The sequence below is a fragment of the Eubacterium ramulus ATCC 29099 genome, from assembly GCF_000469345.1.
GTDB lineage: Bacteria > Bacillota > Clostridia > Lachnospirales > Lachnospiraceae > Eubacterium_I > Eubacterium_I ramulus.
The window spans coordinates 1-57671 of record NZ_KI271128.1; the positions used below are offsets into that span (position 1 = coordinate 1).

General features: G+C 43.1%; 52 protein-coding genes (1 of these 52 running past the window's edge). 6 read left to right on the forward strand and 46 right to left on the reverse strand.

All coding sequences use genetic code 11. The annotated features are described in order from the left end of the window. Positions 1-238: 238 nt before the first annotated feature. Genes rplT through infC form a run of 3 tightly spaced genes read right to left on the reverse strand, consistent with a single transcriptional unit; the run spans position 239 to position 1344 of the window. Positions 239-595 (reverse strand): 50S ribosomal protein L20, encoded by a 357-nt coding sequence (rplT, locus tag HMPREF0373_RS07750; protein ID WP_021739126.1) that lies wholly within the window; start codon positions 593-595, stop codon positions 239-241. A 26-nt stretch (positions 596-621) separates the two neighbouring features. After that, positions 622-819, reverse strand: a complete 198-nt coding sequence (rpmI, locus tag HMPREF0373_RS07755) for a 50S ribosomal protein L35 (protein WP_021739127.1) — start codon at positions 817-819, stop codon at positions 622-624. A gap of 30 nt (positions 820-849) precedes the next feature. Continuing rightward, positions 850-1344: a translation initiation factor IF-3 gene (infC, locus tag HMPREF0373_RS07760; protein ID WP_021739128.1), complete on the reverse strand. Its 495-nt coding sequence runs from the start codon at positions 1342-1344 to the stop codon at positions 850-852. Between the two features lie 426 nt (positions 1345-1770). Between infC and HMPREF0373_RS07765 the strand changes: the two genes are divergently transcribed. Next, entirely contained in the window at positions 1771-2619 is an 849-nt protein-coding gene (locus HMPREF0373_RS07765) for a PHP domain-containing protein (RefSeq protein ID WP_044963449.1), read from the forward strand. 64 nt (positions 2620-2683) lie between these two features. Here the strand turns inward: HMPREF0373_RS07765 and HMPREF0373_RS07770 are convergent, their stop codons facing one another. The 11 genes from HMPREF0373_RS07770 to cuyB form a co-directional block, all read right to left on the reverse strand. After that, positions 2684-3517, reverse strand: a complete 834-nt coding sequence (locus HMPREF0373_RS07770; protein ID WP_021739130.1) for a Cof-type HAD-IIB family hydrolase — start codon at positions 3515-3517, stop codon at positions 2684-2686. A gap of 113 nt (positions 3518-3630) precedes the next feature. Further along, positions 3631-4491 carry a bifunctional chorismate mutase/prephenate dehydratase gene (locus HMPREF0373_RS07775; protein ID WP_021739131.1) on the reverse strand — a complete coding sequence of 287 codons (861 nt, stop codon included), beginning with the start codon at positions 4489-4491 and terminating at the stop codon, positions 3631-3633. Between the two features lie 103 nt (positions 4492-4594). Continuing rightward, positions 4595-9160, reverse strand: a complete 4566-nt coding sequence (locus HMPREF0373_RS07780; RefSeq protein WP_021739132.1) for a PolC-type DNA polymerase III — start codon at positions 9158-9160, stop codon at positions 4595-4597. 4 nt (positions 9161-9164) lie between these two features. Next, positions 9165-10223 carry a flavodoxin-dependent (E)-4-hydroxy-3-methylbut-2-enyl-diphosphate synthase gene (gene ispG, locus HMPREF0373_RS07785; protein ID WP_021739133.1) on the reverse strand — a complete coding sequence of 353 codons (1059 nt, stop codon included), beginning with the start codon at positions 10221-10223 and terminating at the stop codon, positions 9165-9167. Between the two features lie 80 nt (positions 10224-10303). After that, positions 10304-11344, reverse strand: coding sequence for an RIP metalloprotease RseP (rseP, locus tag HMPREF0373_RS07790; protein ID WP_021739134.1), 1041 nt, complete (start codon positions 11342-11344; stop codon positions 10304-10306). A gap of 1 nt (position 11345) precedes the next feature. Further along, a complete protein-coding gene (locus HMPREF0373_RS07795) occupies positions 11346-12494 on the reverse strand; it encodes a 1-deoxy-D-xylulose-5-phosphate reductoisomerase (protein WP_044963452.1) in 1149 nt (382 codons plus the stop codon). A gap of 30 nt (positions 12495-12524) precedes the next feature. Further along, positions 12525-13337: a phosphatidate cytidylyltransferase gene (locus HMPREF0373_RS07800; RefSeq protein ID WP_021739136.1), complete on the reverse strand. Its 813-nt coding sequence runs from the start codon at positions 13335-13337 to the stop codon at positions 12525-12527. 45 nt (positions 13338-13382) lie between these two features. Next, a complete protein-coding gene (locus HMPREF0373_RS07805) occupies positions 13383-14141 on the reverse strand; it encodes an isoprenyl transferase (RefSeq protein WP_021739137.1) in 759 nt (252 codons plus the stop codon). Between the two features lie 36 nt (positions 14142-14177). After that, positions 14178-14735 (reverse strand): ribosome recycling factor, encoded by a 558-nt coding sequence (frr, locus tag HMPREF0373_RS07810; protein WP_021739138.1) that lies wholly within the window; start codon positions 14733-14735, stop codon positions 14178-14180. A gap of 88 nt (positions 14736-14823) precedes the next feature. Continuing rightward, the gene (gene pyrH, locus HMPREF0373_RS07815; protein WP_021739139.1) at positions 14824-15519 is read right to left on the reverse strand and encodes a UMP kinase; all 696 of its coding nucleotides are present in this window, start codon (positions 15517-15519) and stop codon (positions 14824-14826) included. A gap of 276 nt (positions 15520-15795) precedes the next feature. Next, positions 15796-16500, reverse strand: coding sequence for a cysteate racemase (gene cuyB / locus HMPREF0373_RS07820; protein ID WP_021739140.1), 705 nt, complete (start codon positions 16498-16500; stop codon positions 15796-15798). Between the two features lie 295 nt (positions 16501-16795). Here cuyB and HMPREF0373_RS07825 point away from each other — a divergent pair, with 295 nt between their 5' ends. After that, the gene (locus tag HMPREF0373_RS07825; protein ID WP_044963454.1) at positions 16796-18007 is read left to right on the forward strand and encodes a carboxylate--amine ligase; all 1212 of its coding nucleotides are present in this window, start codon (positions 16796-16798) and stop codon (positions 18005-18007) included. Positions 18008-18025: 18 nt separating this feature from the next. Continuing rightward, positions 18026-19543, forward strand: a complete 1518-nt coding sequence (locus HMPREF0373_RS07830) for a Mur ligase family protein (RefSeq protein ID WP_021739143.1) — start codon at positions 18026-18028, stop codon at positions 19541-19543. A gap of 131 nt (positions 19544-19674) precedes the next feature. Here the strand turns inward: HMPREF0373_RS07830 and HMPREF0373_RS07835 are convergent, their stop codons facing one another. The 17 genes from HMPREF0373_RS07835 to HMPREF0373_RS07915 form a co-directional block, all read right to left on the reverse strand. After that, entirely contained in the window at positions 19675-20859 is a 1185-nt protein-coding gene (locus tag HMPREF0373_RS07835; protein WP_021739144.1) for a chitobiase/beta-hexosaminidase C-terminal domain-containing protein, read from the reverse strand. An 11-nt stretch (positions 20860-20870) separates the two neighbouring features. Continuing rightward, positions 20871-21707 carry a bifunctional methylenetetrahydrofolate dehydrogenase/methenyltetrahydrofolate cyclohydrolase FolD gene (folD, locus tag HMPREF0373_RS07840; protein WP_044963456.1) on the reverse strand — a complete coding sequence of 279 codons (837 nt, stop codon included), beginning with the start codon at positions 21705-21707 and terminating at the stop codon, positions 20871-20873. A 58-nt stretch (positions 21708-21765) separates the two neighbouring features. Then, positions 21766-23436, reverse strand: a complete 1671-nt coding sequence (locus HMPREF0373_RS07845) for a formate--tetrahydrofolate ligase (RefSeq protein WP_021739146.1) — start codon at positions 23434-23436, stop codon at positions 21766-21768. Positions 23437-23585: 149 nt separating this feature from the next. Then, positions 23586-26306 carry a DNA translocase FtsK gene (locus tag HMPREF0373_RS07850; protein WP_021739147.1) on the reverse strand — a complete coding sequence of 907 codons (2721 nt, stop codon included), beginning with the start codon at positions 26304-26306 and terminating at the stop codon, positions 23586-23588. Between the two features lie 46 nt (positions 26307-26352). Then, positions 26353-27222, reverse strand: coding sequence for an undecaprenyl-diphosphate phosphatase (locus tag HMPREF0373_RS07855; protein WP_022036021.1), 870 nt, complete (start codon positions 27220-27222; stop codon positions 26353-26355). 90 nt (positions 27223-27312) lie between these two features. Beyond that, positions 27313-27987 (reverse strand): ClpP family protease, encoded by a 675-nt coding sequence (locus HMPREF0373_RS07860; RefSeq protein WP_021739149.1) that lies wholly within the window; start codon positions 27985-27987, stop codon positions 27313-27315. 94 nt (positions 27988-28081) lie between these two features. After that, positions 28082-29530: a glycogen synthase GlgA gene (gene glgA, locus HMPREF0373_RS07865; protein ID WP_022036022.1), complete on the reverse strand. Its 1449-nt coding sequence runs from the start codon at positions 29528-29530 to the stop codon at positions 28082-28084. Positions 29531-29720: 190 nt separating this feature from the next. After that, the gene (locus tag HMPREF0373_RS07870; protein WP_021739151.1) at positions 29721-30449 is read right to left on the reverse strand and encodes a YebC/PmpR family DNA-binding transcriptional regulator; all 729 of its coding nucleotides are present in this window, start codon (positions 30447-30449) and stop codon (positions 29721-29723) included. 54 nt (positions 30450-30503) lie between these two features. Beyond that, on the reverse strand, positions 30504-31397 hold the full coding sequence (locus tag HMPREF0373_RS07875) for a hemolysin family protein (protein WP_021739152.1): 894 nt from the start codon (positions 31395-31397) through the stop codon (positions 30504-30506). Between the two features lie 24 nt (positions 31398-31421). Then, positions 31422-31763 (reverse strand): type II toxin-antitoxin system PemK/MazF family toxin, encoded by a 342-nt coding sequence (locus HMPREF0373_RS07880; protein ID WP_021739153.1) that lies wholly within the window; start codon positions 31761-31763, stop codon positions 31422-31424. Between the two features lie 94 nt (positions 31764-31857). Next, on the reverse strand, positions 31858-32994 hold the full coding sequence (alr, locus tag HMPREF0373_RS07885) for an alanine racemase (RefSeq protein ID WP_021739154.1): 1137 nt from the start codon (positions 32992-32994) through the stop codon (positions 31858-31860). After that, positions 32991-34502 (reverse strand): bifunctional ADP-dependent NAD(P)H-hydrate dehydratase/NAD(P)H-hydrate epimerase, encoded by a 1512-nt coding sequence (locus HMPREF0373_RS07890; RefSeq protein WP_021739155.1) that lies wholly within the window; start codon positions 34500-34502, stop codon positions 32991-32993. The genes alr and HMPREF0373_RS07890 overlap by 4 nt, the downstream gene beginning before the upstream one ends. A 95-nt stretch (positions 34503-34597) precedes the next feature. Then, positions 34598-35233 carry a redox-sensing transcriptional repressor Rex gene (locus tag HMPREF0373_RS07895; protein ID WP_021739156.1) on the reverse strand — a complete coding sequence of 212 codons (636 nt, stop codon included), beginning with the start codon at positions 35231-35233 and terminating at the stop codon, positions 34598-34600. 87 nt (positions 35234-35320) lie between these two features. Further along, entirely contained in the window at positions 35321-37237 is a 1917-nt protein-coding gene (locus HMPREF0373_RS07900; protein WP_021739157.1) for an ABC-F family ATP-binding cassette domain-containing protein, read from the reverse strand. Positions 37238-37432: 195 nt separating this feature from the next. Continuing rightward, positions 37433-38644 (reverse strand): NADP-dependent isocitrate dehydrogenase, encoded by a 1212-nt coding sequence (locus HMPREF0373_RS07905; RefSeq protein WP_021739158.1) that lies wholly within the window; start codon positions 38642-38644, stop codon positions 37433-37435. Between the two features lie 19 nt (positions 38645-38663). After that, positions 38664-39353, reverse strand: coding sequence for a GntR family transcriptional regulator (locus HMPREF0373_RS07910; RefSeq protein ID WP_021739159.1), 690 nt, complete (start codon positions 39351-39353; stop codon positions 38664-38666). 17 nt (positions 39354-39370) lie between these two features. Further along, positions 39371-40753, reverse strand: coding sequence for an HMGL-like protein (locus HMPREF0373_RS07915; RefSeq protein WP_021739160.1), 1383 nt, complete (start codon positions 40751-40753; stop codon positions 39371-39373). 234 nt (positions 40754-40987) lie between these two features. On the opposite strand from HMPREF0373_RS07915, the gene HMPREF0373_RS07920 reads away from it, so the two are divergent. Then, positions 40988-41221 carry a hypothetical protein gene (locus tag HMPREF0373_RS07920; protein ID WP_044963458.1) on the forward strand — a complete coding sequence of 78 codons (234 nt, stop codon included), beginning with the start codon at positions 40988-40990 and terminating at the stop codon, positions 41219-41221. 19 nt (positions 41222-41240) lie between these two features. On the opposite strand, the gene HMPREF0373_RS16970 is transcribed toward HMPREF0373_RS07920, so the two are convergent. Beyond that, positions 41241-41381, reverse strand: a complete 141-nt coding sequence (locus tag HMPREF0373_RS16970; RefSeq protein WP_167618660.1) for a hypothetical protein — start codon at positions 41379-41381, stop codon at positions 41241-41243. 186 nt (positions 41382-41567) lie between these two features. On the opposite strand from HMPREF0373_RS16970, the gene HMPREF0373_RS07925 reads away from it, so the two are divergent. Both HMPREF0373_RS07925 and HMPREF0373_RS07930 read left to right on the forward strand, forming a co-directional pair. After that, positions 41568-41918: a hypothetical protein gene (locus HMPREF0373_RS07925; RefSeq protein ID WP_049946825.1), complete on the forward strand. Its 351-nt coding sequence runs from the start codon at positions 41568-41570 to the stop codon at positions 41916-41918. 130 nt (positions 41919-42048) lie between these two features. Beyond that, positions 42049-42324, forward strand: a complete 276-nt coding sequence (locus HMPREF0373_RS07930) for a hypothetical protein (protein ID WP_021739163.1) — start codon at positions 42049-42051, stop codon at positions 42322-42324. A 74-nt stretch (positions 42325-42398) separates the two neighbouring features. Here the strand turns inward: HMPREF0373_RS07930 and HMPREF0373_RS07935 are convergent, their stop codons facing one another. From HMPREF0373_RS07935 to HMPREF0373_RS08000, 14 genes are all read right to left on the reverse strand, one after another. After that, positions 42399-44639, reverse strand: coding sequence for an NHL repeat-containing protein (locus HMPREF0373_RS07935; RefSeq protein WP_021739164.1), 2241 nt, complete (start codon positions 44637-44639; stop codon positions 42399-42401). Next, a complete protein-coding gene (locus HMPREF0373_RS07940) occupies positions 44629-45471 on the reverse strand; it encodes an amidohydrolase family protein (protein ID WP_021739165.1) in 843 nt (280 codons plus the stop codon). Before HMPREF0373_RS07940 ends, HMPREF0373_RS07935 begins: the two co-directional genes overlap by 11 nt. 45 nt (positions 45472-45516) lie before the next feature. Continuing rightward, positions 45517-46212, reverse strand: coding sequence for a metallophosphoesterase (locus HMPREF0373_RS07945; RefSeq protein ID WP_021739166.1), 696 nt, complete (start codon positions 46210-46212; stop codon positions 45517-45519). Between the two features lie 177 nt (positions 46213-46389). After that, positions 46390-46860, reverse strand: a complete 471-nt coding sequence (locus tag HMPREF0373_RS07950) for a hypothetical protein (RefSeq protein WP_021739167.1) — start codon at positions 46858-46860, stop codon at positions 46390-46392. Next, positions 46857-47318, reverse strand: coding sequence for a DUF3990 domain-containing protein (locus HMPREF0373_RS07955; protein WP_021739168.1), 462 nt, complete (start codon positions 47316-47318; stop codon positions 46857-46859). The genes HMPREF0373_RS07950 and HMPREF0373_RS07955 overlap by 4 nt, the downstream gene beginning before the upstream one ends. A 21-nt stretch (positions 47319-47339) precedes the next feature. Then, positions 47340-48197, reverse strand: coding sequence for a nitroreductase family protein (locus tag HMPREF0373_RS07960; protein ID WP_022036031.1), 858 nt, complete (start codon positions 48195-48197; stop codon positions 47340-47342). A 182-nt stretch (positions 48198-48379) separates the two neighbouring features. Further along, a complete protein-coding gene (epsC, locus tag HMPREF0373_RS07965) occupies positions 48380-49345 on the reverse strand; it encodes a serine O-acetyltransferase EpsC (RefSeq protein WP_081695244.1) in 966 nt (321 codons plus the stop codon). Positions 49346-49465: 120 nt separating this feature from the next. Beyond that, entirely contained in the window at positions 49466-50503 is a 1038-nt protein-coding gene (hydE, locus tag HMPREF0373_RS07970) for a [FeFe] hydrogenase H-cluster radical SAM maturase HydE (RefSeq protein WP_021739171.1), read from the reverse strand. 107 nt (positions 50504-50610) lie between these two features. Continuing rightward, entirely contained in the window at positions 50611-51711 is a 1101-nt protein-coding gene (gene mnmA / locus HMPREF0373_RS07975) for a tRNA 2-thiouridine(34) synthase MnmA (RefSeq protein ID WP_044963461.1), read from the reverse strand. Between the two features lie 141 nt (positions 51712-51852). Then, positions 51853-52299 carry an RrF2 family transcriptional regulator gene (locus tag HMPREF0373_RS07980; RefSeq protein ID WP_044963462.1) on the reverse strand — a complete coding sequence of 149 codons (447 nt, stop codon included), beginning with the start codon at positions 52297-52299 and terminating at the stop codon, positions 51853-51855. 103 nt (positions 52300-52402) lie between these two features. After that, the gene (locus HMPREF0373_RS07985; RefSeq protein ID WP_022036036.1) at positions 52403-53713 is read right to left on the reverse strand and encodes an O-acetylhomoserine aminocarboxypropyltransferase/cysteine synthase family protein; all 1311 of its coding nucleotides are present in this window, start codon (positions 53711-53713) and stop codon (positions 52403-52405) included. Positions 53714-53865: 152 nt separating this feature from the next. Then, positions 53866-54801: a cysteine synthase A gene (gene cysK, locus HMPREF0373_RS07990; protein ID WP_021739175.1), complete on the reverse strand. Its 936-nt coding sequence runs from the start codon at positions 54799-54801 to the stop codon at positions 53866-53868. Between the two features lie 336 nt (positions 54802-55137). Continuing rightward, entirely contained in the window at positions 55138-56214 is a 1077-nt protein-coding gene (locus tag HMPREF0373_RS07995) for a helix-turn-helix domain-containing protein (RefSeq protein ID WP_021739176.1), read from the reverse strand. Positions 56215-56558: 344 nt separating this feature from the next. Beyond that, positions 56559-57671, reverse strand: partial view of an ATP-binding protein gene (locus tag HMPREF0373_RS08000; protein WP_021739177.1) — the 3' portion only. The gene runs 60 nt beyond the window's last position; the window shows 1113 of its 1173 coding nt (coding positions 61-1173); the start codon falls outside the window, past its right edge — the gene reads right to left on this strand; its stop codon occupies positions 56559-56561.

The window sequence follows — 57671 nt, forward strand, 5'->3', positions numbered from 1 at the left end:
CGACGTCTTAACCGCTTGACCAACGAACCACAACAATCGGTATTATACAGAAACTAGCGTTTGCTGTCAACACTTTTTTTGCAATTTTCTCGTTTTTTTGTATAATTCCATCAAATATATACAATTATACAAATACATATCAATTCATTCTATTTCCGGCTGTAAAATCATGCAACATGATTCCACAACCAGAAAGCAAATGATATTTTTTATCAGACAATTAATTTCTGAATAAAAATTAAGCTAATTTAGCTTTTGCAGCTTCTACTAATGCAGCAAATCCTTCTGCATCGTTTACAGCCATCTCAGCCAGCATTTTTCTGTTGATCTCGATATCAGCCAGTTTTAAGCCGTACATGAATTTGCTGTAAGATAAACCGTTCAGTCTGGCTGCAGCATTGATACGAGCGATCCAGAGCTGTCTGAACTGTCTCTTTTTCTGTTTTCTTCCTGCATAAGCACTTGTAAGAGCACGCATTACAGACTGTTTTGCGATTCTGTACTGTTTGGATCTTGCTCCTCTGTAACCTTTAGCCAGTTTTAATGTTCTATTATGTCTTTTTTTTGCGTTTAATCCGCCTTTTACTCTTGCCATTTACGTCATCCTCCTAATCTTCTATCTTACAGATACGGTAAGATTTTTTTCATGTTCTTAACATTAGTAGCATCTGTGATAGTTGCTTTTCTAAGATTTCTTTTTCTCTTAGCGCTTTTCTTTGTTAAGATGTGACTCTTATAAGCTTTATTTCTTTTTAACTGTCCTGTTCCTGTTTTTTTGAAACGTTTTGCTGCTGCTCTGCTGGTTTTCATTTTTGGCATAATGAAATTCCTCCTTGATAAATAGTCTAATTAGCGTTTTTCGGCCAGCACCATTGTCATGCTGCGGCCTTCCATCTTCGGTGCCTTCTCCACTGTCGCTATTTCAGAAAGCGCCTCAGCAAAATCATCCAAGATGTGTTTGCTGTTCTGGACATGAGCCATCTCACGTCCACGGAAACGCAGGGATACTTTCACCTTATCACCTTTTGTGATAAACTTTCTGGCTGCGTTTATTTTGGTGTTTAAATCATTGGATTCAATATTCGGTGACAAACGCACTTCCTTGATCTCCACAGTTTTCTGCTTTTTGCGAGCTTCCTTCTCTTTGCGCGCCATTTCATAACGGTACTTTCCGTAATCAATAATCTTGCAAACAGGCGGTTTCGCTGTCGGAGCGATTTTCACTAAATCAAGCTCTGCTTCCTGCGCCAGTTTGAACGCTTCTCTTGCAGACATGATACCAAGCTGAGTACCATCTGCACCAATTACACGAACTTCTCTGTCTCTGATCTGTTCATTAATCATTAAATCGCTAATGGTTTTGCACCTCCATAAAAAAAGTGGATAGGCAGACTATCCACAATCAAATCAAATGTATTTGAATCATAACCGCCGGTCGCCCACTTGCGCCGAGGTGAGAGTGGATACTCTACTTTGTCTTCAACAACTCTGATACTATACCATACTTTTTTTTCAGCGTCAACCGGTTTTTGTAATATTTTTTATCTGTTTTTACAAATAAATGTTACAGTCCACACACGCCATTCCATAAAGTAAAATATAGTACAAATCCGGTTCCCATATTCCTTCTTGCATAGATTTTACTTTTTTATTATACTACTTTTGAAATAATTTTCCACATATATCTTTGGATATTTCGAAAAAATTATCTATCAACATTTAGGTGTTTTGACACCTTAATCTTATAAATAAAGAAAGGACATGTTTCCTATGAATAAAACCATTGATTTACATGTACACTCCACTGCTTCTGACGGTACTTTCACCCCGACAGAACTCGTTACAGAAGCAAAACGATGCGGTCTCTCCGCTTTTGCGTTAACCGACCATGATACCGTTGACGGTATTTCCGAAGCACTTGCTGCCGGCGAAGCCTCCGGGTTCGAAGTTATCCCAGGTGTGGAACTTTCCACAGAATACAACGAAACGGAAATCCATGTCGTCGGACTCTTTATTGATCCTGCCAATACCGAACTTCAGGCAGAACTTGCAAAATTCCGTGATAACCGGGACAACCGCAATCTGAAAATGATAGAAAAACTTCAGGAAGAGGGATTCCGGATCACCGCAGAAGATCTGTATCGTCTGAATCCGGATACCGTGGTGGCACGTCCACACATTGCAAGATATCTGGTGGATTCCGGACAGGTAAAAGATCTGAAAACCGTGTTTGACAAATACATCGGCGACGGTTGCAAATGCTATGTGGACCGCTATAAAATCACACCGATGCAGGCAGTGGCTCTGATCCATCAGGCCGGCGGACTGGCAATTCTCGCACATCCATGTCTTTATAAGATGAAACGTGCAGAGCTGACCGCCATGATCGAAGAACTTGTGGCTGCAGGTCTGAACGGCATTGAGGCAGTATATTCCTGCAACCAGGGTTCCGATGAAAAAGATTTCCGGGCAATGGCAGAAAAATATCATCTGCTGCTCTCCGGCGGTTCTGATTTCCATGGTGCAAATAAGCCATATATTCATCTTGGCACCGGAAAGGGAACGATGTCCGTGCCGCATGAATTTCTGGAAGCTATGAGAACTTCTTTTACAAAGTAACATGCGAAGTGTAGAGTGCAGTGATTCTGGTCAGCTTACGCTGACCAGAATCACGCACCAAGTCTCACGTGCGTTCGACTTGAATATCAGGGGAAAACTTTTCAATCACCTCTGCCACGCCGTCTTCGTTATTATCGTGCTCTGTGATATAATCTGCAGCATCTTTCACGCTCTGCACCGCATTTTTCATAGCCACTCCCACACCGGCATTTCGGATCATACTGATATCATTCTCCTCATCTCCGATGGCCACCGCATGTTCAATCGGTACTCCAAGGAAATCACACAAAAACGCTACACCGTATCCTTTATTCGCCCCAAGCGGACAATACTCCAGATATTCTTTGCAGGAGAAAAAGCTGCTGCACTTTTCTTTCTCCCACTCTGCATGTGCCTGCTGAAATGCTTCCAGCCGTTCTTTATGCTCCAGATCGATCAGAAGCATTTTGGGCGGTTCCTCATACAGCATACTGTTCAGATTTCCGGTAATCCTGCATGGCATTCCGGTCTTTTTCGTATAGAAATCAAGTTCTTTACTTCGTTCTGCCGCAAGCACCTGTGTATCAGAATAGGTCTGAATATGTATACCTGCTTCTGTCGCTTCCCGCAACAGATACTCAGCATACTCGATTGGCAGACGCTTGTTGCTCAGGATACAATCTGCAGAAAAATCGTAAATGGTTCCGCCATTGTATGCTACCAGGTAGCAGCCCGGTCGTGTTAATCCAAGTTCTTTTGCAATTCTCCGTCCGCTGCTGACAGCCCGGCCGGTCGCAAGGGCGATATAATGCCTCTGATCCACTGCATTCCGCAGTGCTTCCCGATTTTTATCTGAAATCGTTTTATCATCCCTCATTAAAGTTCCGTCAAAATCAATAAAGAATATCTTTTTTTCCATATGACTGCCTCCTATGATCCATATTCCGTTTCCCAAAAGGTGTTACTTCATAAGTAATTTTCAGAACATTTCCCCTTTATTAACATAATTGTATCATAGTTTCCGATTTGTTACTATCTGTAATTTCCCAAAATTTTAAAATTCCGGGCTTCATCCCGCAGACCAAGCACTGCATTTTTGATGGCACTGTCATTCAGATTACCACTGAGATCCATAAAGAAACGATAATCCAACGGATCTCTGGAAATAACAATGGACTCAATCCGGTTCATATTCAGATTGTTGTAAGTCAAATGAGACATCAGATGATACAGGGAACCGCAGGCATCCGGTGCCTCAAAACAGATGCTGATCTTATCCGCACCACTCAAAGTAACACGGTCTTTGGAAATCAGCAGATAGCGGTCTTTTGGCTGCGGGCTTGTCTCGTATTCTTCCAGAATATAAAACCCATACTCTGCTACCAGATTGTAATTGGCAGACACATAGCCTGAGGCCGGATCCTGCATTGGAAGAAACGCAAAATTAACTTCTTCCCGCTGTAATACATCACAGGCTTCCCGCCAGTCCGTGCATTTCTGCAGACCACATTCTTCCGGAAAATAACTTTTTGCCGCGTCTTCGGAAGCCGGAATAAATGCTGCTGCATGGGTGAAGTCAAGTTCCTTCACCTCTACAAAACCAGTTGGCGCAAATTTTCCATGCTCTGTCAGAAGCTGATACTGTCGTTTTCTGCTGACAGACATGATATGCTCGAACAACTCTCTGACGCCATGACTGTTAAACTCAGAATGTGCCAGTTCTGCCACAGAATCCAGTTTTGATACCTCGCGTTCCTTATCAAACACTGCTTTCCCGGTGGAAATCTTGTATTCCGCCACCTGAGTCGTCAGTATCATACGATTTTCAAACAATTCTACGATCTGACGATCAATGCCATCAATCTCATTTCGAATATCCAGTAAATCTTTCATCTGTCTTACTCCTTACGTTCATCCGTATTTTCACTAAATTCAAGAATGCCCTCGGCATTCTCTCTGCTTTATCGCCATCTTTGAATAATTTACAAAAACATTTTTACAGGTCAAATAGCGACAGCTGATTGGATTCCGGAAGATCTGACAGGATTCCCAGCTCTACCATCTTATCAATCACTGTCTTACTTACTTTTGTACGTTGACGAAAATCATCTCTTGAAAGGAATTTTCCATCCTTTGCCGCTTCCACCACTGCGTCGGCTGCCTTATCTCCCAGACCGTCAATGGTACTGATCGATGGCATCAGTTTATCATCAATGATCTGAAAATGATGTGCTTTTGCCCGATACAGGTCAATTGGTAAAAATTCAAATCCACGGGCGTACATTTCCTGTACGATACGCATGTCTTTGTAAGTATCCTGTTCCTTTTTGGACAGATCATCCTTCCGCCGTTCATATTCATGCATATGATGTTCCAAACGTTCTTTCCCCTGACACATCAGTTCATAGTTAAAAGATGTGGCACGGATACTGAAAAATGCCGCATAATAAGCAAGTGGATAAAATACTTTGCACCAGGCAATACGCCACGCCATCATAACATAAGCCGCCGCATGGGCTTTCGGGAACATATATTTGATTTTTTCACAGGACCACACATACCAGTCCGGCACACCGTGATCCAGCATATCCTGTTTATATTCCGGCCATTCTTTACATTTTCCATTGGCAACGGCACCTTTTCGTACACGCTCCATAATCGTAAATGCTTCTTCACTGTCCAGCCCTTTACCGATCAAATACGTCATAATATCATCTCTCGTACAGATTGCCGTAGAAATGGTTGCTTTTCCTTCCTGAATCAGCGTCTGGGCATTTCCAAGCCATACGTCTGTTCCATGCGACAGTCCTGCGATTCGGACCAGATCCGAAAATGCCTGCGGTTTGGTATCGATCAGCATCTGCATCGCGAAATCAGTACCAAACTCCGGGATTCCAAGAGCTCCAAGCTTACAGCCACCAATATCTTCCGGCTCAATGCCAAGGGCTGAAGTATTCTGGAATAAAGACATGACTTCCGGGCTGTCCAGCGGGATCGTCTGCGGATCCACACCAGTCAGATCCTGAAGCATACGGATCATGGTCGGATCATCGTGTCCGAGAATATCAAGTTTCAACAAGTTGTGGTCAATGGAATGGTAATCAAAATGCGTCGTGATAATATCTGTCGTCATATCGTTGGCTGGATGCTGCACCGGTGTAAAGGAATAAATATTTTCCCCTAGCGGAAGCACAATGATTCCACCCGGATGCTGACCGGTAGTACGACGCACACCGACACAGCCCTGCACGATCCGGTCGATCTCACAATTCCGTTTGGGAACACCACGTTCCTCATAATAATGCTTCACATATCCGAATGCCGTTTTATCCGCAAGCGTTCCAATCGTTCCTGCACGAAATGTCTGACCGTCACCGAAAATAACCTCTGTATACTTGTGTGCTTTACTCTGATAATCGCCCGAGAAATTCAGGTCGATATCCGGCTCTTTGTTTCCCTTGAATCCAAGGAAAGTCTCGAATGGGATATCAAAGCCTTCCTTCATCAGCTTCTGACCACAGTGCGGACAGTTACGGTCCGGCATATCACATCCGGCTTTTCCGGCATAGCCTTTTACAAGTTCTGAATCAAAATCCACATAATGACAGTTGCTGCAGATATAATGCGGGCTCAGCGGATTTACTTCCGTGATTCCTGCCATGGTTGCTACAAAGGACGATCCTACGGATCCTCGTGAACCTACCAGATACCCATCCTCATTTGATTTCCACACCAGTTTCTGTGCAATGATGTACATAACGGCAAATCCATTGGATATAATGGAATTCAATTCACGTTCCAACCGCTCAACTACCACCGGCGGAAGTTCTTCGCCATAAATCTCATGAGCTCTTGTGTAACAGATTTCACGCAGCATGCCATCCGAATTTTCAATAACGGGCGGACACTTATCCGGTCTGACCGGTGAGATTTTCTCACACATATTTGCAATCTTATTTGTATTTTCAATGACTACTTCTTCCGCTTTTTCACTGCCCAGATATTCAAATTCTTTCAACATTTCCTCTGTTGTACGAAGAAAAAGCGGGGCCTGCTGATCTGCATCATCAAAGCCCTTGCCTGCCATAATGATACTGCGATATATGGAATCTTCCGGATCCAGAAAGTGTACATCACAGGTTGCTACCACAAGTTTATTAAACTGCTCCCCCAGTTCTACAATCTGCCGGTTTATATCCTTCAGATCTTCTTCCGATTCTATCGGTTCCTTATCACTGCGCAGCATAAACGCATTGTTTCCCAGTGGCTGAATTTCCAGATAATCATAGAACTGTACGATTCGTGCCACTTCTTCCTGCGTACTTCCACGCAACAACGTACGATACAACTCTCCCGCCTCACAGGCAGAACCAAGCAGAATTCCTTCCCGATATTTCATAAATTCGCTTTTTGGAATTTTCGGCCGGCGGTTATAATATTTGATATGGGAATCCGATACCAGACGATACAGATTTACTCGACCAATATCATTCTGCGCCAGCATAATGGCATGGTAACTTGGCAGCTTTCGGATACTCTCCTCCGTATAGCTTTCCATCTGTTCCAGATTTTCCATAGTTTCTATGCCTCGTTCCCGCAGCATTTCCACAAATTTTATAAATATCTCTGCTGTACAGGCAGCATCATCTACCGCACGATGATGATTTTCCAGGGAAATGTTCAGTGCTTTTGCGATTGTATTTAACTTAAATCGATTCAGCGAAGGCAGCAGAACACGGGCTAAAGCTACCGTATCCAGTACAGTTTTTTCACATTCCAGACCTAACAGATCACAGTTATGCCTAATAAAACTCATATCAAAATCAGCATTATGTGCCACCATAACAGCATTCTGGCAGAATTCCATAAATTGCGGCAAAATCTCATGAATCATCGGCGCATCCAGTACCATATCGTCCGTGATATGAGTCAGCTGCTCAATCTCATATGGAATTGGTACTTTTGGATTGACAAAAGTAGAAAAACGTTCTGTAATGGAACCATTTACCACTTTTACAGCACCAATCTCAATAATTTTATTTTTGGCTGCACTGAATCCTGTTGTTTCCAGATCAAATACAACAAAACTATCTGCAAAGCTCTGCCCCATCGGGTTTTCTACCAGCCCTTTCAGATCGTCCACCAGATAGGCTTCCATACCATAAATGATTTTAAAATCATCATCCTTTCCAATTGCGTGGTTTGCATCCGGAAAAGCCTGTACATCTCCGTGATCGGTGATAGCAAGTGCTTTGTGTCCCCATTTCATGGCACGTTTGATGATATCTTTGACATCAGATACACCATCCATATCGCTCATCTTCGTATGGCAATGCAGTTCCACACGTTTCACCGGACTGGTATCCATACGGGTAGACACAAAGGACGGAATCTTCTTGATACCGATGACAGAACCGATGGTCAGTTCGCTGTCAAACCGGTCAATTGTTGTCACACCTTTGATTTTCAGAAATGCACCTTTCGCAATCCCTCCGTCTTTGATTTCCTTGAGATATTCATCCTTGCAGAACATTTTTACCATGATCGTGTCGGTAAAATCTGTAATAGAAAACATTAAAATAGTTTTCTCTCCACGGATCGGACGCTCGTCCATAGACAGAATCTGTCCACGGATAACAACTTCTCCCATCTCGCCCATAATCTGTTCAATGCGAATCGTCTCTTCTTCGAAATCACGGCCAAATATCACATCCGGATTGTCAGAACGTTTAAAAGAACCCCGCTCCCGGAAATCCCGGCTGCCGCCAAAATTCTTTCGGAAACCACCGTGTTCTTCCTGTTTTGCAGACTTCTTTCCTGCTGACACGGCTTCCTTTTTGGCCGCCGGAGCTTCCGTCTTCTTTGCCGGAGCTGCTTTCTTCGCAGGCTTTGCAGCAGTCTCCCCGGTCTCCCATGGTACTTCCGATGCACCTGCTTCCTCACTCTCCAGATATTCTCCTTCAGAATGACGTTTTGCACCAAAACTGGACAGACGAATGACATTTTCCACTTCATTCTGCATCTTGAGATCTGCATTTTTCCGGTATTTGGATTCTTTTTTCTCATGAAACTCCATCTGAATCTGCACGGACAGATTACATCGTTCATTGAATATTTTTTCCAGAATGTGATAGATTTCTTCTTCTTTCTGATGCGCCAGTACAGAATCTTCCAGACTGATACGCAATGTGTTTTCCTCCACCACATCTACTTTTGCTTGACGCAGCAGGTTATACTCCAGCAGACTGTATCGATGAAATTCTGTCAGAATACTGCTCCAGTACACATCCAGCAGATTTTTCAGTGTATACTGTTCAGACAGCTGAAAATGTTCAATGATCTTGATATTCATCGTATGATGTGGAAACAGCTGTCGTTTCAGTTCACTTTCCAGAAAATATATTTTTTCTTTTGGCAAAAGTCTGCCGCATCCAAGGTAGATACGCAAAGAGTTTCTCTGTCTCGTTGTGGAAACTTTTGAAACTGTGGCATCATCCAGCATGCCATGCAGATCCGTATCCAGTTTTAACTGTGGAAATACTTCAAAAAAGCTTTTTGCCATTTATCTATTCACTCCAATTGATCAGTTCCTGTCGCAGTGCCTCCAGCAACTCTGCTTCCGGTACTTTTTTTATCACTTCTCCGCGACGGATGATCAGACCTTCCTGTTTTCCACCGCAGATACCAAGATCCGCTTCTTTCGCTTCCCCGGGTCCGTTTACCACGCAGCCCATTACAGCCACTTTTATATTCAGTGGAAATTCTGCCACCATGGTTTCTACTTTATTTGCCAGACTGATCAGATCCAGACTGGTACGTCCACAGGTCGGACAAGAAACAATCTCTATACCACCGTTTCTCAGCCCCAGTGTTTTCAGAATCAACTTGGCTGATTTGATTTCTTCCACCGGATCTCCGGTCAGAGATACACGGATTGTATCGCCAATCCCCTGATTTAGGATCAGTGCCAGACCGATGGAGGATTTGATATTTCCGCTGATGATTGTTCCAGACTCCGTGATTCCCACATGCAGCGGATAATCCGTCTGTTTTGAAATCAGTTCATGTGCTTTCACACACATCATAACATCTGAGGATTTGATGCTGATAACCAGATTATCATAGCCAAAATCCTCAATCATTTTCACTTTATCCAGTGCACTCTCTACGATTCCTTCTGCTGTCACACCATGATATTTCTCTACCAGTTCTTTTTCCAGCGAACCACTGTTTACACCGACACGGATTGGGATATTACGCTCTCTGGCACAATCTACCACTGCTTTGACACGCTCAGCAGAACCAATGTTGCCCGGATTGATACGAATCTTGTCCGCACCGTTTTCCATGGCTGCAATGGCAAGTCTGTAATCAAAATGTATGTCCGCAACAAGTGGAATATGAATCTGTTTTTTGATCTCCTGAAGTGCTTTTGCAGCTTCCATGTCAGGAACGGTACTGCGGATGATCTGACATCCTGCACGCTCCAACTGCAAAATCTGTGCCACAGTCGCTTCCACGTCCTGTGTCTTCGTATTTGTCATAGACTGAATCGCAATAGGATGATTGCCTCCAATGACCACATCACCAATTCGTACTTCTCTTGTAGATTTTCTCTCTGCCATTTTTTTCTCCTCTTAAATGATAAGAAAGCCCTGCTGTACCTGTTTTTCAAAACAGATCCACAGAACATTCCTATCCACTATCATGGTATCAGTTTTCGAATATCATTAAACATAATCAGGATCATCAGACCAAACAGACACAACAAGCCAATAAAATGTACCATGCCTTCTTTGTCCTCGCTGACCCTCTTTCCTCGGATTGCCTCGATCACCAGAAATACCAGACGACCGCCATCCAGCGCCGGAATCGGAAGAAGGTTCATAACCCCAAGATTTGCAGACAGTAACAGTGCCAGATTCAATAAGTTCATCCAGACATAAAAAACACCGTCTGATTTACTCATGTCATAAGTATCCCCGATGGTTTTTACAATTCCCACCGGACCGGACAGATCATTAACGCTGACCTGATGGGTCAGAAGCATTTTCAGACTTCCCACCGTATACTGGATCCAGTATTTTACTTCATACACACTGTATTGCAGCGTCTTTAACGGACCGAATTTGGTATACTCTCCGGAGCCATAGATACCGTAACGGTAACGACCCTGTTCTTCATCGTAGGTCGCCTGAACTTCCACGGTATTGCGCTCCCCGTTTCTCTCATAAGTCACTTCCACAGTCTCCCCGGCGTGAAACAGGGTATACATGCTGATTTCCTTAAAAAAATGAATGTGCTTATGATTCATTTTTATAATCTCATCACCGGCCTGCAGTCCTGCTGCCTGTGCACCGTATCCGTCTTCCACCTGTGCCACTATCGGTGCGGAAATTCCGATATTTCCGAGAATGATCACTGCCAGTACAAATGCCATGATAAAATTAAACACCGGTCCGGCAGCAACCACGCTGATGCGCGCCCAGACCGATTTTTTCTGAAAAGAACGGTCATCATTACTCTGACTGTCCTCCCCCTCCATCATACAGGCGCCGCCAAAGGGCAACAGCTTAATGGAATATTTTGTCTCTCCCTTTGTAAAACCGACAATGGTCGGACCAAGTCCCAGTGAAAACTCATTCACCCGGATACCGTTGGCTTTTGCCAGCAGAAAATGTCCCAGCTCATGGAACAGAATAATTGCACTGAACAGCAAGATCGCTATGATATATTTTATGATCACCCTACCACCTGCTTTCTATCCATTCATATACCGCTGCCTCCGTTGCCAGAATCTCGTCTACCGACGGATGTTTGATATATGCAATTTCCTCCATTGCAGATGCGATAATATCCGGAATATCCAAAAATGCGATTCTGCGTTCCAAAAACATTGCCACTGCTTTCTCGTTGGCTGCATTAAATACCGTCGGGATATTGCCACCGCGCCGCATTGCCTCCAAAGCAAATTTCAGTCCTTCGAAGGTCTCCATATCCGGTGCTTCAAATGTCATCTGCCCCAGTTTGTAAAAATCAAGACGCATCCCCCGCAGGAACCGTCGTTCCGGATAATACAGTGCATACTGGATCGGAAGCTTCATATCCGGTGTGCCAAGCTGTGCAATGATGGCACCATCTTCATACTGCACCATGGAATGGATCACGCTCTGCGGATGCACGACTACCTGAATCTGGTCAAGTTCCACATCAAACAGCCACTTTGCCTCCATAACTTCCAGACCTTTGTTTACCAAAGTAGCGGAATCAATCGTAATCTTTCTTCCCATCACCCAGTTCGGATGCTTCAGGGCGTCTTCCAGACGCACCTGTGAAAGCTCTTCTCTGCTCATTCCGCGAAACGGTCCACCGGACGCAGTCAGCAGAATCTTATCAATCTTATTTCCATGTTCTTTCTCTCCATTCAGAGATTGGAAAATTGCACTATGTTCACTGTCCACCGGAAGAATACGGACACCACATTTTTTTGCCAATGGCATAATGATATGTCCGGCTGTCACAAGCGTCTCTTTATTTGCCAAAGCAATATCCTTGCCGGCTTCAATTGCGGCAATGGTCGGACGGATCCCAAGCATGCCTACAATGGCTGTCACAAGCACTTCTGCTTTTTTTTCACAGGCTACTGCCATCAGTCCGTCCATACCGGACAGAACAGGGATATTCAGATCGCTGATCCGCAATGCCAGCTCCTTCGCTTTTTCTTCTGTCTTTACCGCTGCGAGAGCCGGTCTGAATTCACGAATCTGCTGTTCCAGCAGATTGATATTATCACCGGCTGATAAAGCAGTTACTTTGATATCCTGCTGTGCACGCACAACCTCCAGTGTCTGAGTACCGATTGAACCGGTAGAACCCAGAATCGCTATATATTTCATATTTATATTTCCTTCCATGAAAGTTAGTAGTTAAATGGCAAGCTGCAACAGATTACCGGTCAGATAAAAAATAATCGGTGCGGTAAAGATCACACTGTCAAAACGGTCCAGGATACCTCCATGACCCGGAATCAGCTTTCCGTAATCTTTGATTTCAAAATTACGTTTGATAGCAGATGCTGCCAGATCGCCAACCATTGAGATCAGCGCGCCTGCCGCACAGATACCCGCCATCATAAAAATATATGGCACATCCACATCCATAGAACCCCGGAAAAGAAATCCGTAAATAATCGTCAGCAGTGCAGCTCCTATTACACCACCTACAGCACCTTCCACTGATTTTTTAGGACTTAACACAGGTGCCATCTTATGTTTTCCGAACAACATACCCACGCAGTATGCACAGGTATCGCAGCCCCAGGAACAAAGGAAAATCAACCATACGAGGTACTTTCCGCCTTCCAGAGAGCGTGTCTCATAAATGCAGGACAGCATTACTGCCACATAGAATACTCCGAAAAAAGCTGCAATGATCTGGTTTGCATGAAACTTCGGATAGCCAAATACAAATACACACATGCACACGATCAGCAGTGCCATCACAAACATCATACTATCCGGTATAAAATCAAATACCAGATTCAGATAATATACAATGGCAGCCACATATCCGACGATACCCGGTACACTTTTCTCAATACCGAATACACGGTACAGTTCAAACAGTCCGATCAGTGAGATTATGCCCAGTACTGTCAGCAGCAGATAGCCGCCGTGAATAATAAATAACAACGCCAGCAGTACCAGCACGATACCACTCAACAGTCTTGTCTTAAACATATTTTTTTCCTCTCTTATGTTCAGGTATTTTCTTAGAAATCCCTTTTATGCTTTTACTTTTCCATAACGGCGATCACGGCTGGTATAAGCCTCCAGTGCCTTCACCAGTTCTGCTTTATCAAACTTCGGCCACGGCACATCCGTAAAGTAAAATTCACTGTACGCATGCTGCCACATCAGATAATTAGACAATCTCTGTTCTCCGCTGGTACGGATCATCAGATCCGGATCAGGAATTCCGTCAGTATCCAGATAGCTGGAAAAGTGTGATTCATCCACATCCTCCAGTGCAAACTTTCCTTCTTTATAGTCCTGCATCATCCGACGCATACCGCGCAGCATCTCATCCCTGCTGCCATAGTTAATGGCGATTTGGAACTGCAGACCGGTATTTTTCGCAGTATCTTCCTCCAATACACGGATGCTCTCCCGGAGATCCTCTGCCAGTCCGGTCTTATCTCCGATGACACGCACACGGGTATTATTACTCATTGCCTTCCCATAGCAGATTTTGATATATTTGCGAAACAAAAACATCAGCGTTTTTACTTCTGTTTCCGGACGGCTCCAGTTCTCCGTGGAAAATGCATACACGGTCAGATATTTAATTCCAAGTGCATCCGCATCCTCACAGATATCCATAAGTACATCTGCTCCTTTGGAATGTCCATAAGTCCGGGGCATACCCTTGGATTTCGCCCAGCGTCCATTTCCATCCATAATGATTGAAACATGTGTTGGTATCTTTAACTGTGAAAGTTCCATTTTTTCCCCTTTCTCAGAAAAGGACATAGCCTGCGCCATGTCCCCATCCTCTCATCTCAGTCTGTTATATTCTGCTTATACAGTCATGATTTCTTTTGTTTTCTCAGCGATCGCACCATCAATCTCAGCGATAAATTTATCTGTCAGTTTCTGAACCTGCTCTTCCAGATCTTTAATCTCATCCTCAGAAACATCGCCGCCTTTACCCATTTTCTTTAATGCATCATTTGCATCACGACGAATGTTCCGAACAGCAACTTTGGCAGCCTCGCCTTTTTTCTTGACATCTTTCGCAAGGTCTTTACGTCTCTCCTCTGTCAGTTCCGGAAATACCAGACGGATGCATTTGCCATCGTTAGTCGGGTTGATGCCAATGTCGGATGTCATAATTGCTTTCTCGATTGCTTTCACCATAGATGCTTCCCATGGCTGGATCATGATCATGCGTGCTTCCGGTACAGATACGTTTGCAACCTGCTGGATAGCTGTCGGTGCACCGTAATAATCTACACGAAGCTGATCCAGAACATGCGGGTTTGCACGGCCTGCACGGATAGAAGTGTATTCATCCAGTAAATTGTTGTAAGATTTCTTCATCTTTGTCTCATAAGGTTTGATTGTCTCGTTTGCCATATTTTAATCCTCCAGATATATTCTTTTTTACCTTCTGTTATATTTTCTGTATTATATTTCCCGGAATACTACTCTATTCTTCTAATACTTATACAGTTACTTTTGTTCCGTTAAAGTCACCGCTGATTGCTTTTACAATGCTGTTTTCTTCGTTTAATCCAAACACATACATCGGCATTTTGTTCTCCATGCTCAGGATGGATGCTGTCAGATCCACAACCGCCAGCTGTTTGTCAATGACTTCCTGAATGCTTACTTCATCGTAACGTTTTGCATCCGGATTTGTCTTCGGATCACTGTCGTATACCCCGTCAATGGCTTTTGCCAGCAGAATTACATCTGCCTCGATTTCAATAGCCCGCAAAACGGTTGCTGTATCTGTAGAGAAGTACGGATGACCAGTTCCTCCTGCAAAAAATACAACCATTCCTTTTTCAAAATATTTATTGGCACGGTCTTTGGAAAATAATTTTGTAAAAGAGCCGCACTCAAATGGTGTCAACACATTTGTCTTCATTCCTACGGAACGGAAAATCTCGGATACATAAATACAATTCATAACCGTTGCAAGCATACCGATCTGATCTGCTTTTGTACGATCAATCGTCTCGCTGGTACGTCCTCTCCAGAAGTTTCCTCCACCGATCACAATACCTACTTCGATGCCCTGATCCACTAACTGTTTTACCTGATTTGCGACAACGGTAACCGTTGCCTCATCAAATCCAAATTTTTTATCTCCTGCCAGAGCTTCTCCGCTCAATTTCAGTAAAACTCTTTTCATAAGAATTCTGTCCTTTCTTCTTTATTAATTATTCATACTGATCATTATTTCATCAATGATACAGGCACATTGGCTCTCTTTCGCTCATTATATCATGAACAAAAACAGTTCATGATTGGCATTCACCACTCGTCAATCATACAAGTATGTTGACTCGTTTGCATTCATTATATCGTGATTTCATCACTCAATAATTTCGCCGTTCGTCAATCATGCAAGCATGTTGACTCTCTTTCGCTCATTATATCATACCTTTTTAGTTTGTGGTAGCGAAATTTACTCACAGTATACACCGCCGCATTTTTCAATGCATGCCTTTGCCACCACATTCATGGCATCAATATAGAAATCCGGATTCAGACTGTAATTCACATTCAATACCGACAATTCTGTACATGCAAGGATCACCGCATCACAGCCCTGCGCCCGCAGTTCATGTACCACGTTCATAAACTGATGCCTGTCTCCTTTTTCTCCACGCTTGATCTGCTCATAGATCAGGGACATAACATCTTCCTGCCGTTCCTTGGAGGGATAAACAACTTCAATTCCCCGCGCCTCCATGGCCTTCTTGTACATACCACCTTGCACAGTACCATCTGTCGCCATAATACCGACTTTCTTACGCCCGCGCTCCGCTGCATAACGGGCAGTTTCCTCAATCATGTTGATGAACTTTCCATTCGTCAGTTTCTGCAGCCGATCTGCAAAATAATGGCAGGTATTGCACGGAATGGCAAAATATTCACAACCCAGCTGCTCCATTCCACGGATATCATTTGCAATGATATCCCAGAGATAGTCCTGCTTGCCGCACAAAATACATTCGGTCCGGTCCGGGATCGACGCATGGTTGTAAATGAGGATATCCAAATGTTCCCGGTCATTGTTGACAGATGTATTGTCAATGATTTTTTTATAAAAAAGAACCGTTGCTTCGGAACCCATTCCTCCTAATATTCCTAACTTTTTTTTCTCCATATTTTTATGGTTTCCTTTCCTATAAAGGGCATACCTTTGCACTTTATTCCTTTCGAATATATCAAATCTGTTTCACAGTGTCAACCGCGTCTTGTTTCAGCATATCTGTTTTATTCTGCGATTTATTCTGCGAATCGCCCAGGATTCTACTGTCCGCCCCGTTTTACAATTTTTCAGCGAATTAAACTTGTATAAATGATATATCTGGTATAAAATAATGCAGGAATATGGGCGCATATTGCTTCCTGTTCCAAACAAACTAGCAGTGATCATATTAAACTGGAGGATTATAAATATGGACTTTAAAGATCAGCCATTCATACCAATGCTCTTTGGCGGTGACATCAACACCTACAGTGTTGCCCGTGCATTTTATGAAGAATATCAGGTAAAAACTTATGTATTCGGAAAGTTTCCAAGCGGTCCGAGTTATAACAGCAATATTATTGAGTACCATGCAGATTTAAAAATTGATACGGATGATGTATTTATGAAAACCGTCTGCGATTTTGCTGCCGCACATGCAGACAAAACGGTTTTGACCATCGGATGCGGCGATTCCTATGTAGCGCTGTGCAGCCGCCACAAAGACGAAATGCCGGAAAATGTCGTTGCCCCATATATTGATTTTGAACTTATGGACAGACTGCAACAAAAAGAATTGTTCTACCGTCTCTGCCGGGAACACGATATCGATTTTCCGGATACTCTTGTATTCCGCTATGGAATGGATTTGGATTTTGAACTGCCGTTTTCTTTCCCGGTTATTTTAAAACCATCCAACTCTGTAATGTACTGGGAGCATGAATTCCCGACCCAGGAAAAAGTATATAAGATTGACAACGACCAAAAATTAAAAGATACCATTCGTCAGATTTACGATGCCGGATACACCGACTCCCTGATCATTCAGGACACAATCCCGGGAAATGATGAGTTCATGCGTGTACTGACCTGTTTCTCCGGCAAGGACAAAAAAGTAAAAATGATGTGCCTCGGACACGTTCTGTTAGAGGAACACACTCCACACGGATCCGGCAACCATGCAGTCATCATCACAGAACCTCAGGAAGAGCTGATGACAAAAGTCAAGAATCTGCTGGAAACCATCGGTTATGTAGGATTTTCCAACTTTGATATCAAATATGATGTCCGCGACAACCGCTACAAATTCTTTGAGATCAACACACGACAGGGACGTTCCAACTACTATGTAACCGGTTCCGGTTTCAACGTAGCCCGTTACTTCGTAGAAGAATTTGTATATAATAAAGAAATTCCTTTCGAGATTGCAAAAGAAGAGCATCTCTGGATGGTTGTACCAAAAGCCGTTGCCCGCAAATATGTACACCAGCCAGAAAACAAAGAGAAATTAAACCGTCTGATCCGGGAAGGTAAGGTTGTAAATCCAGTATTCATGAAAGGCGATTTCAACTTCAACCGTTGGCTGCGTATGGTAAAGAACCATTTCAGCCACTTCCGCAAATTTAAAACATACTATCATTAAAAATAGAGAGGAATACTTATGATTACTTATACACAGCAGGATTATCTCAACACACTGACTAAGGCAGGTCTTGTCATCGACAGCAATCTGTACGGACATGACTCTGATGCCATTCAGGGACTGACTTACAATTCCAAAGAAGCTACAGCAGGCACATTATTTGTCTGTAAAGGAGCTGCTTTCCACCCACAGTATCTGGCAGATGCAGTTTTTTCCGGTGCTACACTGTATGTCAGTGAGCAGAAATATGAACTGGATACAAAAGTTCCTTACATCCTTGTCTCTGATATCAGAAAAGCAATGCCATACCTGGGAAAACTCTTTTTTAACGATCCATCTAAAGAGCTGAATCTCATCGGTGTTGGCGGAACAAAAGGGAAATCCACGACTGCTTACTATGTAAAAGCGATTGTGGATGATTATCTGGCAAGTATCGGAAAAAAAGAAAGTGCCGTTATCTCTTCCATCGATGTATATGATGGCGTGACCAAAGTGGAATCACATATCACCACACCGGAGAACATTGAACTGCTGCAGCATTTCCGCAATGCGGTAGATTCTGATATTGATTTTCTGGAAATGGAAGTATCCAGCCAGGCATTAAAGTACAACCGTGTGGATCAGATTACATTTGATGCAGCAATCTTCCTGAACATCTCCGAAGATCACATCAGCCCAATTGAACACCCGGATTTCGAAGATTACTTTTCTTCCAAATTAAAAATGTTCGCACAAACGAAACATGCACTGATCAACACAAACTCCGATTATTTTGAGCGTGTTGCCGAATCTGCCAAAGATGCAGAAAATGTTATCACTTTCGGCACAAAGCCGGGCAGCGATATCTTAGGTTACGATATCAAAAAAATTGATCACGAGATTCATTTCCGTGTATCATGTGACCGCTTTGATGAAGATTTTGCACTGACCATGCCGGGTCTGTTCAATGTGGAAAATGCACTGGCAGCGATTGCAGCCGCATATGTATTCAACATCCCGGTGAAATTTATGAAATCCGGTCTGTACCGTGCCCGTTCTTCAGGAAGAATGGAAACCTATATGTCCGCAGATAAAAATGTTATTGCCGTAGTAGACTACGCCCACAATAAACTGAGTTTTGACAAACTCTTCTCTTCCACCCGCAAAGAGTATCCGGATTATGACATCATCTCCATCTTTGGATGTCCGGGCAAAAAAGCAGTAATCCGCCGCCATGATCTCGGAACTATTGCCGGTATGTATTCTAAAAAAGTATACATTGTTGCAGAAGATCCAGGTGCAGAACCTGTGGAACAGATTTCAAAAGATATTGCACAATATGTGGAAGCTCAGCATTGTCCGTATGAAATGATCGAAGATCGTGGAGAAGCTATCCGCAAAGCCATTATGACTTCCGAAGGAAAATCCATCCTTCTGATCACCGGAAAAGGCAATGAGACCCGGCAAAAATACGGAAGTGAATATCTTGACTGCCCTTCTGATGTGGAATATACAAAAAAATATCTGGCAGAATACGACGCTTCACACCAGGCATAACAGAATCTGTTCGCTTCTCATAACAGATATCTGCATTTCTGAATAAGTTACTGAAAAAAAGCAACTGACACTCTTTTGATTTGTCAGTTGCTTTTTTTATTTTTACAGTTATTTTTATTTCATTGTGGCAATCAGATTCCATTCGATGGATAATAAATATAATTGCATTTTAACACTTCACTGGACAGACCATTCTCATCCACTGCAATCAGTGACAAAATATTATTTCCCTCCGGAATTTCAATCGGACCTGTATATTTACTGGATTTTTTACTTGGTGCTGTATCATTCCAGGTATAATATACAGTAACTCCCTTCGGTACAGTCACAGTTACACTGGATGCTTCTGTGAACCTTCCTCCATCCGGTGACACCACAGGGACATCCGGAGCGTCCAGTTCAATATCATACTGCGCGGAAACCGGTTCACTGTAACGTCCGTTTTTGTCCATTGCAACGGCTGTCAGCGTTGTCTTTCCCTGTTTTTCAATGGACACCACATCTTCGTACAGTGTATCCTTCTTCGTCGGAATCGAACCGTCCAATGTATAATAGATTTCCAGACTTTTTCCTTTCACCGACAGCTTTACTTCCTGAAATTCTTTATACGTTCCACTCTTTACATCAATAACCGGTGTCTCTACCAGATAAGTGTCAAACAGAGACAAAATATCTGGATTTGTCGTCTTTTCCTTCAGTGCAAGGATCTGTTCATAAGAGCCATTTTCATCATATAATTCCAGCAGACTCTCATATGCCTCTGTGCAGTCCGGATTCTGATCGATCACTTTCAGCAATATTGTCTCCGCCTGATCATCTTCCTTCATCATCTGATAAATCTGACCCTGCAGAAGTAAAGCATCTTCACTGCCGTCCTCCAGCTGCAATGCACGATTTACATAATCGAGCGCACTGGTATAATTTTTTTGATCAAAAGCTTCCTGCGCGCGTTTCAACTGATACGCAGCAGAATTTGCCCGCTGATACCGCAGTATCCCGCCCGCTGTCAGACAGGCAGCTGCAAGCACTATCAACAGAATGATCAGCATACGCAGCTGCTTTTTCTTCTGCTGTCTGCTTTTTTTCTGCTTCCGCCCGCGCTCCGCCTGCTTTGTATCCGATGATTCCGAAGATTTTCTGCATTTGTCTTCTGCTGAAACCGTTTCTTTTGTTTTCTCACTTTCTTCATCCAGCATGGAACGAAGCAGATCATCTTCCAAAATATTGATTTCGGTCACGATCTGTGCCTCCTGCCCGCAATTGGAACAGTATACACAGCCTGGACGAATCTCAGCACCACACTTTGCACATTTCATAGTTTATCCTCTTAACGCATTGTCTCCACACAGTTATTCATCAGCATTGCAATGGTCATTGGTCCTACACCACCAGGTACCGGAGTGATTGCGCTGACATGAGGCTCAACAGCCTCAAAATCCACATCGCCACAAAGCTTCTTCCCTTCCAGACGATGAATGCCCACATCAATGACTGCCGCGCCTTCTTTGATATACTCTTCTGTAATAAATTTTGGTTTTCCAATCGCAACAATCAGGATATCTGCCTGTCTGCACAGTTCCTTCAGATCTTTTGTTCTGGAATGAGCCACTGTCACCGTTGCATTTTCCCGCAGCATCAGCATAGCCATCGGTTTTCCCACGATATTGCTTCTTCCGAGAACCACGCAGTTTTTTCCTTCTATCTCAATATCGGATCTTTTCAACAGCTGAATCACGCCTGCCGGTGTACACGGCAAAAATCCTTGGCTTCCGATCATCAGTGCCCCTGCACTCTGCGGATGAAAACCATCGACATCTTTGGCCGGATCAATAGCCAGAATTACTTTCTCCTCATTGATATGTGCCGGCAGTGGAAGCTGCACGAGAATTCCACGTACTTCCTCTTTGTGGTTCAGCTCTGCGATCAGTGCCAGCAGTTCTTCTTCTGACGTTTCTTCCGGTAATTCATAGGACTCAGAACCAATTCCGATATACGCACATGCATTTTTCTTATTTCTCACATATACGCTGGATGCAGGATCTGCCCCAACCTGGATTACTGCCAGAGAAGCTGTTTTTCCCTGTCGTGTAAGTTCTGCCACCTCTGCCTTCAACTCATCCTTTATTTCCTGGGAAATCTTCTTTCCATCGATCAAATTTGCCATTCCTTTTTGTTGCCTCCAAATCACTTTTATTACATCTGCTTTGTTAATTATGCCCTTTTTAGAATAATCCTGTGATGGCACCTTCTTCATTCACATCAATATTGTTTGCTGCTGGCTGTTTTGGCAGTCCCGGCATGGTCATAATTGCACCGGTAACTACGACTACGAATCCCGCACCTGCGTTTACATATACTTCACGCACATTAATGCTAAATCCGCTCGGACGGCCCAGCTTATGCTGATCATCAGACAGAGAATACTGTGTCTTTGCCATACATACCGGGAAATCTCCCATGCCCAGATCTTCGATACGTTTTAATTCTTTATTCGCTGCATTAGCGTAAGTCACTCCGTCTGCACCGTAAATTTCTTTTGCGATGGTTTCAATCTTCTCTTTCAGAGATAACTCGTCATCGTACAATACTTTGAAATTGCTTTCTCTGTTTTCCAAAGCATCCAGTACTTTTTCTGCCAGAGCGATTCCTCCCTCACCGCCTTTCTCCCAGACTTCAGAGATTGCAAACTCACATCCGCGTTCTTTACAGAACTGCTCGACATAGTCAAGCTCTGCCTGTGTATCCGTAGCAAATGCATTTAAAGTTACCACTACCGGCACACCAAACTTCTGGAGATTCTCAATATGTTTTTCCAGATTTACAATACCAGCTTTGACTGCATCCAGATTCTCCTGTGCAAGATCTGCTTTTGCCACACCACCGTTGTACTTTAATGCGCGGACAGTTGCCACCAAAACAACAGCATCCGGTTTGAGACCAGCCATACGGCATTTAATATCAAAGAACTTCTCAGCACCCAGATCTGCACCAAATCCCGCTTCTGTAATAGTAATATCTGCCAGTTTCATCGCTGTCTTTGTAGCACGTACACTGTTACATCCATGCGCAATATTTGCAAACGGTCCACCATGTACGATAGCCGGTGTATGTTCCAGTGTCTGAACCAGATTTGGTTTCAGAGCATCTTTCAGCAGGGCTGCCATGGCACCTGTTGCATGTAGATCATCTGCAGTTACCGGTTTTCCTTCAAAAGAATATGCCACGATCATGCGGCCCAGTCTGCGCTTCAGATCCTCCATATCATCCGCCAGACATAAAACTGCCATGATCTCAGATGCTACGGTGATCACGAAATGATCTTCCCTTACCATTCCGTCCATTTTGCTTCCAAGACCGACTACGATATTACGAAGCACACGGTCATTCATATCCAGACAACGTTTCCATACCACCTGACGAGGATCGATACCAAGCTCATTTCCCTGCTGAATATGATTGTCCAGCATTGCTGCCAGCAGATTGTTAGCAGATGTGATAGCATGAAAATCTCCGGTGAAATGCAGGTTCAGATCTTCCATCGGTACCACCTGGGAATATCCGCCGCCAGCCGCACCACCTTTGATACCAAAGCACGGTCCGAGTGATGGCTCACGCAGTGCAAGAATAGCTTTCTTTCCCATCTTGCAGAATGCCTGTGCCAGTCCGATACTTGTAGTAGTCTTACCCTCTCCTGCCGGTGTCGGATTGATTGCTGTCATCAGTACAAGTTTGCCGTCCGGACGCTCCTCTACTCTTTTGATAAGCTCATTACTTAATTTTGCTTTGTACTTTCCGTACAGTTCCAGATCGTCCTCTCCGATTCCGATCTTCTCAGCCACCTTCCCAATTGGTTCCATTACAGCTTCCTGTGCGATTTCAATGTCTGTTTTCATTGGTATACCCTCCTATTATTGTATTATTGAACTTAAAAAAGCTTCAAACAACTATGATGCTCAAATATTCAAGAATACGCTCGGCATTCTTGTGATGATGATTCACCGCTTATAATGAAAAGTCCATCTCTCAGCGATATATCATGGTTCTATGCCTCATTTCCGTTCAGCACCTGCTGAAATTCTTCCAGATTCATCAGTACACGCCGTGGCTTTGTACCTTCCTCCGGACCGACTACCCCGGCTTCCTCCAACTGATCCATAATCCGTGCCGCACGGTTAAATCCGATTTTAAACATCCGCTGCAGCATACCGATGGAGCCTTTTTCTTTTTCTATGATAAACTTTCCGGCATCGGCAAAATATGCATCCCTGTCATCGGCAGAATTGGTAAATCCGCTGCCATTTCCAATACTGTTTTCCGAGGTATTGACTTTCTCTTCAACCTCTGCATTATAAGCTACCTGACCATTTTTTTCAATAATATATTCTACCACATCAGATACCTCTTTGTCAGTCACAAAAGCACCCTGCACACGAAGCGGTTTCTGATAATTCTGCGGATAGAACAACATATCTCCTTTTCCAAGCAATTTTTCTGCTCCGTTCATATCAAGGATTGTCCTGGAATCCACACCGGAAGTAACGGCAAATGCAATACGGGACGGCATGTTTGCTTTGATCAGACCGGTAATAACATTCACGGAAGGACGCTGTGTAGCAATGACCAGATGCATACCGGCTGCACGCGCCAGCTGTGCCAGACGGCAGATAGCATCCTCTACATCATTGGAAGCCACCATCATCAGATCTGCCAGCTCATCTACGATAATAACGATCTGCGGCATCTTTTTCGGTTTGTCTTCTCCAGGAATCTCCCGGATGGATTCTACTTTCTTATTATAGCCTTTCATGTCACGGACACCGTATTTCTGGAAGGTCTGATAGCGCTCCATCATCTCTGAAACCGCCCAGTGCAATGCACCGGCAGCCTTTTTGGGATCCGTTACAACCGGAATCAAAAGATGTGGAATCCCGTTGTACACACTTAATTCCACTACTTTCGGATCGATCATGATCAGCTTGACTTCATCCGGTTTTGCCTTGTACAAGATACTCATGATAATCGTATTGATACACACGGACTTACCGGATCCGGTCGCGCCGGCAATCAGCAGATGCGGCATCTTGGCAATATCTGCTACGATCACATGACCGGCAATATCCTTGCCGGTACAGAAGGAAATTTTTGATGAGTGATCCTGAAATTCTCTGGATTCAACCAGATCCCGGAATGCTATGGTGACATTCTCTTTGTTCGGTACTTCTATACCTATGGCAGATTTTCCCGGAATCGGCGCTTCAAAACGAATGTCCGGAACAGCCAGATTTAGTTTGATATCATCGGCCAGACTGAGAATCTTACTTACTTTTACCCCCATCTCCGGCTGAATCTCATACTGGGTGACCGTCGGTCCACAGATGACATTGGTCACTCTGGCATTGACACCGAAATTTGTCAACGTCATCTGTAATTTTGCTGACATCTCCTGCAAATGCTGTCTGGAATCACCGGTCATGTTCGGATCCCCTTTTTGCAGCAGCCGTATCTCCGGAAAGACATATTTTCTCACCGCCGCATCTGCATGCTCTGCAATCTCCTCCCGGACATCTGCAATTTCCTGTTCTACCTGCTCAACTGACTGCTTCGGCTGACCGGTGCGATGAGCTTTCTTTTTTGCTTCACCTTCCGTCTGATCTTTCGCACCACGCTCCGGTTCCATTGTCATAACAGCTGATCCGGTATTTCTGTTTTCTTTTGTTCCTGTCTCAGACGTCACGGGCTGCATCAACGTTTCCGCCTGATAAGATGCTCCCTCTCCGGACATATGTATCTCCGGCTGCGGATGCCGTGCCCAGAAATCATCAGACTGCGTCTGCGTAATATCTGACGACTCCTGCAACGGTATATCCTGAATTACCGGAGCTTGTGCTTTTGCGCGCTTTATATTTTTTTTCACTGGCTGCTGTCCTGCATCCAACGCAAGTTCTCTTAACTCTGCGTTTTCCCCCACGGCTAACTCCGGCTGAATCTTTGTATCCAGAGATACCCCTGTCACCTTCCGGTTCATACGGCGATTCTCCCGTTCTGCCGCCTTGCGTTCTCGCTGGGCATTTCTCAGTTCCCCTCTGGTCCGGCTGCGTTCCTGTGCTCTGGTCTTTCTGCGTACCGCATCTGCCCGGGCAGATTCATATACTTTGTGTCCGCCTCTGGATACCCCTTTGAAAAAGGATTGCTCCGTGAGCAATACCACACAGACAATCAGGATCAGAAGATCCAGCAGAATTGCTCCCATCATTCCAAAGCTTTTGGAAAACAAAATCCCAAGCAAACCGCCAATCAAACCGCCACCGCTGTGTTTTGCCGCACACTGCACATACAGATCCGTTACTTTTCCCGGTATCTGATCCCAGAAACATACGATATGCGCAAATACACATAAAAAAAGGAACAGCAAAATTCCGGCTGTCACTTTCATGATCACACGTCCGGAATATGCAGATCCCTGCCTGGAATCCTGTCTGTTTGAGATCAGGAATGCCGGTACCAGGAACACCGGTACCGGAAACACGTACGCCAGCATACCAAACAATCCAAAGGCGCCGTTACTCAATGCATTGCCTACAATCCCACCTTTTCCGATATTTCCGATAAAAAGCAGAATTGCAGCTGCCAGACACGCAAAAAGCAACAATTCTGTGCGCCAGGTAAATGTCTGCACAGAACTGTTCTGCTTTTTTCTTCCTGTTGTCGTTTTTTTACCGGAATTTTTCTTCCGGGCAGATGAAGTTTTTTTCTTTGTTGCCATATAAAACCTTTCTAACTTAATGCCACACTTTCCCACAATCTGTATTCTACGCTGTCACAAAATATCCGATAATAGAAAGAATACCGACTACCAGACAGTATATGGAAAAATATGTAAATTTTCTTTTTTTCACGATTACAAGCATCGTCTTGATACAGATATATCCCACCACTGCTGCCACCAGCATACCGACTGCATAAATACCAAGCTGGGAGCTGCCAATGGCCGCACTTCCAATATCTTTCAATTGAAGCACCATAGCTCCGAGAATTGCCGGAATAGACATAATAAAGGAATACTTTACAGCAAACTTCCGGTCAAATCCGCTGAGTGCACACGCGGTGATCGTCGTTCCTGAACGGGAAATACCAGGCAACGTCGCGATGCCCTGGCAGATACCGATGATAAACGCATTTGCATACCCTACCTGTTTCGGTCTCTTGTGTCCTTCCGGCACCCGGTCACAGATAAAGAGCAATCCTGCTGTAATGATCAGGCAGATACCCGGAACGAACAGAATCTCGGAGGCAGCTGTCACAAGGTCGGAAGCGACAAACCCAAGGATTCCCGTTGGAATTGTCGATACGATCACAAGCATGACAAATTTCCGATATCCATTGTAAACCACATGCCGGTAGACACCATCTCCGTTCTTCCCGATCAGGACCGTCAGATTGTAGATACAATCAATGACTATGCCGATGAATTCTTTCACCAGATGAAAGATATCTTTGTAATACACAATACAGACCGCCAACAATGTTCCCACATGAAGCATGATATCGAACAAAAGTCCCGTGTCTGTATTTACATTAAATAATATTTTAAAAAGTGCCAGATGACCAGAGCTGCTTACCGGCAGAAATTCCGTCAGTCCCTGAATCAGTCCCATGATCACAGATTGTACCATTGACATCCGATTATCCCTCTTCTTTCGTACATGATTATTGTTAGCATACCACATTTTTTCACGGATGTCATCTGTGATTTTCCGCTGCTCTTTTTTTCAGATGCTGCTTTCATTGATCATAAAATGCAGACGCTGTACCGCATCGCTGATACCCCCAACTTCATTGATGATACCTTCCTCCACCGCCTGATGCCCCACCAGGATGGTTCCAAGATCTTTTGTCAGCATCCCCGTATTCAGCATCAGTTCTTCCATACGTTCCCGGTTCGTCTGACTGTGGGATGCAATAAATCCGGTAATCCGATCCTGCATCTGCTGAAAATAATCATATGTCTGTGGTGCTCCGATCACGGTACCGCTCATACGCACAGGATGGATTACCATGGTTCCTGTAGGAACGATAAAAGAGTAGTCCGCAGCAACTGCCAGCGGCACACCTATAGAATGGCTTCCGCCCAATACCAACGATACCACCGGCTTACTTAAAGAAGCAATCATCTCCGCAATGGCCAGACCGGATTCCACATCTCCACCAACCGTATTCAGAAGCACCAACAATCCGTCAATCTCCCGGTCATCCTCCACCTGAGCCAGTTTGGGCAGCACATGCTCATATTTTGTTGTCTTTGTATTTGCTGACAGGCATTCATGTCCCTCCACTTCACCAATAATGGATAACAGATGCAGTTTATGCTGCTGCCGGTTGTCTGCCAGTTCCATCTGTCCATACTCTTTTATTTCCTGATTTTTTACTTCTTTTTGTTCTGACATTACACCATTCCTCCATGTTTTTCAAAAGTATGTGCAGATTAAAAAAAAATATGCCCGTACAGTTCATAAAAACTGTACGGGCATATTGCATCTTTTATCCAATCAGATAACTGTATAAGCCTGCATAACGTCCGGCAGAAACTTTCCATGAGAAATCCTTTGCCATACCGCGGTCTACGATCTGATTCCACTGACGTTTCCGTTCAAAAAATACGGTCTTGGAATAGTTGATCACATTCAACATATCCTCACCATTATAATTGGTAAAGGAAAATCCTGTTCCGGTATTCTCATACTCATTGTATGGCTCCACCGTATCTTTCAATCCACCTGTCTCACGTACAATCGGCACAGTTCCGTAACGAAATGCCATCAGCTGTGTCAGACCACATGGTTCAAACCGGGACGGCATCAGAAACGCATCGGCAGATGCATACAATTTCTGAGCCAGATCAGAATCATAACAGATATTGGCCGATACCCGGTCTCCATATTTCCATGCAAAGTGCCGGAACATATTTTCATAACGCTCTTCACCTGTTCCAATCACAACAAACTGTGTATTATCATCCAGGATACGTTCAAAAACATAATCTATCAGATCCAGCCCCTTCTGATCTGTCAGACGGGAGATCAGACCGATCATGTATTTCTTCTTATCTACAGTCAATCCCAGCATCTCCTGCAATTTCACTTTATTCTCAGATTTCTTCTTGCGGAAATTATCACGGTTATAATTTACAAACAGCTTCGGATCCGTCTCCGGATTATAAATATCATAATCAATTCCATTCACAATACCCTGCATATCAAAATGCCGTGCAGAGAGCAGACCATCCAGTCCTTCCCCATAATACGGTGTCTGAATCTCCTGCGCATAAGTATCGCTGACTGTCGTGATGTAATCAGCGTAAACAAGTCCGCCTTTGAGCATATTCGCATCTTTCTGGAACTCCAGCTTATCCGGTGTAAACAATTCCTTGGGGAATCCGGTGAGTCCCATCATAGTCTTCACATCCCAGATACCTTGAAATTTCAGGTTGTGGATCGTCATGATTGTTTTCATGCCCCAAAAGAACATATCGCCCTGGAACTCTGTTTTCAAAAATACCGGGATCAAACCTGCCTGCCAGTCATGACAGTGAATCAGATCCGGCTGAAAACCAATCTGCGGCAGCATAGATAATACCGCTTTATCAAAAAATGTAAATTTCTCAATATCATAACGGATATCTCCATATGGAAGAAAACAGTCGAAATATTCCTGGTTGTCAATGAAATAATAAGTAATCCCATCCAGCTCATATTTCAGAACACCTACATATTTACTCGGCACGTACGGACCGGTTCCCATATAAAAATGTGTGACATATTCAAACTGATTCCGATATTTTTCCGGAATGCAGGAATAATTCGGAATCACAACCCGAACGTCCCATTCTTCTTTATCAAACTGTTTTGGAAGTGCGCCGCACACGTCGGCAAGTCCTCCGGTTTTGATAAACGGTACACACTCTGAAGCAGCAAATAAAACCTTTTTCATTTTGAACCCCCTGACTTTCATTCCCGGATGCAGATCCGGATTGCATTCAAATTTATTGATTTCATTATACCATAGGAACGGTGCAATGTAAAAGGTCACTTATCAAATCCCCACAAAAAATGACCGGTGTCTTCGCTTTGTAACACCGGCCATTTTTGTTTTCCTATAATTTCATTGTAATGGGAAGCGATTACTCGTCCCAGTTATGATATACCTGCTGTACATCATCATCTGCATCCAGCAGATCCAGAATCTTGTTAATGCAATATAAATCCTGCTCATCTGTCAGTTCTACATAAGTCTGCGGAATCATAGTAACTTCAGCACTTGCCATTTCAATTCCCGCATCCTCTAATGCCTGTCTTACTTCACTGAAAGAATCCGGATCAGTGATGATTTCAAAACTATCCTCTTCCTCACTGAAATCCTCTGCACCTGCATCCAGTGCTGCCATCATCAGATCATCTGCATCCATATCACAGTTCTCTTTATCAATGATGATCTGACCTTTTTTATCAAACATATAAGATACACAGCCCGGTGTTCCTACATTTCCTTTTCCTTTTGTAAAAGCATTTCTTACATTTGCTGCTGTACGGTTCTTGTTATCTGTCAGTGCATCAACAATGATCGCTGTACCGCTCGGACCATACCCTTCATAAGAAACATACTCATAATTTACGGAATTTGCATCTCCGGCAGCCTTTTTGATACCACGGTCAATCGTATCATTCGGCATATTATTTGCTTTTGCTTTTGCGATAACATCACGGAGTCTGCTATTATTTGCAGGATCCGGTCCACCCTCTTTTACTGCAACTGCAATCTCACGTCCGATAATGGTAAAAATTTTTCCTTTTGCAGCATCATTTTTTTCTTTTTTATGTTTAATATTTGCAAACTTTGAATGTCCTGACATTTTTATCTCTCCCTATCTTTTTTCGAAACTATCCGCTATTATAGCACACTATCTCTATTCTGACAAGATTTGTTTCTCTTCCTCCAGCGGTTCTTTTGTTACACGAACAGTCCTTATTACCCTATGTTCCACCAGCAGCACATCAAACCGGTAACCGTATGCAGAGACCTGATAGTGTTCCCCGTTCACCGGGATCTTGTTGATCCGGGAGATCAGAAATCCACTCAGTGTATCAAAATCCTCCAGTTCTTCCCCATGGATTTCCAGAAGTTCGCACACATCATCAAAATCCGTCATTCCATCAATGACATAACTGCCGTCTGCTTCTTCCACAATCTGCTCTTCTTCCGCATCATGTTCATCAAAAATATTTCCGACGATCTCCTCCAGAATATCTTCCATCGTCACAAGACCGGAAGTTTGACCGTATTCGTCCACCACGATCACCATATGGATTTTCTGGGACTGCATGTTCTTAAACAACACATCAATATTTCGTGTCTCCGGAATAAAAGATGCCGGGCGGATCAGATCATTGATCTTCGTCAGCTGCTGCTCCATATTTGTCTGATCCAGCATCTGGTTCAAAATATCCTTAATATGTATGATACCGATAATATTATCAACATCATCCAGATATACCGGATAACGGGAATATCCCATATCCCGGATCTCTGCCAGCACTTCCTGCAGAGAGCAGGTGCCGTCCAGTGCCATGATCTGCTTGCGATGAGTCATAATATCCTTCGCCTCTTTCTGATCCAGAGTAAAAATATTATTGATCATCTCCGCTTCACTTTCCTGCAGCACACCATTCTCATGCCCTTCATTTACCATGGACATAATTTCCTGCTCTGTCAGATCTTCTCCGGCCGTCCACCGTCCCTTTCCAAATATTCGCTTAAAACCTTTTCCGAATGTATTAAACGGACTACTGTCATCCTCCATTGTCTCATACTCCTCCTATGTAATTTACAATTCCAGACTGATTCGCAGCGCCTTTCCTACTTTTTCCATAATTTCACTGTCCAGATGACAGATTTTATCTTTCAGGCGCACTTTATCTATGGTTCGCAGCTGCTCCAGCAGAATCACAGAATCTTTCACCATATGATAGCGGACTGCATTCAGCTCGATATGGGTCGGTAATTTTGCTTTATTCATCCGTGATGTGATTGCTGCACATATCACGGTAGGGCTGTGCCGGTTGCCGATATCATTCTGAATGATCAGCACCGGTCGCACCCCCCCCTGCTCCGATCCAACCACCGGTCGCAGATCTGCATAATAAATATCTCCTCTTCGAATCAACATGTCACACACTCCATCTGTTCAGGTTGTTTTCATTCTTCCCATTTTCAGCGTGCGTATTCTGTTTTCATCGAAATTTTTTCAGCATCTGCCCGGGCTATTTCTGTTTTACATAAACCCGTGGGATTCTCTTGTTGAGATCGCAGACAAATTCATAATTAAACCGGCCGGACAGATCTCCAAGTTCCTCTAGCGTGATACACTCTGCACCATCTCTTCCAATGAGAGTTACTTCATCTCCCGGACATACATCTGCAATATCTGTCACATCCACCATCATCTGATCCATGCAGACTCTTCCACAAATTGCTGCACGTTTGCCATGGATCAACACATAACCCTGATTGGACAGGCTGCGCGGATAACCGTCCGCATATCCTACCGGCACCGTTGCAATCCGCATCGGATGCTCCACCTCAAATGTTCCACCATAACTGATGATTCGTCCCGGTTCCAGTTCTTTGACATGCACCACATGACTTTTCAGGGAAAGCAATGGCTGCAGATCAATATTTTCTTTATTCACTTCATCCGACGGCCACAGACCATATAAAATAATGCCCGCCCGGACAATATCTTTGTTATATTCCGGCAGATCCACAATACCTGCACTATTTGATACATGGTGGACCGGAATAGACACCTGACGTTCCTTCAGCCAGGTGATCATCTGCTCATAAGCAGCCTCCTGTTTCTTTGTAAACGCTTTATCTGTTTCATCTGCCTTGGAAAAATGAGTAAAGATTCCTTCTATCATAATATGCGGCAGCTTTGCAATCTGTGCGATCGCATCTGCAGACTGCTCCGTCACCTGAAAACCGATACGGCTCATGCCGGTATCCAGTTTGATATGGATCTTACAGATCTTATCCTGTCTCATTGCTTCCTCAGACAGCTGTTTTGCACGTATCAGAGAAAAAACTGCCGGACGCAGATTTTCCTGTACGATCTGTGCATCGTATTCCGGAAACGTATAGCCCAGGATCAGAATCGGTTTTTTGATTCCGTTCGTATACAATTCCTCCGCTTCTTCCGGCGTTGCGACTGCGTAACCCCAGACATCCTCCCGTTTTTCCATGACTTCTGCAAGTGGAACGGCACCGTGCCCGTAACCATCTGCCTTCACCACGGCAATAATCTTCGTTTCCTTTCTGATACAGCGATGTATTTCATCCAAATTATGTGTTAATGCATCCAGATCAATGTCTGCACATATTCTCCGATATTCTTTCATTGTCTTTTTGTGTCCTCCTGTTTCCGCAACACATCCATAAGTCCATCCACAATATCACTGGCCATCATAGCACAATGTCCCACACGTTCTGCCGCTGCATCTCCTGCCAGTCCATGGATAAAGACACCAAGGGCTGCCGCCAGATATATATCCAGCTTCTGCGCCAGAAGCGCTCCGACCACACCGCTGAGCACATCTCCGGCTCCGGCTGTTGCCATACCGTGATTGCCGCTGACATTAATATAACTTTGTCCATCCGGCTGTGCTGTGATCGTTCTTGCATCTTTTAAAACTACAGTAATCTGATGCTCCATTGCAAACTCCTGTGCTATCTGTACCAGCCGGTCCCTGATTTCAGTGATTGGCCGGCCGGTCAGTCTCGCCATCTCGCCCAGATGCGGTGTGATCACCAGAGGAGACTGTACCAGTTTCCACCAGTCCGGATGCTTTGAGAGAAGATTCAGGGCATCCGCATCACACAGGCACGGAACCTGTATCCGTTTTAACAGTTCATACAACATACGTTCCGACAAATCCGACTGACTGATTCCGGGACCTGCCACTACAGCATCTGCCCAGTGCAATTGTGTTTCTACAAATTTTACCACATCTGTCCCGTTATTGTAAACTGCCAGAACTGCCTCCGGCACCTGTTCCTGCAAAATTATCCGGTTTTCTTCCACCGTTGCCACCCTTACCAGACCACAGCCCATGCGATAAGCTGCTTTTGCCGCAAAAACAGCTGCTCCTGCCATCTGCTTCGATCCCGCCAAAATCAATAATTTTCCGTAGCTTCCCTTATTCGAACGGTTCACACGCCGCGGCAATCGTTTCAGATCCGATGTCTCCAGCACCTTCAGTTCCGGTTTGATCTCATACAAACTCTGCTCATCGATGCCAATATCTGCCACTTTCAGCTCACCAGTATATTCTGCTCCCGGATACAACAGCTGACCGGCTTTGATAAATCCAAAGGTCACTGTCAAATCTGCTGCAAACGCCGTTCCCATAACAGCACCGGTATCAGCTGAAATGCCGGATGCGATATCAACTGCCACTTTATATCCATCCTGTTCCGTCATTTTCTGAAGAATTTCCGCATATTTTCCTGTTACCTCACGACTGAGCCCGATGCCAAACAAAGCATCTACGATCACATCCACGATGTCTTTTGGATACTCATCAGAAATTTCCACTCCATACTGTTCTGCAATAAACATCTGTCGTTTTGTTTCCTCCGTCGCTTTTTCCCGGTTTCCGGCAAAATAAATTGTCACATTGTATCCCTTCAGATAAAGCAGCCGTGCAACCGCCACGCCATCTCCTCCGTTGTTCCCGGACCCGCATACTACCAGCACTTTTGTCGCCGGATCTGGATAACGCTTTACAATCTCCTGCATCGTTGCCAGGGCAGCCCGCTCCATCAGAACTGCTGAGAGCATTCCCCGTCGCCGCATCGTATTTTCATCACACTGCTTCATTTCACGACTGTTCAAAATATATTTCATGACAGTTCCTTCCCTTCTATAACAAAACGCAATTTCCTATCATCATATGCTAAAAGCGCCCTGTCCTTACAACAAAGCGCTTTCTTATTTCCTACCTATTTATCATCCTGTCTGCGAACAATGTTATAAGACAGCTGCATTAAACTGTCCGATAAATGAACATTTTCTACAACGACATCATCCGGAAGTTCCAAATCCAGATGTGCAAAATTCCAGATCGCATGGATGCCAAGTTCTACCAGCTTTTCCGCTGCCTGTTCTGCTTTTTCCTTCGGAAGTGTCAGAACTGCAATATCCACACGCTGTGTCTTTAAAAACTCCGGAAGTTCATCCATCATATGTATCTCAATTCCACGTACTGACAATCCAGCCAATGCCGGATTTACATCAAATAATCCTGTGATCACAAATCCACGTTTTTCAAATTTTACATAATTTGCCAGTGCCTGTCCCATATTACCGGCTCCGACAACAATAATATTATGCTGTCTGTCAAGACCAAGAATCTTACCGATTTCCTCATACAGATACTGTACATTATAACCATATCCCTGCTGACCAAATCCGCCAAAATTATTCAGATCCTGCCGAATCTGTGATGCTGTAACTTTCATGCGGACACTGAGTTCATTGGATGAAATCCGTTCGACTCCATCATCCAATAATTCTCCCAGATATCGATAATATCGAGGCATACGCCGTATGACAGCCTGTGAAATTTCCTTCTGCATTGTTTCTATACTCCTTCAACCATCTGCAACATTCTGCAGTTATCTACGGTTATTATATACACTTCATTTCTTTTTGTCAATTTTTTATCAATCCGATGCAAGTGCTTCCCACTCTTCATACAGACCATCCAGTTTTTCCTGGACTTCCACCTGCTCACTATGCAGTTTTCCTAGTTTGGCTGAATTAGTAGCCACCGCCGGATCCTGGAACTGTTCCTCCAGCTCCGACAGTTTTTCCTCCAGAGATTCAATTTCTTCCTCAATCTTTTTCACACGGTTCTGGATTTTGCGCTTTTTGGCCTGCTCTTCTTTCTGAGACTGCCAGTCTGTTTTCCCCTCAGAAACATCTTCTTTCACAACTTCCACCGTCTCACCGGTATTCAGATAGGCCCGTTCATTTGTTTCTTTTTTCTCCAGATAATAATCATAATTGCCAATGTAATTGACAATCTTCTGCTCTGTCAGATTCAGAATCCGGGTCGCTGTCCGGTTAATAAAATAACGGTCATGAGATACAAACAACACCGTTCCTTCATAACGGTTCAGAGCCGATTCCAGAATCTCTTTGGAAGCGATATCCAGATGATTCGTAGGCTCATCCAAAATCAGGAAGTTTGCCTCAGAGAGCATCAGTTTTGCCAGTGACAGACGACCGCGCTCACCACCACTTAAATCACTGACCCGTTTAAACACATCGTCCTCGGTAAATAAAAATGCAGCAAGAATATTTCGAATCCTGGTCTGGGTCAGTTTTGGATAATCGTCCGCAATCTCCTCCATCAATGTCTTCTCCATATGAAGAACCTGCTGCTCCTGGTCGTAATATCCGATTTTCACATTCGTTCCCAGTGTGAATGAACCTGCATCTGCATCCACTTTTTCATTTAATATTTTTAAAATCGTTGTTTTTCCGGTTCCGTTCTGACCGATGAGAGCCACCCGTTCGCCACGCTTGATTTCAAAAGAAATGTCCTGAAACAGTTTCTTTTGATCATAAGCTTTGGACAGACCTTCCACCCGCAGTACATCGTTTCCGCTAATAACAGAAGGCGTCAGTGTCATATGCATCTCAGATTTTTCTTCCTGCGGTTTTTCCAGTACATCTATTTTTGCCAGCTGTTTTTCACGACTCTCCGCACGCTTTATCGATTTTTCACGATTGAAAGATTTCAATTTTTCGATAACTGCTTCCTGATGTTTGATTTCCCGCTGCTGATTGTAATAGGCACGCAGTGCTTCCTCCCGGGCAAATGCTGCTTTCTTCGCATACTCCGTATAATTGCCGTCAAAAACCGCAGATTTATGCATACTGATCTCCACTACTTTTGTGACAATCCGATCCAGAAAATACCGGTCATGGGCAACAATCACAACAGCACCTTTGTAATTCATCAGAAATGTCTCCAGCCACTGAATAGATTCGATATCCAAGTGGTTCGTCGGCTCATCCAACAGGATGATATCCGGATGAGTCACCAGCAGACGCGCCAGAGACACACGTGTCTTCTGTCCACCGGACAGTTCGTTGCAGTGTTTCTCAAAATCATCCTCGGAAAATCCAAGACCTTTTAACACACCGGAAACCTCACTGCGGTATGAATAACCATCCCTGGCTTCAAACTCATGCAGCAGCTTATGGTAGCTCTCCATATAAGATTCCATCTCTTCTTTTGATACAGACTGCATTCCTTCTTCCAGTTCACGGATTTTCTGCTCCATATCAATGAGCTGGCGTTTTCCTTCCAGTACTGTCTCATAGATTGTCCGTGCATCGTCCATATCCTGATGCTGTGCCAGATACCCCAGTGTCTTTCCTTTTGCCAGGGTCACCGTACCTTCATCTGCCGGCAGTTCCCCAACAATAATTTTCAACAGCGTGGATTTTCCGGCACCGTTGATTCCTACAATCGCCACTTTTTCCTGATCTTCCACATGAAAACTCACATTTCGGATCACCGGTTCCACACCAAATGATTTGCTGATATTTTGACATGCTAAAATCATATGTTTTCTTCCTCACCTTAAAAATGGAATCCTGCAGTCCGCAGGATTCCTGTTTTTCATTTTTCTTTATCGAATCAGTGTCCATTTATGCCGGATAGATCTGAGTCTCTCTGTTCTATCTGACTCTGAACCATGCTTCGTATTTGGCAGCTTGCAGAATCAGCGATTAAAGCAGCACTGCTTTTTGTGTACTTCTTATGCGTACAGTTTCTCCAGTGTCTCACGGATTGCTTTGATAAAATCAAGGCTGTTCAATACAACCGGGTTTTCTAATTCTGTAATTAATGCCAAATCTTTTGTCATTTTACCAGATTCTATTGTATCAATACAAGCTTTTTCCAGATTATCTGCAAATTTTACTAATTCCGGCAGACGATCCAGTTCTCCACGTTTGCGCAATGCACCGGTCCATGCAAAAATCGTTGCTACAGAATTGGTAGATGTCTCCTCGCCGGCCAGATGTTTGTAATAATGTCTCATAACGGTTCCGTGTGCAGCTTCATACTCGTATACGCCACTTGGGGAAACCAGTACAGAAGTCATCATAGCCAGAGATCCGCATGCAGAGGAGATCATATCACTCATAACATCACCGTCATAGTTTTTGCAGGCCCAGATAAATCCGCCTTCCGCTTTCATGACACGGGCAACCGCATCATCGATCAGTGTGTAGAAATACTCGATGCCTGCAGCCTCAAATTTTTCTTTGTACTCTGCATCATAGATATCCTGGAAAATATCTTTGAATGTATGATCGTATTTTTTGGAAATCGTATCTTTTGTTGCAAACCAGAGATCCTGCTTCAAATCCAGTGCGTAGTTGAAGCAGCTTCTTGCAAAACTCTCAATGGATTTGCAGATATTATGCTGTCCCTGAACGACACCTGCACCTGTAAAGTTGTGTACAAGTTCTCTTACCTCTGTTCCGTCCTCAGCAGTATAAACCAGTTCAACTTTTCCCGGTCCCGGGATCTTCATCTCAGAAGCTTTGTATACATCACCGTAAGCGTGACGGGCAATGGTGATCGGTTTTTTCCAGTTCTTTACGCATGGCTCAATGCCTTTTACCTTGATTGGTGTACGAAAAACTGTTCCATCAAGGATCGCACGAATGGTTCCGTTCGGGCTCTTCCACATTTCTTTTAAATTATACTCTTTTACGCGGGCTGCATTTGGTGTGATAGTTGCACATTTTACAGCTACACCGTATTTCTGTGTGGCATAAGCAGAATCGAAAGTTACCTTGTCGTCTGTTTCATTTCTGTACTCCAGTCCCAGATCGTAATACTCTGTCTTCAGATCTACAAATGGAAGTAATAACTCGTCTTTGATATATTGCCAGAGAATTCTGGTCATTTCGTCTCCATCCATTTCAACTAACGGTGTGGTCATTTTAATTTTTTCCATGGTAATTATCCTCCGATCCTTATTTCCCGTTTTTCTGATTCTCTACACTTGATTCCTGCAGCAGATTATCCCAGCCACAGTGATCGATATTTTCAATGGTTCTCATGATATGTTGATTTGCCAGCATTTGTGCTTTCTCCGGATCATGATCATGAATGGCCTGTGCGATCATGCGGTGCTCGTCATTTGATTTTTCAGAACGCTCTTTTGATTTCAAAGTCATCTTACGTACCCGTTGCACATAATTATGAAAATCTGTCAGTACCCCGGCCAGCACTTTGCTTCCGGATGCCTGATATAATGTCTCATGAAACTTATTATCCAATTCAAATACCTGACCACTATGTCCCTTCGACACATGAAACTCTGTCAGGTATACAATTTCTTCCAGTTCCTCAATCTGCTCCGGAGTGGCTTTTTTCGCTGCCCACTTGGCACACAAACCTTCCATCACAGATCGTATCTCATAAATATCATTCAGATCTTCCTTGGAAAATCCGGTCACATGTGCGCCTTTGTTCGGTGTGATAGTCACCAGCCCCTGAAGTTCCAGCTGACGCAATGCCTCACGTACCGGAGTCCGGCTGACCCCCAACTCATCGCCTATCGTTTTTTCCTTCAATTCCTCATCCACTGCATATTTGCCGGACAAAATGTCTTCCTGCAGTTTATGAAATACTTTTTCACTAAGCGAATGGTTATCTCCCATCCTGTTTTGCCCCCTTATTATAAAATAATACCCAGTTCCTGGCAACACTCTGTAATTTTAACAACCAGCTCGTTATCTGTCAGAACAGTTACACGGCCTTCATCATACTGCTCATCTACCCAGTCTTTCAGTTTATGCACCAATTCTGAGTTTTTGTCCAGATGACGCTCCTGCGGCAGTCTGTAATAGCTGTTGATCCAGTGTGCGATTCCAGCCAGACCGGAAGTATTGGAAATAGATACCAGTGCCGGTCTCTTTAAGAATTTTTCTGTATCAAAAATATTGTAGATTTCTTCGTTTTTCAGCAATCCGTCTGCATGGATTCCGGCTCTTGTTACATTGAAGTTCTTGCCGGCAAACGGTGTTCTGCTCGGAAGTGTGTAATCCAGATCCTTTTCAAAATAATCAACCAAGTCTGTGATCACGGTAGTATCCATGCCATCCAGTGTTCCTTTCAGCTGTGCATACTCAAATACCATTGCCTCCAGTGGTGTGTTACCGGTACGTTCACCGATACCAAACAGAGAACAGTTGACACCACAGGCGCCATACAGCCATGCTGTGGTAGAATTGGTAACCGCTTTATAAAAATCATTGTGTCCATGCCACTCAATCAGTTCAGACGGTACACCGGCATGTGTGGTCAGACCGTAAATGATACCCGGTACGCTTCGCGGAATAACAGCACCTGGGAAGTTAACGCCATATCCCATCGTATCGCAGGCACGCACTTTGATCGGAATCTTGTATTCATCCATCAGTTTCATCAGTTCCACACAAAACGGAATCACAAATCCGTAAATATCAGATCTTGTGATATCTTCCAAATGACAACGTGGGCTGATACCTGTCTCCAGACATTCACGGATGACACTCAAATAATGATTCATGGCCTCACGTCTGGTCATTTTCATTTTATAGAAAATATGGTAATCGGAACAGCTGACCAGGATACCTGTCTCACGCAGTCCGATATCTTTTACTAATTCAAAATCCTGTTTGCTTGCTCTGATCCAGCTTGTAACTTCCGGAAACTTATATCCGCGTTCCATACATTTGTAAACTGCATCACGGTCTTTTTTGCTGTACAGGAAAAACTCACTCTGGCGGACAATTCCCTTTGGACCGCCAAGTTTATGCAAATAATCGTAAATCGTTACAATCTGATCGGTAGTGTACGGAGCTCTTGACTGCTGTCCGTCACGGAATGTCGTATCTGTGATCCAGATATCGTCCGGCATATTATGCGGTACAATTCGGTCATTGAACGCAATTTTCGGAATCTCTTCATATGGGAACAGATTTCTAAATGTATTTGGTTCATCTACATCTACCAGCTGATAAAAATGCTCTTCCAACTGCAACAGATTATTATGCTTATTCATTACTACTTTACGCATGTTATTCGCTCCTCACCTTATATGCTTGTATACAATCATACATTCTCTTTTTCACTTTGTCAAGTTAAAGCAAAAAATTTTTTATAAAAAAACAGAAAACAGAAAAACAAACAAAAATCAGAACGAATAAACAGAAAATACAATCAATGATAAAAAATACGCGTTTTTTTCAGGAAACACTGACAAGCCACATACATACTATGAATTGTAAATAAAAATCTGGAGGCTATCAACATGAGTGATTTAGCTGCTACAAACTGTGGATGCTCTAACGACAACGGATGCGGATGCAATAACATTATCTGGATTATCTTACTTTTGTGCTGCTGCGGCGGCGGATGTGGAAATGGCAACGGCTCTTTCCTGGGTGGAAATGGCTGCAGTGAAGCAATCTGGATCATCCTGCTTCTGTGCTGCTGTGGCGGATACGGTGGAAACAACAATGGAAACGGCTGTGGCTGCTTCTAAACCTCAAGAACCGGAGGCGTCAACGCCTCCGGTTCTTATTCTTCTCAGATTCTTTTCTCTGCCACTCCATCTCCTTCTGCCGTTCCCGTTCTTCCTTTTTCCGCAGGCAGTCTTCATCTATCTCATATACACTTTTACCATCATAAACTAATTTTCCCATATGCGATATCCTCCATAATCAGGCAATGAATTCTCTATTATTATATGAAATAAACTTATTTTCGCCTGTTTTATTTATACTCTTCTCTTTTATTGCTTTCCTTTCATGGATTATAATTTTCTACTCATAATCGCATACTTTTTTCATACATTATAGAAAACATCAGATATGGACGTGATATCTCCTATGAATGAACACGAAAACGAACATACACCACCTGTACTGGATACTCTGATACAAAACCGGCCGATCCAGATGTTAAAAGCCATTGTGCCCTATCTCTACGAGCCACAGCAGCGCATGGTCTCCATGATGGTCCGGATGATCGAACTGCAGCGCACGATGCAGTTATTTGATGCAGCCCCGGAAATGCAGGCACAGGAATTGCGAATTTGTTCCAACGATTCTCCCACAGAACGTACCCATCAGATTCTGAATGTCCTGCGGGAATATTGCACACCACAGGAACGGGATCAGATTGACATGATTTTAAATCTTCTCGACCTTACTTCCGTGACCGGTATTTTAAATATGTAGAAACAACTAATCACCTTTTTTAAGAAACAAATTTACACCCATCATTAATATGTATAACATTTAGTAAATATTTATCATCCATTTGCATTATGTAAATATAGTTATATCTACTATATCAGGAGGATTTTTCATGGATCAGAACTTTTTCACCCAAAACCCTGCTTTTCAAAATATCTCCCCGGAAAAACTTGCTTTTCTCATGAATTTCATGAATCAGGAAAAACCAGACTCTTCCAGGGATATGATGACATTTCTTATGAGTTTTGTCACAAAGGCAAGAAATCAGAATCTCTCTTTTACGACAGACGAAACCGATTTTATTATCCAGCATCTGCGGCAGGGACTAAATCCCACAGAACAGCAGCGCATCGACCGGGTGTTGCAGATGCTGCGCAGGAAAAAGTAAGACAAAAGACTGAGCAGAATCCTTATTACTCTGCTCAGTCTTTTTCAAATTACATGCGCCATTTTAAATTATCGTCACCACTTTTTGTCAGTATGATTTCTTTTTTTCCTTTTAACCAGAAAAACAACAATGATAAAAATCATCGCAATCACATTGGCGATCACAGAATAACTATTTTTTACTGCAGATTGATACCTATAATCAACTACATAATCAACAATCTGATAAATGGCAGACACAGTACTCACAATTGTCAGTATAAACAAAATCAGATTCATCGTGTCATTACTGTATTTTTCCTGCTTTTCTGCCTCTCTGCCAATAAGTTCTTTATTTATCTCAAAAATATTTTTCACCTGATTCTGATATCGTTCCATCCTGGATAAAAGAGCCTTTTCATTAAATGCATCTCGGATCATCTGTATTGACTTTTGAGAAGACGGATAATTTAACTGGACATTCCAGAACTCAACGGTTGCCAGATATTCGTTCGTATATTTTCTGTTTTTTTCCAGAAAGATCTCCGGTGCATCTTTATTCGCAAATGCCATCAGATCTACCAGATTCTTGTTAAATCTTGTCACAGCCGCTTCTTCAAACAGAATCAGCTCAATATAAAAAGCTGTCACCGAATTCCAGAACAACCGATATTGCTTACTTCCTCGATAAGATGGAAAAAATTGAATAAATGTATTTAAATTAACGCCTACATAAGCGATGTCATACTGTGCCATTCCATACGGCTCGCTGACGATTTTCACAATATCTTTGTCTATCAGCTGCCCAAATTCTTCTCCTTCTTCATACATCGTTTCTGACATCAGCAAAGATGCCAGCTGCTGATCATTTACAGCAGATTTTTCCATTGGAATCGTCACATAACTTTTTGGTGTTCCGCTAAGCCGGATACTCCATCGATTCAACATATATTCATACAAATTGCCCACGATATGATTTTCACTGTCAACAACCAGCAGCTGATTGCGGACAACATTATCCAACAGATGACTCAGCAAAAACGGACAGGATAAAGAAATGACATATAGTACACCAATATTGCTTTCCTTATCAACAGATACGATTATCTGTGTATATAGATCGGATCCTATCACCACATTCTCTTTGTCAAGGATATCCATGATCATTTCTTTTGTTATCCGGCATTGCACTGCATCAAGATAATATCGGTCAATTCTGTGCTTGAACCTGGCCATCATATCTTCTCCATCATGCCCGTAAGGCACACCGGTTTCACATTGAAGCCGGATATTTAAATCATTCAAATAAGCATTCATATCTGAATCATAGGCTGTTTTTCGATGCAGCAATCTACTGATATCTTCAATGACAACCGGATACATCAACACAACATCTGCGATCAGCTTCCACTCACCCTGACGATGCTGCAACATTTGTTCCAATGAAGGATTCCATATCGTATCCTGTACATGAGCCGTATCATCTATGGTGTACAGCACCAGCATTTTTGTCATCTTCTGGTTTTCCGTTTCCCATAAAAAGTACTCCAGGTGTTCCTTACAATTATAGATATTGATATATCTCTGATAGTTCAGCAACTGTTCATAGGTAATTTTCAGCACAGAAACATACGACTGCGAAAATTCTACTTTTTCAAATACAAACGGATGCAATTTATTTGCCTGATAATGTTCAACTGCAATCCGCACCGGTTTTATCCCATCTTCTGCAAATATTTTCCTGTAATCTGCATGCTCCGGTATTGCCAGGTATACAAACGGTTCCTCCTCTGTGGGATAAAAAATATTTTTCAAATCTATTTTTGATGTATAATGCCAGACTGTTATCTCGTCAAATATGTGCTTATACGGTGCATCCTCTTGCCTGATCATATTATGATCCTTATCATTACATATGATCAAATGATATTCCGGATATATATCTCGAATAGTCGTAATACATTCTTTCATGAAAACAGGATCTGCATCAGTGCCTGACACCTCCATGTCACAGATCCAGTAAATATCATTTCCGATTGTGCCGATTTTCTGTTTCGCGCTGGACGAAAGAAGTGCAAACTGAGCATCTATATAGGAACTACAACCCAACCGCATCGCTCTATGAAAATCAACCAGAAGTACAAATAATTGTGCGTTTCCATTTTGACTGTAAAAATACAGAAAACGTCCCTGCAATTTCTTTGTTATCTCATCAAATTCTTCCAGACATCTGTCCAGATTACTCACATGCAAAACAGAACATGCTGCTGAACTGCTCAGCTTATTCTTTATCTGTTCCAGCCGTTCACTTGTTCCTACTAATTCTTTACTGATCATTTACACATGTCCTCGTATCATATTTTATATTATATGCCTGGTACGCATTATACCTCAATACCTGCTCAATCTCTTTCTCATCAAATAATGATGCAATAAATTTTACATATTCATCGCATTTCACTGCCGGCCAGTCCGTTCCAAACAGAAATCGTTCCGGCTCTCCAATATATCGAATCCATGTTTTCAGATTTGAAATATACAATTCTTCCGTTTTCACAAAATGTTCCGTAACAAACAATCCCTCAAGTAATCCGGACAGGTCCGCATATACATTTCTATTATGCTCCATTACAGCCGCTGCTTCAGCCAGAAAAGGATTTCCAAAATGGCACATCACAATTCTCAGTTCCGGATAGTCAACAGCAATATCATCCAGATGAATCGGATGAGCATACTTCAATTTTCCAGATAACGCTGCCAACATTCCTGTGTGAACCGCCAGCGTTTTATTATATTTCAGCAACAATTCCAACACTTCTACATAGCATTCGTCATGGGGATACAACGGCACATAGCCAGGATATAACTTTACACCCACACATTTTTCCCTTTGTAAATGCTTTTCAATAGCTGGCAGTGCTTCTCTTATATCATCGGTGCATGCAATCTGATCCAGACCAACACAATAATAGAAGCCATCCGGCAAACTATCTCCCTGTTTCTCTATCTCGCCATTTCCCATCATAATTCCACCAGTCATTCCGTACCTGCCATATGTTTCCAGAAAATATTCTTTTGTATCCAGATCACCTATATTAGATGACAGCCGATCACTAAAAGCAGAATGATCAAACCAATGAAAATGTGCATCAAAATACTTTTTATACATAATTACCTTCAATTTCTTTTCTATATATTATACTTATCTTTCCAGTCAGATTTCATCAAAATCCTCAAACATAATCCGTATCCCCATAGATTCTGTTTCCACATGATAATGTCCCGCATACCATTCTGAAAAATCCAAACGGTCATAAATCGTCTGCAGCCACTCTTCCGTCCCTTTATCCACGGTAATCGGTTCCTTTCGAGCCTTGAAAGCCCAGGTTGGCTCCGCTTTGATTGGAACGGTATGAGATAAAATAATATCCATCTTCCAATCCGATTTTTCCAACTGCTGCTCCACAAATTCTTTAATCGTGTCATCCGGCTGCTCCGATGCGAACCACTGAAGCCCCTGACTGATGCGGTAATCTTTGTTTACCGTACCGGCTCCGCCAATCGGCATCACAGATTTTCCGTTAAAATCATAAATCTCCCCGTCTTTTGCAAATAAAATATTCGGATATTTTTCTTCTTTGTATACAAGACCGCCATGCCATGACACCAGCTTATAATCCGCTGGAGATTCCCATGGCCGACCTTCATGATTGCCGTGTATACAAAAAAATGTAATTGGGATCCTATTCACACGCTCTTTTAATTTTTCATCTTTCGGACTCAGCCAGTAATTGATGCCGGAATCCCCAAGAATGATCATGACGTCATCTGGTGTGGTGTGTTGATCCTGGCAAAAAGTTTCCACCCGGTCAAATTTTTTGTGTGTATCTCCCGTAATGTAAAAATGCAAAAACGCTTCCTCCCCTGTACCTTTGTTCTTTTAGTATCTGCATTTTCATGAATTATGTCAACAAAAAGAGGAACAATATCATTTATTTTTTGATATTGTTCCTCTTTTTGTTGTCAGACGTTAGAAATATATTGTACTGTTCATCTGTCACCTGATTTTTCCCAAAAACCGATACTGTTAAAATCCACCATTCTGATATGCCCTTGCAATTACATATGATGGTTCATAAAATGCACTACAATTATAATTGTCAATCACATCGCAAATCTCATTATTATACACCTTCATAATCCCATCTACATAATCTTCTTTAGAACCTATAGTATCTCTGATCAACCGCTGATATACAGCTCCCATATCAAGCGGTGACGGAATAATTGACGCTAACTCCTGATCAACAGCTGTTACATCATAATCTCCTGCTTTTAAATTGTAATCCTTTATCCAGTCTTCCTCTACCTTCAACGGATTTTCACAATGTAACACATTTGCACAACTAAGCAAATGATATAAGCCATCTCGTCCAATTGTATTGACAACATACTTATTTTTTTGCTTAATATGCCTAGCCACACGCTCTATCATATAACATACAAAATATAGATCATTCATTTCTATTTCTTCATCTGGGAAGTACTTATTTTTCATAATGTCTCGCTCCCTTCAAAAGTCAACGTTTTCAGTGCCGATTCTGTACAGAACACAATCTGATGCGTAGGATAATTAAACCTAACCAATCCCCAGAAAGCATCTCGTGGAATTTTACCATCAATAAACCCTTCTACAAAATTCCAAATCTGATCATCTGCCATAGGTCCCTCAACAATATCATAATCATGTTCAATACCTTGTCTGCAATCTACTACAAAATCAAGCCATGCATCTGTCATCTCATCAAATTTTAATACCTTCAACTCCGCGTTTGGCATATATTTATAACGATTAACCATAGATGCACCTCTTCTTGTCAGTGCCCATCGCTTCGCCTGTTTTTCATAGCTTGTGCAGTAAAAACCGTATCCAAAATCTTTATAAAAGCCGTTCTGGAGAATACGAGGAACCGATACTTCTACATTACTTCCATGATATATAATATTCTTCTCCATTTGCCTCCTCCTAATTTTACTTTAGAATTTCAACCGGTGAATTGCCTGTTTTCCACTCTTCTGTGCACCACGGGCATACTCAAATTTCGGATAGCCGAATCCCATGGCTGTTGCCACGAAATGATCTTCCGGAATACCAAGTTTCGCCCAGACATCCGGCATTAATTTCATAACATTCATCGGGAAACCAAGATACACGCAGCCAAGTCCCTTAGATTCACATAACAGTTCAAAGTAAGCCAGAGTAATTCCCACTTCTACTGCTGCCGAGCCAAATTTTTTCGGCATATGCGGAATAATAATATGCGGTGCAGAACAGAAATAAATGTCTCCGTTCATGGCCTGCGGACCGCGGGCTTCCATAATTCCGTAGGATTCCTCATCCCAGGAATACGGATAGCTTCCCTGTTTTTTCAGGTCTTTGACACCTTCACAGATCATCTTGCGCAGTTTGTCCAATTCTGTGCGGTCATCAATGACCGTGAATTCCATTTTCTGCTTATTTCCGCCAGTCGGTGTTGCCTCCAGTGCCGCAAGCAGTTCATTTAAAAGTTCCGGATCCACATTTTCGTCTTTGTAATGACGGCAGGAACGACGGCTGCAGACCAGACGCTCCAGATCTGTGGCAATCGCATCACTCGGTAACGGGAGACTGTTTTCCGGCTTTTTACCAAGCACACTGATGGCCCCGTTCGGACAGACGGTCAGGCAATGCTGACATCCCCAGCATCCGTACCAGTCCATACTTTTTACCGGTTTCAGACTTGGTTTTTTATGTTCATTCATCTCGATCAGCATAGACGGACAGGCGAGCTGGCATAAACCGCAGCCCACACATTTACTCTCGTCTACTTGAAATCTCGTATCAATTAAACTCATTAATTGGTTCCTCCTGATATTTTTATTTGTGTCACAACGTAAGGGTAAGCAGTGTGGTTTTCACACAGTCTGGGAAAAATGGACTCTGGCTATTTTTTCTCGACCAGCGATTGCTAGCGGGCGAGACAAAATCGCAGAGTCCTTTTTCATAACCTAACAAAAACCACACAATTACCCGAAAACTATATAATATAAAACCAGTTCTCATCCTGTTCTAAATTACTGATCTCCATGGTTGTTTTTCCACCTTGCTTAAACTGCAGTTCCTGCCCTTTGATGCTGACCGTCGTTCCCGCCGGAATGGATTTTGTGATAAACGCATTACCGCCGATAACAGAATCTCTGCCAATGACAGTCTCTCCGCCAAGGATGGAAGCACCGGAATAAATCGTCACATTATCCTCAATGGTAGGATGACGCTTTGCATTTTTCAGTTTCTGTCCGCCTCTGGTAGACAATGCACCTAAGGTAACACCCTGATATATTTTGACATTATCTCCGATGATCGTCGTCTCACCGACTACGATACCGGTACCATGGTCGATAAAGAAATGTTTTCCAATGGTTGCCCCCGGATGAATATCAATTCCGGTCACACTGTGCGCATATTCTGTCATAATACGCGGAATCAGCGGTACGGAACGGATAAACAGTTCATGTGCCAGACGGTTGATCGTGATGGCTAACAACCCCGGATAAGCCAGAATGATCTCACCATAGCTGTTTGCTGCCGGATCTCCTTCTAATGCTGCCTGCAGATCTCCCTCCAGATATTCACGGATCTTCGGAATCTGACGCAGGAAATCTACCGTGATCTCGTAGCTTTCTTTTTCAATCTGTTCCCGGCATTTTCCATCCAACTTCGGACAGAATTTTGAAACTTTTGCAACCTGTCTGCTGAGACGATACAATACATCCTCGATCAAAGTTGATAAATGATGGTTTGCATGATAGCTTTTGTATGCACGATCTCTGTAATATCCCGGATAAATAATCTTCAGTAATTTTTCAATAATATCAATAATAACTTCTTTATTTGGCTGATCATAAAAATCTTCCATCTTGTCAATGGTACGATCCAGTTCATAATCAGCAAGGATAGAATCCAGAATTTCTTCTGCTTCTTTTCCCTCTATATTTCTGCTCATATCTGACATACTATTCACCTTTTTCTTTCTCAATCAATTCATTATATTACATTGGAATTGATAATATCTTTCCACTTTTGGCATATTCTTATTTTATTTTTTAATGCACCCCTGAACATCCTATGACCGGAAATCTCCACGGTCACTGACCAGAGTAAATCCGACACTCTCCACTCTGCGTCCCAGGCATCCGCGGCATTCCGCTGCTTCCTCTCCGGTGCAGATCTTGTTATCATACAGATCATACTGTTTCCGGTTTTTCACCGGTGAGAGGTTTGGCATTACAACATTCGCTCCATGCTGCAATCCTTTTTCTCTTCCAAGCGGATCTGCCGTTCCAAGTGCCGTTGTCGCCGGAAGCAATACATGCGGCAGCATAATGCGGATTACGGACAGTAAAAATAGCGTCAATGGAACACTTCCGGACGGCTCCTTGGCAAACATGGTATCATGATGTGGAATAAACGGACCGATACCGACCATCTGGGGATCCAGTTCTTTTAAAAATACCAGATCATCCGCCAGCGTCTCTGCGGTCTGCTCCGGAGAACCTACCATAAATCCTGCTCCTACCTGATAACCAAGTGTCTTTAAATCGTATAAACACTGCTTACGTGCCTCCAGACGCATCTCTTCCGGATGTAGTTTCCGGTAATGTACATCATTGGCAGTCTCATGACGAAGCAGATAACGATCTGCGCCCGCTTCCCGGAAACGTTTATAACTCTCATAAGATTTTTCACCAATTGACAACGTAATGGCACAATCCGGATAACCTGCACGAATCTTCCGTACAATATCTACCATACGATCATCGTTGAAATACGGATCCTCGCCTCCCTGCAGGACAAAAGTACGAAATCCTAACTCGTAGCCATTCTCACAACAGGCTAAAATTTCCTCCTCTGTCAGCCGGTAACGTTTTGCATTCGGATTGCTTCTGCGTATTCCGCAGTAATAACAGTCGTTTTTACAATAATTGGTAAACTCGATCAGCCCTCTTGTATACACATCAGTACCATAAACCTCTTTTCGGATGCGGACAGCTTCTTCTGCCAGCAGCGCATCTACCTGTGGATCATCCGCCATTTTGATCAGTTCCGCAAACTCTTCCCAGGTTAAATTATGTTCCCTGATTAATTTCTGTGCTGCATTCATTTCTTACTTCCCCTTTTATATCCCTTTTTCACAGGTTACTCTCATTTATAATTGCTGAAACAATACTATATTTCTCATCCAGACGCTGCGTTAAAAATGTTCCGTTTTTAACTGTATCTTTTTGCGATCTCTGTCTCAATGATCGTCGCTCCGCCGACAACCACATCGCCATCATACAGAACCACCGCCTGGCCACAGGTAATGGCACGTTGCGGCTCATCAAATACCACACGGATCTTGTCCGGCTCCGGCTGTGTCACAGTTGCCCACTGTTCTTCATGGCGGTAGCGCACTTTCGCTTTCACGCGCATTTCCCCTTCAATATGATCCACGGAAATAAGATTCACATCATTTGCGATCAGTTCTCTGGAAAACAGATCTTCGTTTCTTCCCAGAATAACCTGATTTTTCACCGGATCCACGGCTACCACATACATAGACTCTTTTAATGCAAGACCGAGTCCTTTTCTCTGCCCGATCGTATAACGGATGATTCCTTTGTGACGTCCCAGCACATTCCCCTCCAGATCTACAAAATCTCCTTCCGGATAGGTCTTTCCACGATACTGTTCAATGAAATCCGAATATTTTCCGTTTACGACAAAACAGATATCCTGGCTGTCATGTTTTCTTGCATTGATAAAACCCTGTGTTTCCGCAATTTCTCTGGCCTCAGTCTTATGCATGCCGCCCAACGGGAACTGCACATGCGCCAACTGATCCTGGGTCAGAGAATATAACACATAACTCTGATCTTTGCTCAGATCTACGGATTTTTTTAATAAGTAACGTCCGGTTTCCTCATTGTATTCAATCTGTGCATAATGACCAGTCACCACATAATCGTAGGACAGCTCTTTTGCACGCTGAAACAGTTTTTCAAATTTCAGATAACGGTTGCAGTCAATGCATGGATTCGGTGTACATGCATTCTCGTAAGAACATACAAATTTCTCCATCACTTCTTCTTTGAAGCGATCTGAAAAATTAAATACATAATAAGGCATTTCCAGTGCCCGGGCCACACTTCTGGCATCTTCTACATCATCTAAAGAACAGCAGGTATGCTCTCTGCATACAACCACATCCTCATTCTGAAACAGCTTCATAGTAGCGCCGATACACTCATATCCTTTTTCTTTCATTAAAAAAGCGGCTACGCTGGAATCAACGCCGCCGCTCATTGCGATTATTGCTTTTTTATTCAAAGGCTACGTCTCCTTTTTATCATACTATTCAAGAATCTACGGATTATATCGCCTGTATCTTCCAGTCATGATATAACCCCATGTTATCCTAGTATTATAGTATTTTTTACTGATAAAAATCAAGTAGTAGCATATATTTCTTTAGATATAGTACATACTTTCGTCGTACTTTTCAAATTCCTGATATTCTTTCACCAGATCTGCCAGTGTCAGATTCATCAGAATCTGATCCAGCTGACGGTTCACCTCATCAATTACCCGTGTCTGAATGGCCGCTGCAATTCCTTTACAGTCACTCTCTTCTGCCGTATCTTCATCTGCAATGTGATAAGTTCCATCCAGGGCTTCCAGAATCTCAGCCACAGTAATTTTCTCTGCCGGATGATTCAGCAGATAGCCCCCCTGCGGACCTTTGATACTTTTGACAATACCTGCCCGGCGCAGTGCAGCAAATACCTGCTCCAGATACTGCGGAGAAATATCATTTCGTTCCGCGATGCTGTTTAATGCCACATGTCCATTTTGGGAATGTACGGATAAATCGATCAGAGAGGTTAGTCCATATCTGCTTTTTTTCGAAAACTTCATTTTTATAATACCTCCCATACTCCAATTTAATTCTACATCATTTAATTTAACAGGCGGATTGCAGTAATACAACCCGCCTGAATTTCTATATTTTTTTCATTTTTTACTGAATTGCTTTGAAAGCTTCATCCAGATCCTGAATGATATCGTCAATATTCTCTGTACCGATAGACAGACGAATTGTGTTTGGTTTGATTCCCTGATCAGCAAGTTCTTCCGGTGTGCACTGGCTGTGTGTAGTTGTTGCCGGATGGATCACCAGAGATTTTACATCTGCAACATTTGCAAGCAGGGAGAACAACTCCAGATTGTCGATGAAGTCTTTTGCTTTCTGCTCGTCACCTTTGATTTCAAATGTGAAGATAGAACCACCGCCATTCGGGAAATATTTTTTGTATAATGCCTGCTGGCTCGGATCCTCAGATACAGACGGATGATGTACACGCTCTACCTGTGGATGGTTGTTTAAGTACTGAACTACTTTCAGTGCGTTCTCTACGTGACGCTCTACACGTAAGGACAGTGTCTCAAGTCCCTGTAAGAACAGGAAAGAGTTGAACGGAGAAATGGTTGCTCCGGTATCACGCAGTAAGATTGCTCTGATTTTTGTAACGAAAGCTGCCGGTCCAACAGCTTTTGTGAAGCTGATACCGTGATAACTTGGGTTCGGATCTACTAAAGAAGCAAATTTTCCGGATGCTTCCCAGTCGAATTTACCACTGTCTACGATCACACCACCAATACTTGTTCCATGTCCGCCGATGAATTTTGTTGCGGAATGAACAACGATATCTGCGCCGTACTCAATTGGGCGAACCAGGTATGGGGTTGCAAATGTATTGTCGATTACCAGCGGAATCTTATGCTCATGAGCGATATTTGCCAGTGTCTCGATATCCACTACATCAGAGTTCGGGTTCCCAAGTGTCTCAATGTAAAGTGCTTTTGTATTGTCCTTGATTGCTGCTTTTACTTCGTCAATATTAAACGGATCTACAAATGTAGTCTCGATGCCGTACTGCGGAAGTGTGTGCTCCAGCAAGTTGAAGGAACCACCATAAATATTTTTTGCAGCTACGATATGATCTCCGGCCTGAGCAAGATTTTCAATGGTATAAGTAATCGCTGCCGCTCCGGAAGCTACTGCTAATGCTGCAACGCCGCCTTCCAGTGCTGCCATTCTCTGCTCAAATACGTCCTCTGTCGGGTTTGTCAGACGTCCGTAAATGTTACCTGCATCTGCAAGTCCGAAACGTGCCGCTGCATGATCGCAGTTGCGGAATACATAGGAAGATGTCTGATAAATCGGTACTGCTCTTGCATCTGTAACCGGATCCGGATTCTCCTGTCCTACGTGTAACTGTAATGTCTCAAATTTAAAATTTCTGTCTTTTCTTGCGATTTTCTCTGCCATTTCTCTCAACCTTTGCCTTTCATAATCTGTCCTGTTCAGGATCTGCTGTCTGCCATCCTGCTGTTGTCTTTGTTTCACAGATTCTGATAACAGTTCAAATTCACTTGAACGTATCAAATCACTCTAAAACATTCTTGCTCTCACAGTTTTTTCTATTCCTCTGTGAATAATGGTGTTGAATAATATCTGTCACCTGTATCCGGTAATAATGCTACAATTGTTTTTCCTGCAAATTCCGGACGTTTTGCCACCTGAATTGCTGCGGATAATGCTGCTCCGGAAGAAATTCCGACTAAAACGCCTTCTTTCTTTGCCAGAAGTTTTGCTTTTTCAAATGCATCATCATTTTCAATTGTAATAATCTCATCATATACCTGTGTATTTAATACGTCCGGTACAAAACCAGCGCCAATACCCTGAATTTTGTGAGCTCCGCTCTTACCTTCGGAAAGTACCGGAGATGTTGCAGGCTCTACTGCGATAATCTTGACATCCGGATTTTTGGATTTCAGATATTCGCCTGTACCTGTTAATGTTCCGCCTGTACCTACACCTGCGATAAATACATCTACATTTCCGTCTGTATCGTTCCAGATCTCCGGACCTGTGGTTGCTTTGTGTGCTGCCGGGTTTGCCGGATTTACAAACTGTCCCGGGATGTAGCTGTTTGGAATCTCTTTTGCGAGTTCATCTGCTTTTTCAATGGCTCCTTTCATTCCTTTGGAACCTTCTGTTAAAACAATCTCTGCGCCATAAGCTTTTAAGATGTTTCTTCTCTCAACACTCATGGTCTCCGGCATGGTAAGGATGATTCTGTATCCTTTTGCTGCTGCGATGGATGCAAGACCGATACCGGTATTTCCTGAAGTCGGCTCAATGATAACAGAACCTTCTTTTAATAATCCTTTTTCTTCAGCGTCCTCAATCATTGCTTTTGCAATTCTGTCCTTGACACTTCCTGCCGGATTGAAGTATTCTAATTTTACAAGGATTTTAGCGTTGAGCTCCTGATCTTTCTCTACATTTGTAACTTCAACCAGTGGTGTGTTACCGATTAAACCAAGTGTTCCTTTATAAATGTTAGCCATTGTTTCGTCCTCCTATAAATCATATCTGTTTTCTATGTTTTATTTGTTGAGTGTATTATATTCCCATTATTCCTATTTGTCAACTAGGTTTTGAAAGTTTTTTATATTTTTTCACAAAGAATACCGTAAAACCGCGTAAATACTGGGTATATGGCTGTTTCTATTTTTCAAAAATGACAAAAAAGGACCTTCTTCAGACGTTTTTCTGTCCAAAGAAGGTCTTTTTTGTTTCACCAACTTATCAGGTATGTTTTATATTTTATCTTATTTTTTAACTCGGATAGCTGCTACAGCGCAGTCATCTGCTGACTTTCTCCACTTTGGGCTCTGCAGAACTTATCTTCTCGATAAAGACATTATAGCAGAAACCGCACCACATAGCACCCCTGCGCAGACCCAGATGATCCAGGTCACATCCCATCGATTTGTCAAAAAGCTGACTGCCAGATAGATTGCGGTTACAGAACGCCAGTAAATTTTGGAAACCTGTTTTCTTCTGCCACTGCTCTGCTTATTTTTCACGCTGTAGTCCTCTTCCTCCAGCAAAATCTGGTAACTTCCTGTGATTGTTCCTGACCACACAAAGAAAAAAGTTGCAATTGCCACAAATATCAGCAGAACGGCAAGACTGTAGATATAATAAATATCCGGCATGGAAAATGCTGCCATCAGCATCATCGGCACCACACTGACAATGGAAAGAATCACACCGGTCACCGTGCATTTACGACTCAGCGGGGCAAATTCCTGTTTTTCTTCCAAAACCATCTTTCGAACTTCCTCTTCCGCTACGATATGCTGTGTTTCAAAAGAACAAAAGCGTTCCTGATGCGCACCCTTAATGATAAAAATTGCGACTGCCACAGCCACTATGCCCAGAAGGATCGCAACGCCCATTCCACCTGCCATATCCTCCGTGATCGGAAACACCTTATATTCTGCCATTCCGCCAAGCAATAAAAGCCATACCGGAGATAATATACACAGAAACGTTCCTAATGCGATCCACGGGGCTTTGTGTTTTGCCCATTCAAGATAATCCCTTGCCTCCTGCATAGAAACATGATGCGTTGGAATTTCTTCACTTCGTGTATCTTCTCCAAATTGCTGCTGCGTGCTATTTTGATTACTACAAAAATTTGTCATACCCGACGTATCCGTTTTCATCTGTTCATTCTGTAAATCTTCAAATGTTGTTTTTCTCTCGTTCAACTCCATTTCTTCTTTTAAAAGAGTGTCTGTGGATACACCAAAAATCTCACTCATCTTTAAGATTTTATCCAGATCTGGCACGGACGCTCCGCTCTCCCATTTCGATACAGACTGTCGTGATACAGAAAGCTGCTGCGCCAGTTCTTCCTGCGACCAGCCGCGTTGCTTTCTCAATGTCATAATTTTTTCTGCAAGTTTCATAACCCTTGATACCTTTCCTAGTAATAAATATAAGAAAGTGTGCTATCACACATTTGCGTGCTTGTAATTATCAATAGCACATCTTTCTTATTCGCGCCGAGCACGTTTAACCGAGCTTTCTAAGCGAGGGCTACTTCTTGAACTGTGTTCAAGAAGGGTAATTTCTTTTCGTGCGAGTGTGCATCGTTTGCATGGAGTAAAGCGGACATTCGCAATTCGCTTTCGCTATTTGCTCATGAACACAGTCATCTTGCAACCTGCGTTCATTATACGAAAAATCCCGATTGACAACCACCAATTACCCTTGAAAATCCGTCAACTGGCAGTTGCATCTTCCAGTTTTTTTAGTTTTCCTCTTTTTTCTCTATTCTATCGTAATCATCCAGGAAATGATGTTTCACACCATCTTTCTTGTATGCAATGACGGTGCTTAAGTTCACATTTTCCACGCTTTTGAAAATATTGGATTCCACAAACGGATTTGTCTCTTTCAACTGACGGATCAGATTTTTCACTTCCACACGCTTTGATGTGTTCTCGCCACCGCAGGTACTGCAGGTATCAGTAAACTTACATGCACACTGAATAAAGTGCAGGTCATTGCTGTCACGCCATTTTTTGATATCATCCTCACGAATCAGATACAGCGGACGGATCAGCTCCATGCCTTCAAAGTTTGTACTGTGTAGCTTTGGCATCATGGTCTGCATCTGAGCTCCGTAGAGCATACCCATCAGAATGGTCTCAATGACATCATCATAATGATGGCCTAGAGCAATCTTGTTGCAGCCAAGCTCTTTTGCTTTGCTGTATAGATGTCCGCGGCGCATTCTCGCACACAGATAGCACGGTGATTTTTCTATATTAAATACCGCATCAAAAATATCCGACTCGAAAATAGTGATCGGAATATTCATTCTCTTTGCGTTGGCCTCAATAATCTGTCTGTTTGCCGGGCTGTATCCCGGATCCATTACCAGAAACACCACTTCAAAGTTAAACTTATTATGGCGTTTCAACTCCTGGAAAAGTTTTGCCATCAGCATGGAATCTTTTCCCCCGGAGATACAGACTGCAATCTTGTCGCCCTCTTTTACCAGCTCGTACTCACGTACTGCACGGGTAAAACGACACCAGATGGTTTTCCGGAACTTTTTGCGGATACTCTGCTCGATTTCCACATACTCCGGAGTCTCTTCTTCCTTTTTGGCTTCTTCTTTCTGTTTCATGGATTCCATCAGCCAGGCTAAGTATCCACCATTCAGACTTTTTGCATCCACGCCGGCTTCCTGCAGTGCTTCCGCTGCCGGAACACTCATCTCACCTTTCTGGCAATAAATAACAACTGTCTTATTTTTATCAATTTCCTGTGATTCCGGCAGTTCCTCTGCACTCAGAGCCACACTGCCCGGGATCACACCATAAGAACGTGCACGCTCATCCCGGATATCAACTAA

What these genes read in the sequence shown, in the direction of transcription:
- rplT (WP_021739126.1), bottom strand. Translation starts at nt 595, where the DNA reads ATGGCAAGAGTAAAAGGCGGATTAAACGCAAAAAAAAGACATAATAGA.
- rpmI (WP_021739127.1), bottom strand. Translation starts at nt 819, where the DNA reads ATGCCAAAAATGAAAACCAGCAGAGCAGCAGCAAAACGTTTCAAAAAA.
- infC (WP_021739128.1), bottom strand. Translation starts at nt 1,344, where the DNA reads ATGATTAATGAACAGATCAGAGACAGAGAAGTTCGTGTAATTGGTGCA.
- HMPREF0373_RS07765 (WP_044963449.1), top strand. Translation starts at nt 1,771, where the DNA reads ATGAATAAAACCATTGATTTACATGTACACTCCACTGCTTCTGACGGT.
- HMPREF0373_RS07770 (WP_021739130.1), bottom strand. Translation starts at nt 3,517, where the DNA reads ATGGAAAAAAAGATATTCTTTATTGATTTTGACGGAACTTTAATGAGG.
- HMPREF0373_RS07775 (WP_021739131.1), bottom strand. Translation starts at nt 4,491, where the DNA reads ATGAAAGATTTACTGGATATTCGAAATGAGATTGATGGCATTGATCGT.
- HMPREF0373_RS07780 (WP_021739132.1), bottom strand. Translation starts at nt 9,160, where the DNA reads ATGGCAAAAAGCTTTTTTGAAGTATTTCCACAGTTAAAACTGGATACG.
- ispG (WP_021739133.1), bottom strand. Translation starts at nt 10,223, where the DNA reads ATGGCAGAGAGAAAATCTACAAGAGAAGTACGAATTGGTGATGTGGTC.
- HMPREF0373_RS07795 (WP_044963452.1), bottom strand. Translation starts at nt 12,494, where the DNA reads ATGAAATATATAGCGATTCTGGGTTCTACCGGTTCAATCGGTACTCAG.
- HMPREF0373_RS07800 (WP_021739136.1), bottom strand. Translation starts at nt 13,337, where the DNA reads ATGTTTAAGACAAGACTGTTGAGTGGTATCGTGCTGGTACTGCTGGCG.
- HMPREF0373_RS07805 (WP_021739137.1), bottom strand. Translation starts at nt 14,141, where the DNA reads ATGGCGCAGGCTATGTCCTTTTCTGAGAAAGGGGAAAAAATGGAACTT.
- frr (WP_021739138.1), bottom strand. Translation starts at nt 14,735, where the DNA reads ATGGCAAACGAGACAATCAAACCTTATGAGACAAAGATGAAGAAATCT.
- pyrH (WP_021739139.1), bottom strand. Translation starts at nt 15,519, where the DNA reads ATGAAAAGAGTTTTACTGAAATTGAGCGGAGAAGCTCTGGCAGGAGAT.
- cuyB (WP_021739140.1), bottom strand. Translation starts at nt 16,500, where the DNA reads ATGGAGAAAAAAAAGTTAGGAATATTAGGAGGAATGGGTTCCGAAGCA.
- HMPREF0373_RS07825 (WP_044963454.1), top strand. Translation starts at nt 16,796, where the DNA reads ATGGACTTTAAAGATCAGCCATTCATACCAATGCTCTTTGGCGGTGAC.
- HMPREF0373_RS07830 (WP_021739143.1), top strand. Translation starts at nt 18,026, where the DNA reads ATGATTACTTATACACAGCAGGATTATCTCAACACACTGACTAAGGCA.
- HMPREF0373_RS07835 (WP_021739144.1), bottom strand. Translation starts at nt 20,859, where the DNA reads ATGAAATGTGCAAAGTGTGGTGCTGAGATTCGTCCAGGCTGTGTATAC.
- folD (WP_044963456.1), bottom strand. Translation starts at nt 21,707, where the DNA reads ATGGCAAATTTGATCGATGGAAAGAAGATTTCCCAGGAAATAAAGGAT.
- HMPREF0373_RS07845 (WP_021739146.1), bottom strand. Translation starts at nt 23,436, where the DNA reads ATGAAAACAGACATTGAAATCGCACAGGAAGCTGTAATGGAACCAATT.
- HMPREF0373_RS07850 (WP_021739147.1), bottom strand. Translation starts at nt 26,306, where the DNA reads ATGGCAACAAAGAAAAAAACTTCATCTGCCCGGAAGAAAAATTCCGGT.
- HMPREF0373_RS07855 (WP_022036021.1), bottom strand. Translation starts at nt 27,222, where the DNA reads ATGTCAATGGTACAATCTGTGATCATGGGACTGATTCAGGGACTGACG.
- HMPREF0373_RS07860 (WP_021739149.1), bottom strand. Translation starts at nt 27,987, where the DNA reads ATGTCAGAACAAAAAGAAGTAAAAAATCAGGAAATAAAAGAGTATGGA.
- glgA (WP_022036022.1), bottom strand. Translation starts at nt 29,530, where the DNA reads ATGAAAAAGGTTTTATTTGCTGCTTCAGAGTGTGTACCGTTTATCAAA.
- HMPREF0373_RS07870 (WP_021739151.1), bottom strand. Translation starts at nt 30,449, where the DNA reads ATGTCAGGACATTCAAAGTTTGCAAATATTAAACATAAAAAAGAAAAA.
- HMPREF0373_RS07875 (WP_021739152.1), bottom strand. Translation starts at nt 31,397, where the DNA reads ATGGAGGATGACAGTAGTCCGTTTAATACATTCGGAAAAGGTTTTAAG.
- HMPREF0373_RS07880 (WP_021739153.1), bottom strand. Translation starts at nt 31,763, where the DNA reads ATGTTGATTCGAAGAGGAGATATTTATTATGCAGATCTGCGACCGGTG.
- alr (WP_021739154.1), bottom strand. Translation starts at nt 32,994, where the DNA reads ATGAAAGAATATCGGAGAATATGTGCAGACATTGATCTGGATGCATTA.
- HMPREF0373_RS07890 (WP_021739155.1), bottom strand. Translation starts at nt 34,502, where the DNA reads ATGAAATATATTTTGAACAGTCGTGAAATGAAGCAGTGTGATGAAAAT.
- HMPREF0373_RS07895 (WP_021739156.1), bottom strand. Translation starts at nt 35,233, where the DNA reads ATGCAGAAGGAAATTTCACAGGCTGTCATACGGCGTATGCCTCGATAT.
- HMPREF0373_RS07900 (WP_021739157.1), bottom strand. Translation starts at nt 37,237, where the DNA reads ATGATTTTAGCATGTCAAAATATCAGCAAATCATTTGGTGTGGAACCG.
- HMPREF0373_RS07905 (WP_021739158.1), bottom strand. Translation starts at nt 38,644, where the DNA reads ATGGAAAAAATTAAAATGACCACACCGTTAGTTGAAATGGATGGAGAC.
- HMPREF0373_RS07910 (WP_021739159.1), bottom strand. Translation starts at nt 39,353, where the DNA reads ATGGGAGATAACCATTCGCTTAGTGAAAAAGTATTTCATAAACTGCAG.
- HMPREF0373_RS07915 (WP_021739160.1), bottom strand. Translation starts at nt 40,753, where the DNA reads ATGCGTAAAGTAGTAATGAATAAGCATAATAATCTGTTGCAGTTGGAA.
- HMPREF0373_RS07920 (WP_044963458.1), top strand. Translation starts at nt 40,988, where the DNA reads ATGAGTGATTTAGCTGCTACAAACTGTGGATGCTCTAACGACAACGGA.
- HMPREF0373_RS16970 (WP_167618660.1), bottom strand. Translation starts at nt 41,381, where the DNA reads ATGGGAAAATTAGTTTATGATGGTAAAAGTGTATATGAGATAGATGAA.
- HMPREF0373_RS07925 (WP_049946825.1), top strand. Translation starts at nt 41,568, where the DNA reads ATGAATGAACACGAAAACGAACATACACCACCTGTACTGGATACTCTG.
- HMPREF0373_RS07930 (WP_021739163.1), top strand. Translation starts at nt 42,049, where the DNA reads ATGGATCAGAACTTTTTCACCCAAAACCCTGCTTTTCAAAATATCTCC.
- HMPREF0373_RS07935 (WP_021739164.1), bottom strand. Translation starts at nt 44,639, where the DNA reads ATGATCAGTAAAGAATTAGTAGGAACAAGTGAACGGCTGGAACAGATA.
- HMPREF0373_RS07940 (WP_021739165.1), bottom strand. Translation starts at nt 45,471, where the DNA reads ATGTATAAAAAGTATTTTGATGCACATTTTCATTGGTTTGATCATTCT.
- HMPREF0373_RS07950 (WP_021739167.1), bottom strand. Translation starts at nt 46,860, where the DNA reads ATGAAAAATAAGTACTTCCCAGATGAAGAAATAGAAATGAATGATCTA.
- HMPREF0373_RS07955 (WP_021739168.1), bottom strand. Translation starts at nt 47,318, where the DNA reads ATGGAGAAGAATATTATATATCATGGAAGTAATGTAGAAGTATCGGTT.
- HMPREF0373_RS07960 (WP_022036031.1), bottom strand. Translation starts at nt 48,197, where the DNA reads ATGAGTTTAATTGATACGAGATTTCAAGTAGACGAGAGTAAATGTGTG.
- epsC (WP_081695244.1), bottom strand. Translation starts at nt 49,345, where the DNA reads ATGAGCAGAAATATAGAGGGAAAAGAAGCAGAAGAAATTCTGGATTCT.
- hydE (WP_021739171.1), bottom strand. Translation starts at nt 50,503, where the DNA reads ATGAATGCAGCACAGAAATTAATCAGGGAACATAATTTAACCTGGGAA.
- HMPREF0373_RS07980 (WP_044963462.1), bottom strand. Translation starts at nt 52,299, where the DNA reads ATGAAGTTTTCGAAAAAAAGCAGATATGGACTAACCTCTCTGATCGAT.
- HMPREF0373_RS07985 (WP_022036036.1), bottom strand. Translation starts at nt 53,713, where the DNA reads ATGGCAGAGAAAATCGCAAGAAAAGACAGAAATTTTAAATTTGAGACA.
- cysK (WP_021739175.1), bottom strand. Translation starts at nt 54,801, where the DNA reads ATGGCTAACATTTATAAAGGAACACTTGGTTTAATCGGTAACACACCA.
- HMPREF0373_RS07995 (WP_021739176.1), bottom strand. Translation starts at nt 56,214, where the DNA reads ATGAAACTTGCAGAAAAAATTATGACATTGAGAAAGCAACGCGGCTGG.